At 65.0% G+C, this 44032-nt stretch carries 41 protein-coding genes and 3 pseudogenes; 20 read left to right on the forward strand and 24 right to left on the reverse strand.

Annotated elements, in window-relative coordinates; translation table 11 throughout:
- A pseudogene (locus tag WA965_RS11805) lies at positions 1-510 on the reverse strand (transposase); the annotation flags it as partial.
- Positions 511-759: 249 nt separating this feature from the next.
- Between WA965_RS11805 and WA965_RS11810 the strand changes: the two are divergent.
- Positions 760-3150, forward strand: a complete 2391-nt coding sequence (locus WA965_RS11810) for a heavy metal translocating P-type ATPase (RefSeq protein WP_222882797.1) — start codon at positions 760-762, stop codon at positions 3148-3150.
- A gap of 51 nt (positions 3151-3201) precedes the next feature.
- Here WA965_RS11810 and WA965_RS11815 read toward each other — a convergent pair whose 3' ends face one another.
- Positions 3202-3615: a DUF302 domain-containing protein gene (locus WA965_RS11815; RefSeq protein ID WP_011780861.1), complete on the reverse strand. Its 414-nt coding sequence runs from the start codon at positions 3613-3615 to the stop codon at positions 3202-3204.
- 220 nt (positions 3616-3835) lie between these two features.
- Here WA965_RS11815 and WA965_RS11820 point away from each other — a divergent pair, with 220 nt between their 5' ends.
- A complete protein-coding gene (locus tag WA965_RS11820) occupies positions 3836-4549 on the forward strand; it encodes a DUF305 domain-containing protein (RefSeq protein WP_526298961.1) in 714 nt (237 codons plus the stop codon).
- 61 nt (positions 4550-4610) lie between these two features.
- Here WA965_RS11820 and WA965_RS11825 read toward each other — a convergent pair whose 3' ends face one another.
- Both WA965_RS11825 and WA965_RS11830 read right to left on the reverse strand, forming a co-directional pair.
- A complete protein-coding gene (locus tag WA965_RS11825; protein WP_217889467.1) occupies positions 4611-5756 on the reverse strand; it encodes a sensor histidine kinase in 1146 nt (381 codons plus the stop codon).
- Complete coding sequence (locus WA965_RS11830) at positions 5753-6493, reverse strand: response regulator (RefSeq protein ID WP_137149486.1); 741 nt, start codon at positions 6491-6493, stop codon at positions 5753-5755. Before WA965_RS11830 ends, WA965_RS11825 begins: the two co-directional genes overlap by 4 nt.
- A gap of 53 nt (positions 6494-6546) precedes the next feature.
- Between WA965_RS11830 and WA965_RS11835 the strand changes: the two genes are divergently transcribed.
- The 3 genes from WA965_RS11835 (at position 6547) to WA965_RS11845 (ending at position 8780) form a co-directional block, all read left to right on the forward strand.
- The gene (locus WA965_RS11835; protein ID WP_526298963.1) at positions 6547-6849 is read left to right on the forward strand and encodes a hypothetical protein; all 303 of its coding nucleotides are present in this window, start codon (positions 6547-6549) and stop codon (positions 6847-6849) included.
- The gene (locus WA965_RS11840) at positions 6846-8384 is read left to right on the forward strand and encodes a multicopper oxidase family protein (RefSeq protein WP_526299009.1); all 1539 of its coding nucleotides are present in this window, start codon (positions 6846-6848) and stop codon (positions 8382-8384) included. Before WA965_RS11835 ends, WA965_RS11840 begins: the two co-directional genes overlap by 4 nt.
- A gap of 141 nt (positions 8385-8525) precedes the next feature.
- Complete coding sequence (locus tag WA965_RS11845; protein WP_011767898.1) at positions 8526-8780, forward strand: SHOCT domain-containing protein; 255 nt, start codon at positions 8526-8528, stop codon at positions 8778-8780.
- Positions 8781-8861: 81 nt separating this feature from the next.
- Here the strand turns inward: WA965_RS11845 and WA965_RS11850 are convergent, their stop codons facing one another.
- The 8 genes from WA965_RS11850 to WA965_RS11885 form a co-directional block, all read right to left on the reverse strand.
- Positions 8862-11213 (reverse strand): heavy metal translocating P-type ATPase, encoded by a 2352-nt coding sequence (locus tag WA965_RS11850; protein WP_526298965.1) that lies wholly within the window; start codon positions 11211-11213, stop codon positions 8862-8864.
- A 40-nt stretch (positions 11214-11253) separates the two neighbouring features.
- Complete coding sequence (locus WA965_RS11855; RefSeq protein ID WP_137149489.1) at positions 11254-11496, reverse strand: heavy-metal-associated domain-containing protein; 243 nt, start codon at positions 11494-11496, stop codon at positions 11254-11256.
- Positions 11497-11649: 153 nt separating this feature from the next.
- Positions 11650-11943, reverse strand: a complete 294-nt coding sequence (locus WA965_RS11860; protein WP_048419108.1) for a metal-sensitive transcriptional regulator — start codon at positions 11941-11943, stop codon at positions 11650-11652.
- A gap of 226 nt (positions 11944-12169) precedes the next feature.
- The gene (locus WA965_RS11865; RefSeq protein ID WP_526298968.1) at positions 12170-12694 is read right to left on the reverse strand and encodes a pyridoxamine 5'-phosphate oxidase family protein; all 525 of its coding nucleotides are present in this window, start codon (positions 12692-12694) and stop codon (positions 12170-12172) included.
- 118 nt (positions 12695-12812) lie between these two features.
- A complete protein-coding gene (locus WA965_RS11870; RefSeq protein WP_526298970.1) occupies positions 12813-13220 on the reverse strand; it encodes a hypothetical protein in 408 nt (135 codons plus the stop codon).
- Positions 13221-13385: 165 nt separating this feature from the next.
- The gene (locus WA965_RS11875) at positions 13386-13634 is read right to left on the reverse strand and encodes a hypothetical protein (protein ID WP_526298972.1); all 249 of its coding nucleotides are present in this window, start codon (positions 13632-13634) and stop codon (positions 13386-13388) included.
- Positions 13635-13670: 36 nt separating this feature from the next.
- Positions 13671-13898, reverse strand: coding sequence for a DUF2933 domain-containing protein (locus WA965_RS11880; RefSeq protein WP_526298974.1), 228 nt, complete (start codon positions 13896-13898; stop codon positions 13671-13673).
- A gap of 550 nt (positions 13899-14448) precedes the next feature.
- Positions 14449-15423 (reverse strand): L,D-transpeptidase, encoded by a 975-nt coding sequence (locus tag WA965_RS11885; protein WP_526298976.1) that lies wholly within the window; start codon positions 15421-15423, stop codon positions 14449-14451.
- A 226-nt stretch (positions 15424-15649) separates the two neighbouring features.
- Between WA965_RS11885 and ripC the strand changes: the two genes are divergently transcribed.
- Positions 15650-16756, forward strand: coding sequence for a peptidoglycan hydrolase RipC (gene ripC, locus WA965_RS11890; protein ID WP_526298978.1), 1107 nt, complete (start codon positions 15650-15652; stop codon positions 16754-16756).
- 193 nt (positions 16757-16949) lie between these two features.
- Here ripC and WA965_RS11895 read toward each other — a convergent pair whose 3' ends face one another.
- Together WA965_RS11895 and WA965_RS11900 are read right to left on the reverse strand one after the other, a co-directional pair.
- Entirely contained in the window at positions 16950-17795 is an 846-nt protein-coding gene (locus WA965_RS11895) for a F510_1955 family glycosylhydrolase (protein WP_217889457.1), read from the reverse strand.
- 390 nt (positions 17796-18185) lie between these two features.
- A pseudogene (locus tag WA965_RS11900) lies at positions 18186-18410 on the reverse strand (response regulator transcription factor); the annotation flags it as partial.
- A gap of 129 nt (positions 18411-18539) precedes the next feature.
- Between WA965_RS11900 and WA965_RS11905 the strand changes: the two are divergent.
- Positions 18540-18740, forward strand: a complete 201-nt coding sequence (locus WA965_RS11905; RefSeq protein ID WP_137149496.1) for a hypothetical protein — start codon at positions 18540-18542, stop codon at positions 18738-18740.
- A gap of 41 nt (positions 18741-18781) precedes the next feature.
- Here the strand turns inward: WA965_RS11905 and ripA are convergent, their stop codons facing one another.
- On the reverse strand, positions 18782-20191 hold the full coding sequence (gene ripA / locus WA965_RS11910; RefSeq protein WP_137149497.1) for an NlpC/P60 family peptidoglycan endopeptidase RipA: 1410 nt from the start codon (positions 20189-20191) through the stop codon (positions 18782-18784).
- A gap of 372 nt (positions 20192-20563) precedes the next feature.
- Between ripA and WA965_RS11915 the strand changes: the two genes are divergently transcribed.
- The 6 genes from WA965_RS11915 (at position 20564) to WA965_RS11940 (ending at position 26001) form a co-directional block, all read left to right on the forward strand.
- On the forward strand, positions 20564-20929 hold the full coding sequence (locus WA965_RS11915) for a BlaI/MecI/CopY family transcriptional regulator (RefSeq protein WP_217889454.1): 366 nt from the start codon (positions 20564-20566) through the stop codon (positions 20927-20929).
- Positions 20926-21846, forward strand: coding sequence for a M56 family metallopeptidase (locus tag WA965_RS11920; RefSeq protein ID WP_526298981.1), 921 nt, complete (start codon positions 20926-20928; stop codon positions 21844-21846). Before WA965_RS11915 ends, WA965_RS11920 begins: the two co-directional genes overlap by 4 nt.
- Before the next feature lie 373 nt (positions 21847-22219).
- Positions 22220-22630, forward strand: a complete 411-nt coding sequence (gene lpqS / locus WA965_RS11925; RefSeq protein WP_526298983.1) for a putative copper homeostasis (lipo)protein LpqS — start codon at positions 22220-22222, stop codon at positions 22628-22630.
- A 105-nt stretch (positions 22631-22735) separates the two neighbouring features.
- Positions 22736-23848 carry a PLP-dependent cysteine synthase family protein gene (locus tag WA965_RS11930; RefSeq protein ID WP_526299011.1) on the forward strand — a complete coding sequence of 371 codons (1113 nt, stop codon included), beginning with the start codon at positions 22736-22738 and terminating at the stop codon, positions 23846-23848.
- Entirely contained in the window at positions 23848-25110 is a 1263-nt protein-coding gene (locus tag WA965_RS11935) for an MDR family MFS transporter (protein WP_137149501.1), read from the forward strand. The genes WA965_RS11930 and WA965_RS11935 overlap by 1 nt, the downstream gene beginning before the upstream one ends.
- Positions 25111-25185: 75 nt before the next feature.
- On the forward strand, positions 25186-26001 hold the full coding sequence (locus tag WA965_RS11940) for a winged helix-turn-helix transcriptional regulator (RefSeq protein WP_526298985.1): 816 nt from the start codon (positions 25186-25188) through the stop codon (positions 25999-26001).
- 29 nt (positions 26002-26030) lie between these two features.
- Here the strand turns inward: WA965_RS11940 and ripB are convergent, their stop codons facing one another.
- From ripB to WA965_RS11965, 5 genes are all read right to left on the reverse strand, one after another.
- Positions 26031-26801: an NlpC/P60 family peptidoglycan endopeptidase RipB gene (ripB, locus tag WA965_RS11945; protein WP_137149503.1), complete on the reverse strand. Its 771-nt coding sequence runs from the start codon at positions 26799-26801 to the stop codon at positions 26031-26033.
- A gap of 519 nt (positions 26802-27320) precedes the next feature.
- Complete coding sequence (locus WA965_RS11950; RefSeq protein WP_526298987.1) at positions 27321-28544, reverse strand: Ig-like domain-containing protein; 1224 nt, start codon at positions 28542-28544, stop codon at positions 27321-27323.
- A 333-nt stretch (positions 28545-28877) separates the two neighbouring features.
- Positions 28878-29852: a sterol desaturase family protein gene (locus tag WA965_RS11955; RefSeq protein ID WP_526298989.1), complete on the reverse strand. Its 975-nt coding sequence runs from the start codon at positions 29850-29852 to the stop codon at positions 28878-28880.
- A gap of 48 nt (positions 29853-29900) precedes the next feature.
- Entirely contained in the window at positions 29901-30671 is a 771-nt protein-coding gene (locus WA965_RS11960) for a helix-turn-helix domain-containing protein (protein ID WP_526299013.1), read from the reverse strand.
- A 572-nt stretch (positions 30672-31243) separates the two neighbouring features.
- Complete coding sequence (locus WA965_RS11965; protein ID WP_526298991.1) at positions 31244-32101, reverse strand: hypothetical protein; 858 nt, start codon at positions 32099-32101, stop codon at positions 31244-31246.
- 673 nt (positions 32102-32774) lie between these two features.
- Between WA965_RS11965 and WA965_RS11970 the strand changes: the two genes are divergently transcribed.
- Both WA965_RS11970 and WA965_RS11975 read left to right on the forward strand, forming a co-directional pair.
- Positions 32775-33164, forward strand: a complete 390-nt coding sequence (locus tag WA965_RS11970; protein ID WP_013470149.1) for an antitoxin Xre/MbcA/ParS toxin-binding domain-containing protein — start codon at positions 32775-32777, stop codon at positions 33162-33164.
- A gap of 340 nt (positions 33165-33504) precedes the next feature.
- Entirely contained in the window at positions 33505-34026 is a 522-nt protein-coding gene (locus WA965_RS11975; RefSeq protein WP_526298993.1) for an RES domain-containing protein, read from the forward strand.
- 6 nt (positions 34027-34032) lie between these two features.
- Here the strand turns inward: WA965_RS11975 and WA965_RS11980 are convergent.
- Positions 34033-34450, reverse strand: a pseudogene (locus WA965_RS11980) (integrase core domain-containing protein); the annotation flags it as partial.
- Between the two features lie 720 nt (positions 34451-35170).
- Here WA965_RS11980 and WA965_RS11985 point away from each other — a divergent pair.
- The 4 genes from WA965_RS11985 to WA965_RS12000 are packed head-to-tail and all read left to right on the forward strand — an operon-like array spanning position 35171 to position 40047.
- A complete protein-coding gene (locus WA965_RS11985; protein ID WP_526298995.1) occupies positions 35171-37240 on the forward strand; it encodes a P-loop NTPase fold protein in 2070 nt (689 codons plus the stop codon).
- Positions 37224-37949, forward strand: coding sequence for a Qat anti-phage system associated protein QatB (locus WA965_RS11990; RefSeq protein ID WP_526298997.1), 726 nt, complete (start codon positions 37224-37226; stop codon positions 37947-37949). The genes WA965_RS11985 and WA965_RS11990 overlap by 17 nt, the downstream gene beginning before the upstream one ends.
- Positions 37946-39304, forward strand: a complete 1359-nt coding sequence (gene qatC / locus WA965_RS11995; RefSeq protein WP_526298999.1) for a Qat anti-phage system QueC-like protein QatC — start codon at positions 37946-37948, stop codon at positions 39302-39304. Before WA965_RS11990 ends, qatC begins: the two co-directional genes overlap by 4 nt.
- The gene (locus WA965_RS12000; RefSeq protein ID WP_526299001.1) at positions 39301-40047 is read left to right on the forward strand and encodes a TatD family hydrolase; all 747 of its coding nucleotides are present in this window, start codon (positions 39301-39303) and stop codon (positions 40045-40047) included. The genes qatC and WA965_RS12000 overlap by 4 nt, the downstream gene beginning before the upstream one ends.
- A 755-nt stretch (positions 40048-40802) precedes the next feature.
- Here the strand turns inward: WA965_RS12000 and WA965_RS12005 are convergent.
- From WA965_RS12005 to WA965_RS12015, 3 genes are all read right to left on the reverse strand, one after another.
- Positions 40803-41198, reverse strand: a complete 396-nt coding sequence (locus tag WA965_RS12005; RefSeq protein ID WP_526299003.1) for a type II toxin-antitoxin system VapC family toxin — start codon at positions 41196-41198, stop codon at positions 40803-40805.
- Positions 41199-41447 (reverse strand): type II toxin-antitoxin system Phd/YefM family antitoxin, encoded by a 249-nt coding sequence (locus WA965_RS12010; RefSeq protein ID WP_526299005.1) that lies wholly within the window; start codon positions 41445-41447, stop codon positions 41199-41201.
- Between the two features lie 68 nt (positions 41448-41515).
- Positions 41516-43225: an amidohydrolase gene (locus tag WA965_RS12015; RefSeq protein WP_526299007.1), complete on the reverse strand. Its 1710-nt coding sequence runs from the start codon at positions 43223-43225 to the stop codon at positions 41516-41518.
- Between the two features lie 121 nt (positions 43226-43346).
- On the opposite strand from WA965_RS12015, the gene WA965_RS12020 reads away from it, so the two are divergent.
- On the forward strand, positions 43347-44032 hold a 686-nt coding region (locus WA965_RS12020), incomplete at its 3' end, for a cobalamin biosynthesis protein CobD/CbiB (protein WP_526447562.1).

The following is a 44032-nucleotide window of genomic DNA, read 5'->3' on the forward strand; positions in this document are numbered from 1 at the left end:
CTTGGGAAACGCGGTGAACGCCAGCAGATCCGCACGGGCGGCTTCGAGGTGGTCGGCGACCTTTGGAAGCTTGTCAGCCAGCGCGTCGATGATCCGATCGTATTGCGCGGCAACCGATTCCTTGTCGGGCTGATTGAACACCGAATGCAACAGGGTCTTACCCACGGCCACGACGCCTTCGGGTGATCGCCATCGAATTGGTTGTGTAGTGGGTGCGGCAGTGCTGCCAGGCCGCGCCGGGCAGGGTGGCGCCGATCGCGGCCACCAGACCGGCGTGGGCGTCGGAGGTGACCAGTCGTACCCCGGAGATCTCGCGGGCGGTCAGCGAGCGCCAGAAGGTGAGCCAGCCCGCTCCGTCTTCGGCGGTGCTGACGTCGATGCCGAGATCGCCCGGAAGCCCTCCGCGTTGACTCCGACCGCGATCAGGGCGTGCACGTTGACCACCCGCCCGGCTTCACGGACCTTGAGCACCAGCGCGTCGGCAGCAACGAACGTGTAGGGGCCGGCTTCGTCTAGGCCGCAACAAATTCGTCGCCTCCACGCGGAGGGCAACATTGCCCGTGGCGTCACCACAGCGCTGCGGGCGTGTTGCGCGCAATCTTCATCGAATCTTTGTCGAACCAGCACTGCAGGCTTATCGATCACCGGAAGGGTGAGTGATTGAGATGACTAGCCTGACGGATGCGGGATGGGGATGGCGAGGACAGCGCAGGTCGCAGGACATCGGAGCCGCTCTGGTAACACTGAACGAGAGACGCTATGACGGAGTCGACGATTCTCGACGTACACGGATTGAACTGGGCAAGTTCGACGGCGGTGGTGGAGGCCACTCTGCTTAGACGTCCGGGCGTGACGTCGGTCGAAGCCAATGCGGTAAATCAAACGGCGACAGTTGTTTACGACCCGGCGACGACCTCGGTCGCTGACCTGGCCGGGTGGATACGTGACTGCGGCTTCCACTGCGCGGGGCGGTCGGTGCCAGATCACGTCTGCGATCCGATGTCCGAGCCCCATCACGACCCATCGGCCACCCTGCACGAGCAGCCAACGTCGGCTCCGTCGCCGACAGCCGGGGAGGTGCATGCGCATGAGGCCGCGCCGGCACGAACTCCGCAAGAAGCGATGGGTCACGGCGGCGGACACGCCGGCATGTCGATGGATCACATGGTCCGCGATATGCGCAACCGATTCCTAGTAGCGCTCGCGTTGTCGATCCCGATCATGCTGTGGTCGCCGATGGGCCGCGACATGTTCGGGTTCACCGTGCCTGCGCCGTTCGGGCTTCGCGATGACGTGTTCACCCTGTTGCTGAGCCTGCCGGTCGTCTTCTACTCGGCGTGGATCTTCTTCGACGGTGCCTGGCGAGCGCTACGGGCCCGCACCTTGGACATGATGGTGCTCGTTGCCGTGGCGGTCGGCGCAGGCTGGCTCTACAGCCTCGGGGTGACGCTGACCGGCGGCGGTGAGGTGTTCTATGAGGCCGCCTCGGTGCTGACGGCGTTTGTTCTGTTGGGGCACTGGTTCGAGATGCGAGCTCGCGGTGGCGCGAACGATGCAATTCGCACCCTGCTCGAGCTGGCGCCCCCGATGGCAGTTGTGCTGCGCGACGGTGAGCCGGTGGAAACTCCCACCGCCGAGGTGGCAGTGGGTGACCTCCTGCTCATCCGCCCAGGTGCCAAGATTCCCGTCGACGGCACGGTGGCCGAGGGAACGTCAGACGTCGACGAGTCGATGGTCACCGGGGAAAGCCTGCCGGTGTCAAAGGCGCCGGACTCGAAGGTGATTGGCGCCTCGATCAACACCACCGGCACGTTGCGGGTCGTGGCAACGAAGGTCGGCTCCGACACGGTGCTGGCACAGATCGTCGCGATGGTTCAGGAAGCGCAGAACTCCAAAGCCCCCGGGCAGCGGTTCGCCGACCGGGCAGCGTTCTGGTTGGTTCTGGTGGCGCTGATCGGCGGCACTGCCACCTTCCTGGTGTGGTGGGCGGTGGGTGCCGGTGTCCAGACCGCGTTGCTGTTCGCCATCACCGTCGTGGTGATCACCTGCCCCGATGCGTTGGGGCTCGCGACTCCGACCGCGATCATGGTGGGCACCGGGTTGGGCGCCAAGCGGGGAGTGTTGTTCAAGAATGCGACCGCGCTGGAGACGTCGGCGCGCATCGATACCGTCGTCATGGACAAGACCGGCACGTTGACCAAGGGCGAGCCTGAAGTGACCGACGTCGTCGTCGACGGCATTCCAGAGGATCAAGTACTCGCCATGGTGGCTGCGGTCGAAACTGAGTCCGAGCATCCGCTGGCGGGGGCGATCGTGCGTTACGCGGCCGCGCACGGGATCGCTTCGGCGTCACTGACTGGTTTCCGTAACGTGCCCGGTCACGGAGCTGTCGCGACGGTAGATGGGCGCCGCGTTGCCGTCGGCAATCGCAAGCTGATGGTCGAGGAGGACGTCGAGTTCGGCGTGTTGATGCAACGCCGCGACGAACTCGCCGCCAGCGGACGCACGGCGGTCTTGGTGGGCGTCGACGGCCGGGGAGTCGGTGTCATCGCCTTGGCGGACGCTGTGCGCGAGACGTCTGCCGAAGCGGTGTCCGCGCTGCACGACCTCGGTGTCGAGGTGGTCATGCTCAGTGGCGACAATCAGGCCACCGCCGATCGCATCGCCGCGCAACTGGGAATCGACACGGTCATCGCCGAGGTGCTGCCAGGTGATAAGGCAGCCAAGATCGCTGAATTGCAACGACAGGGCAAGAAGGTCGCCATGGTCGGCGACGGCGTCAACGACGCACCGGCGCTCGCCCAAGCTGATCTCGGCGTGGCGATCGGTGCAGGCACCGACGTCGCCATCGAAACCGCAGATCTGGTGTTGATGCGATCAGACCCGCTCGACGTCGCGATCGCGCTGCGGATTGGACGGGGCACGCTACGAAAGATGCGGCAGAACCTTGGATGGGCGGTCGGCTACAACGTGATCGCATTGCCCATCGCGGCTGGGGTTTTCGTACCTTCGCTCGGCTTGGTGCTGCGGCCCGAGATCGCTGCCCTCTCGATGTCAGGTTCCAGCTTCATCGTGGCCGTCAATGCGTTGATGCTGAAGAGATTGAAGCTTCCCGTACCGGCGTCAGCGGAGGCGGGCGCCAAGTCGTAACGCTCCGCGTGCCGTCGCTGTTCTGTGCGGTGTTAGCAGGGGTTTGAGGGACTAGGCGGGTGCGGCCGCAGTCTGAAGTGAGTCGATGGCGGCCTGCATCTTTCGCGTCACTTCGTCGGCGACGTCACGCAGAGCCGGCTCTCCGGTCACCTCGACCAGTATCTGCGGGTTCATCGCCTCGACGATGACGGAGGTGTCGTCTGCACGGTCGGCTCGGACAACGACGTTGCAGGGCAGCAGCAGGCCGATTTGACGGTCCACATTCACTGCCCGGTGAGCCAATGGTGGGTTGCAGGCGCCCAGAATGAGGTACTCCTCCATGTCCTCGCCCAGCTTCGCCTTGAGCGTCGCCTTCATATCGATCTCGGTCAGGACGCCAAAACCCTGCTCTGTCAGGGCGGCTCGGGTGCGAGCGACAGCGTCGGCGAACGACGTCTGCAGCGCTGTCGACAGTGCGATGGTCATGCCGGTCCTCTCGATGGTCCTGTAGGGCGAACACAGCCAAGGCTGCGCCGCGGACCTCCCGACGCCAAGGGCGGTTGCCGTTCTTTATCGAATCTTCATAGAACGACTAGTCGGGCCATACCGGCGGCGCGAATGCTCGAAGACAGGTCGGGATACCCGCGCGTCAACTGGGCGCGCTGCAGCCGCATCGACCGTGAAACCCGGGAAGGGACTTGTTGTGATGAAGAGGAAGACGCTGGCCGTCGGTGCGGCCACCTTGGCGGCGCTGGTCACCGTTGGTGCCTGTAGTAATACCAGCACTACGCAGGGAGCTTCGTCGTCGTCGGTGTCGGCGCCTTCGTCGACATCGGCCACCGAAGCCCACAATCAGGCTGATGCCATGTTCACCCAGCACATGATCCCGCATCACCAACAGGCCATCGAGATGAGCGACATGCTATTGGGTAAGCAGGGAATCGACCCGCGAGTGGTGGACCTGGCCAAGCAGATCAAGGCTGCTCAGGCTCCCGAGATCGAACAGATGCAGGCCTGGCTCACGCAGTGGGGCATGTCCACGATGCCGATGATGCCCGGGATGGACGACATGCCCGGTCACAGTGGGATGCCCAGCGCCAGTGCCGCGCCCAGCGAATCCGGTACGCCGACTCAGTCGATGATGCCTGGAATGCCGGGCATGCCCGGTATGGGTGATATGCCGGGGATGGAGGGCATGATGTCCGAGGCGGACATGGCCGCCTTGCAAAACGCCCAGGGAGTGGAAGCCTCCAAGTTGTACCTGACGCAGATGGTCAGGCATCACGAGGGTGCAATTACCATGGCGCAGAAAGAGATCAAGGACGGCCAGTTCCCCGAAACGGTCGCGTTGGCACGCTCGATCGTCACCAGCCAGCAGCAGGAAATCGACACCATGAACAAGATCCTGGCCTCGTTGTAGAAGTCAGGTCATGGCGGCGTGTCGCGCGAGTCATATTGCATGACAACGCTGTCGAGTTCCATTAGTCGTCACGGCGGTCCGTGCGTGCGGGTAGCTCGATGGTAAAGGTACTGCCCAGGCCTGGTCCGCGGCTGGCCGCCGTGATGCGGCCGCTGTGGGCTTCGGTGAGTGCTTTGGCGATGGCCAACCCGATCCCCGCGCCGCCGTGGCTTCGATCGCGGGCCACATCGGCGCGGTAGAAGCGTTCGAACACGTGCGGGAGGTGCTCGGCAGCGATGCCATCACCATTGTCGCGCACCGTGATGATTACTGCGCCGGGCTTTGCCGCCGCGTCGACCTCGACGCGGCCTCGCGCGGGGGTGTGGCGCAGAGCGTTGTCGAGAAGGTTCCCGATCACCTGTGCGAGGCGCAGAGGGTCTACCCACACCTCGGGCAGCGGGTTCGCGGCATCGAAGGTCAGCGCGACGTCCTTCTCCGCGTATCGGTCGGCTGCGGCAGACACGGTGGTGACGATCGCGGCCTGGGGGTCGATCCACTGCGGTGTGACCGCGCCGGGACCTTCCTCGGCTTGAGCGAGCGCGGCGAAGTCATCGGAGAAGCGCACCAGCCGGCTGGCTTGATCGTTGAGCACGGCAACCGTCTCGGGGTCAAGGGTTTTCACTCCGTCCTCGACGGCCTCGATGTAGGCCTTGAGTACCGAGACGGGTGTCCTAATCTCGTGGGCGAGGTCACCGAAGAGTTGGCGCCGGGTGGTCTCGACCGATTCGAGCCGTTCGGACATCCGATTGAACGCGCGGGACAGGTTCCCGAAATCCTCCCCCAAGCGCAGCGGCGACACACGGATGTCATAGCGGCCGTCGGCGACTGCAGTGGCGGCCGATGCGACCTCGGCGATAGAGCGCTGCAGGCGACGGCTGAAATACCAGGTCACAACCAGCGCGGTCAATGCGGCTACGCCGATCGCCACCGCGACGGAGATTGCGGTGGCGTACCGGTAGGCCTCCTCGGCATGGAACTGTTCATTGGATGAGTGAGGAAGTCCGGCGCGGTTCAGGTGTTCCCGAAACAGCGGCGGACCGACGATGACGGCGACGACCCCGGTGGTTGCGCCGCCGGCGAGGAGCACCAAGGCTTGCGCCAGCAGGAGTCGCGCCCCGACTCCAGGACTGCGCCGCGACCTGGGTTGAATGCTCGTGTCTGTCCTCATTGGCCGCTTCCCATTCGGTATCCGACTCCGCGGACCGTGATCACATAGCGCGGGTCGGCGGGGTCATCCGACAATTTGCGGCGCAGATGTCCAATGTGGACGTCGACGAGATGTTCGTTGCCGCCCCAGGAGTCTCCCCAGACGGCCTCGAGGAGTTGGCGGCGGCTGAAGACCACGGCCGGCCGCGACGATAACGCGGCCAAGATGTCGAACTCGGTGCGGGTGAGCAGAACTGGTTCGTCGTCGATGAATACCTGTCGGCCCGCAACGTCGATGGACAACGGCCCGAAGGCCCGCGGCGGGGGTTCGTCGGCCGCGGCCGCAGCACTGGTCGGCGCTGCGACGGTGCGAGGCCGGCGCAACATTGCGCGGATCCGCGCGACCAGTTCGCGGGGACTGAAAGGTTTGGTGACATAGTCGTCGGCACCGACCGACAGGCCCACGATGGTGTCCATTTCGGTATCGCGTGCGGTCAGCATCACCACGTAGGCATCGGAGAACGTGCGAAGTTGGCGGCATACCTCCACGCCGTCGATGCCCGGCAACGCGAGGTCCAAGATGACCACGTCCGGGTCGATCTCACGGGCCTGGGCCAAGGCGTCGGCTCCGCTGTGGGCGAGGCTGACGTCAAACTGCTCGCGTCTGAGGTAGCTCGCCACGACTTCGGCCAGCGGCACCTCGTCGTCGACCACCAATGCTCGATATCCCGCCGAAGGGGTGACCGCAGGCTTGTCCATGTCTTCATCGTGCCGCCCCGAAAAGATTCAGGAACCCGCGACCCAAGTCTTGAGTGAATCTTCATAAAACCATCGTCGATTCGCTACTCGGCGGCATGAGTGTGGAATGCGAAGAAGGAGACGACCCGATGACGTGGTGGAACGAAGCCGGCGCCCACTGGGGTTGGGGCGGCTGCCTGCTGGCAATGATGATGCTGGTTGCGTTTTGGGGAGCTGTGATCGCCGCGCTGGCGGCGCTGCTCGGGGCGAACAGACCGCAGCGTCGGGAGGACATCGAAATTCAGCGCGACGCACAGGTACCCGGCCTCACCATTGATGATTGCGTCGCAACGACGAAACCCCCGCATTGGCGATGAACGGTGGGAGCGTCGGCACGACGATATTGACACGACGCACGTTCCTGGCGGCCACCCTCGCCGCCAGTACCGCCGCCATGGCCGCGTGCGGAAAGCCCACGAGCGCCAGCCCGGCTACGGATCCGATCGCGGTCGCTGAAGCCGCGCGGCCCCACACCGGGCGCACCGTCACTGCGGCGTTGACACCTGGGCCGGCGGACATCGACCTGGGCGGACCCGTCGCCCGCACACTGGCGTACAACAACATTGTTCCCGGACCGTTGATCCGCGCCAACGTCGGCGACGAACTGGCGATCAGCGTCACCAACGGTCTGGACCACCCGTCTTCGCTGCACTGGCATGGCATCGCGCTGCGCAACGACATGGATGGGGCAACGCCGGCGACCCCGAACATCGACCCGTCATCGAACTTCACCTACCGGTTTTCCGCGCCTCATCCCGGTACCTACTGGGCGCACCCGCACACCGGCCTCGACGCCGACTACGGGCTCTACGCGCCGGTCATCATCGACGATCCGGCCGAGCCGGGACGCTACGACGCCGAGTGGATCGTGGTGCTCGATGACTGGACCGACGGAATCGGTTCCAGTCCGCGGCAGCTCTACGAGGGGCTGCGTCCCGTCTCGGGAGCCGGCGGCCACTCGGGTGGCATGCCCGGTATGCCCGGCATGAGCGGAACACCAGGAATGCCAGGGGTTCCCGGTGTCGGAGGCGTTGGCGCAAGCGCACTTCTAGGGGGCGACGCGGGTGACATCAGCTACCCCTTCTACCTGGCGAACGGTCGCATTGCGGCGGCACCGACCACTTTCACCGCTCGCCCTGGGCAGCGGATAAGGATGCGGATCATCAACGCGGCATCCGATACCGCTTTTCGGGTCGCGCTGGCCGGGCACCGGATGACTGTCACCCATACCGACGGTTTCCCTGTGGTGACGACCGAGGTGGACGCGCTGCTGATTGGCATGGGTGAGCGCTATGACGTGCTCATCACCACCGGTGACGGCGTGTTCCCCTTCGTCGCCTCGGCCGAAGGGAAGAACGCGCTCGCGCGAGCCCTACTGTCCACCGGCGCCGGTGCCGCACCCGATCCGACGTTCATGCCACCCGAACTGCAGCGCCGGGTCGGCACCGTCGGCGTGTTCACCGCCGCGCCCGAGGCGGTCTTGGATGTCACCAGGGCCGATGTCGCTCTGTCGGCCCGGCTTTCCGGTTCCATGGCGTCCTACGACTGGACGATCAACGGCAGACCGTTCGAAGACACCGTCCCACTGACTGTAAGGCAAGGCCAGAAGGCGACGTTGACCTTCACCAATGCCACCATGATGTGGCATCCCATGCACCTGCACGGCCACACCTTTCAAGTGATCAAGCCGGACGGGACTCCGGGCCCACGCAAGGACACCGTAATAGTTCTGCCGATGCAGGAGCTGACGGTGGCGCTCGCCGCCGACAACCCGGGCGTCTGGATGATGCACTGCCACAACACCTATCACCAGGAAGCCGGCATGATGACGAGCCTGAACTACTCGCCCTAGCCCGGTGCCGCGCCCTTCCACGGTCAGCGGCAATGAGGCCCAAAGACCTTGAAGCGCAGTGCTCTTGACTCTGTCGGGACGAGACGCAAACCGTAAGACTGTGGCCAATCGGCCACGGATACATCAAGAGGAGGAACGGTCATGATGTTTTGGTACGACCACGACATGGGTTGGTGGGGATACGCGGGGATGGGCGTCGGGATGGTGCTGTTCTGGGGCTTGATCATCGTCGGTATCGTCGCTCTGATCAGATACACCACGGGCAGCTCACAAGCGCCACGCGGTGACGCGCCCACAGCCGAACAACTGCTAGCGGCGAGATTCGCCAGTGGCGAGATCGACGAAACGCAGTACCGCGAACGATTGGCGATACTGCGCGAGGCTGTGCGCCGATAACTGACGCCAGCGCCAAGCCCGCGGCGGGGGAGTTCCGCGCCGCGGGCGTATTCGCTAAAGCGTGAGGTGCCCAGCCTGGGGTTATGGTGCGGTGTGGGCCCTGCGGTACTCGTCGCCCCCTGGCGGCACTGTCGCAACGTGGACGTCTTCCGTCTGCCCGGGGGATGCGCTGCTGGTGAACCGGCGAAGCCGCAGGCTGTTGCTGACCACGAAGACCGAGCTGAAGGCCATTGCGGCGCCGGCGATCAGCGGATTGAGTAGGCCCAGTGCCGCTAAGGGAAGTGCGGCGACGTTGTAGGCGAAGGCCCAGAACAGGTTTCCCTTGATGGTCCTCAGGGTTGACCGGGCCAATCGAATGGCGTCGGCGGCTGCGCGCAGATCACCACGTACCAGTGTCAGGTCGGATGCCTCGATGGCGACGTCGGATCCGGTGCCCATCGCCAGGCCCAGATCGGCCTGTACCAGTGCGGCGGCATCGTTGACGCCGTCGCCGACCATGGCGACGGTTCGCCCCTGCGCTTGCAGGCTTTTGATGGTGTCGACTTTGTCGGCAGGGAGGACTTCGGCGATCACGTCGTCGGGGTCGATGCCGACCTCTGCGGCGACGGCGAGGGCGGCGCGCCGATTGTCGCCGGTCAGCAGAAACGGACGCAGGCCGAGCTTGCGGAACTGGCCGATGGCGTCCGCGGAGGTGCCCTTCACCGTGTCGGCGACGACGATGACGCCGCGCACCGCCCCGTCCCAGGCCACCCATACCGGGGTGTGGCCCTGGGACTGAGCGTGTTCGGCGGCGGAGGTGAGGTCGTCGGGGGCTGTCAGCGACCAGTCGTCGGTAAGCCAGCTGAGTCGTCCAACCAGGACCGCATGGCCGGCGACGACGCCGCTGACGCCGTAGCCGTTGTGGTTGGAGAAGTCTTCGACCGCTGGCAGCGTGCCGCCGGCGGCTGCTGAGGCGGCGATCGCTTCCGCGATGGGGTGTTGAGACGCGCTCTCCAAGGCTCCGGCGAACTCGAGGAGCTCATCGGAGTTCTGGCCTGCGCCGGGATGCACCCCCACGAGACTCATGCGGCCGGTGGTGACGGTTCCGGTCTTGTCGAGCACGATGGTGTCGACTCGGCGGGTGGACTCGAGCACCTGCGGTCCCTTGATCAGGATGCCCAGTTGGGCGCCGCGGCCGGTGCCGACCATGAGGGCGGTGGGGGTGGCCAGGCCGAGCGCGCAGGGGCAGGCGATGATCAGGACGGCGACTGCCGCGGTGAATGCGACTGTCGCTGAATGGCCGGTGAGCAGCCAGGCCGCCAGCGTTGCGACCGACAGCGCCAGGACGATGGGTACGAAGACCGCCGAGACCCGGTCGGCCAGGCGCTGTACCGATGCCTTGCCGTTCTGGGCGTCTTCGACCAGGCGCGCCATCTGCGCGAGTTGGGTGTCGGCGCCGATTCGGCTGGCGCGGACGAGCAGTCGCCCACCGGCGTTGACGGTGGCACCGGTGACTTGGTCGCCGGGACGGACCTCGACGGGCACGGATTCCCCGGTGAGCATCGATGCGTCGACTGCCGACGAGCCGTCGGTCACGACCCCGTCGGTGGCGATCTTCTCACCCGGTCGCACCACGAATACGTCTCCGACGCTAAGTTCTGCTGTTGGAATGCGGATTTCGGTACCGTTGCGCACGACGGCGACGTCTTTGGCGCCCATGTCGAGCAGGGCCCGCAGCGCGGCACCGGATCGTGTCTTGGCGCGCGCCTCGAAGTAGCGGCCGGCCAGAATGAACACCGTCACCGCGGCGGCGACTTCGAGGTAGATGTGCTCGGTCTCGGAACCCGCGTCGGGTAGCAGACTGAAGGCCATCCTCATCCCCGGCATGCCGGCGTGTCCGATGAACAGCGCCCACAGTGACCACAGGTACGCCGCACCGACGCCCAGTGAGATCAGGGTGTCCATCGTGGCGGCGCGGTGGCGGGCGTTGGCCCAGGCTGCGCGGTGAAACGGCAGGGCACCCCACACCACGACGGGCGACGCCAAGGTCAGCGCAAGCCACTGCCAGTTGGTGAATTGCAGCACGGGGATCATCGACATCGCGATCACGGGCACCGTCAGCACCAGGGAGATCAGCAATCGGCTCCGCACGGAGTCGGCTTCGCCCGTGTCCGGGCCGGAATCCGCAGTCGGGGCGGCGTCGTTCGGCGCCGCGGGGGCGGTTGCGGTGTAGCCGGTTGCTTCCACCGCGGCGATCAACACCGCCGGATCGACGGAGTTGGGGTAAGCCACCTTCGCCTTTTCGGTCGCATAGTTGACGCTGGCCTCGACCCCATCGATCTTGTTCAGTTTCTTTTCGATCCGGGCTGCACACGATGCACAGGTCATCCCGCCGATCGACAACTCGATGCTGTGGGGTTGATCGACACCGACGACGTGATTCGGCAGGCTCATGCTCTGTCCTTTGGTTCGGGTACGGCGCAGGGTCGGAGCGCTAGCGAGATTGATCGGTGGATAGGCGGTAGTCGCCGGCCTCATCGAGTGCGGTGGTGACCTGCTCCGTGGTCAGTGGTGTGTCGCTGGAAACCGTCACTGTGGATATGCCGCCGGCAACCAGATCGACATGAACGTCGGTGACACCGGCGAGTGCGCCGAGTTCTGCGCTCACCGCGGCGACGCAGTGGCTGCAGGTCATGCCGGTCACGGCGTAGGACTTGGTGGTTGTGGTCGTGCTCATGGCGTTCTCCTTGACCGATGCTGGTGGGTGTGACCTCGGTGCGCAGCAACTGCAGCCCGAGGAGGTGGGGGGAATCAGGGGCAGGGTGGCGGTGAGCTGTCGGGTCATTTCTGGCCACTTTCGCTTGCGGGATGGGCGGTTTCGGATGTGTGCTCAGGAACGGACGAGACGCGCGATTGCTGCCGAGGCTTCATCGATCTTCTGCTCGGCGATGTCGCCGCCCTGGTGGACTGCGTCACGGACGCAATGGGAAAGATGTTCGTCGAGAAGCGACAACGCCACCGACTCCAACGCTTTGGTTGCCGCCGATATCTGGGTGAGCACGTCAATGCAGTACGCGTCCTCGTCGACCATGCGTGCAAGGCCGCGGACCTGCCCCTCAATTCTGCGCAGTCGCTTGAGATGTGCGTCCTTCGAGGCTGCATACCCGGGTGTCGCCGTATCCATGACTCCTCCTCCGTGGTACCCCATGGGGGTATAGGAGCAATATACCCCTATGGGGTATCAATCTGTCAAGGGGCCAACGTCACCAGAAGTGCGACGGATACCTCAGCTGCATGACCGGGCCCGCCCGTGTGGGCGTCGAGGGTGTGCAATTCAGCGTGCCGATTGGCCCTCCCGCGTGCGGCGCATCAGCCCGCCGCATGATCATCAAGCCGACCCGCCCCGTTGCTCATATGTTCCCGCGCGGGTCGATTACTTTGGCCGCACCCGATTCCATGTGATTCCTGAGCTGCCAGATGTTGGAGCCGACCAAGTAGGTGTTGATCGCAGGATCTGGTGTGATCTTCAGGAAGCAGATTCGTGTTTCGCCGCGGCGGTAAGACTCTTCGTAAGCCTTGAGGATTCGGCGGCCTATCCAGAACTGGCGGAAGGCATCCCGCCCTTCGTCGTCAGTCCAGTCGAGGATCTTCGCGTGTCCGCTCAACTGGAGGGTTGCTGGTGGGAGAAACCACAGGAGCCGCCTCGGCAGCGGAACCACGAGCGAGACCCGCGGATGCCGCACGACATTGCGCGCCTTCTTCAGGTGCCGGCGGGTCATTACGAAGATGGAGATGGCACCGCCGAGCTCAGACACGCGGTAGTTGACTCCCGCTGAGCACGGTTTGCCCTCTTCGTCGGTCGTCGAAAGTACCGCAAACGTTCGCTTCCGTAGATGGCCGAGAACGACCTCGAAGGTGACAGGGTGATTCTTCACCTTGACGTCCGGTGGCTCGGTGACCGACGAAGGGCGTGGAGTCGTTGCAAAGAGCCCATGGTGTGCACTCCGGGGTGCATGCGCGGACGGGGTACCTGCCAGGCCCACTCCCGGAAGGTCACGACAGCACCGCCACCAGCGTCGCCACGATCCAGAGTGCCGCCGCAGCGGAGAGCAGCCACCGAAATGTCGAGTGCAGCGCGAAATTCACCAACGCCATGACCCCAATCGACGATGCGCCGGCGACCGCCAGTACCGCCACTGCCGACGACTCGGCGTTACGAATGTCGGTGGCTGCCAGGTAGATGGTGAGTGTCCCGGTAGCCACTGCGTATCCGCCGAGGACGATGAACACCAGACGCAGCCACTCACGCAGGCTCGGTACGGCAGCATCGATCTCGCCCGCGGTGCGGCGTAGATAGCGCAAGTCCTCGGGCAGCAGTGCAGGCCGGGCCAACAGAAAGAACCCCCCAATCCCGACGAGGATCGCGCCACCGACGCCGAACAGCCATGCGGCGGCGATCATCAGGTCGACTTCCCGCCGCGGGTGAGGACCACTGAGGCCACGATCAATAGCCCACCCAGCCAGACGAACCCAGTTAGTAATGGCCAGGTTTCGTCGAAACGTGAGGTGAGACTGGTATCGAATAGCAACCTGGTCACGCCGTACCCGGGAAGAAACTGGGCCCACTCACAGGTGCCCGCCGGCGTGGGTGTCACGCAGGAGCGGGAAGCGCGATCCCAGCCAGCCGCCGAGCAGGTACACGGTCAACGGGACGCCGTACATCTCGGTGAACAACGCCACCAAGAACGCGGTGTAGCCGCCCATCGCCCGCCAATCTCGATGCGTTCTCGGACGAAAGAAGCTCAGCCCAAAAGCCATGAACAACAACGTGTTCACGATCACCAGCGGCCATAATCCGTAGGCTGCATCTGCCATCGCCAAGACCTCCTGATCGGTGATGGACGTGGAGGTTTATGACCGTCCCGCAGAGTCGCGATGCTCCGGCGTATCGGACCGGTCATGCTTGGTGTCGTTACCGTGCCCGCCGCCCATTCCGCCCATCATGAACATCATCATCACTGGGCATGCCAGCGCAAAGAGCAGCAGCGCCGACGTCGACAGCGGAACACCGATGGCCAGCGCAGTTACGAAAGCGGCGGCCAAGGCCAAGGCGTACCAGGGTAGGTACTGTGTTTTCATCTCGAGGTCCTTCCGTTCGGGCCGCCCTCAAGCATGCGCTTCTACCCTGGCGATGCCCATGGAACTACGTAGGTGATACGTAGGACGAAAGTCCCTGTCTGATTCGCCCAGAGGCCCTATGGCGGCCAACGCGATCGTTCTCGTCGGCGTCGGCGTCGGCGTCGGCGTCGGCGTCGGCGTCGGCGTCGGCGTCGGTGCTGGCATCGGCGGTAGGCGTCGCATCCGGTCTGCGGCACGGTCATCACGAGCCGGCCGGTGTGAAACCCGATCACCACGGTCGGACGATCGGACACGCGGACGATCACGGTCGTGCGGCGCCACCCGCTACGTAGCCGGTCGTCGAGTCAGCCGGCACGCCAGCGACACCGGCGCCTGTCGGCTCCTTCGCCTGAGTCGCTTCACCACGAAACGGGCGTTGATCACAACCACGACCAGTAGTGAGTCAACCGCGGCCCGGTGGACTGGTACGTCGAGAACTTCGTCAGGTGTACGTGATGGGGGCAAAAAGGCGCCTTGCCGACTGTCGCACCACCTACTGGGAGTGCCTTCGTTAGATCTGCCAGTCTTGGGCGCCGTCGTTTTGGTTGTAGGTGCCGACGGAGTTCTTGACGACCACGGGGTCTCCACTGCCGAAGTTGTCATAGAACCATTGAGCGTTGGCCGGACTGAGGTTTGGACACCCGTGGCTGACATTGCGCTTGCCTTGATCAGCGACTGACCAGGGCGCACCGTGAACGAAGATGCCGGCGTTGTTGATCCGCACCGCGTCTTGAACTTTGAGCTTGTAACCTTCGGCCGCGTCGACCGGCACACCATAGGTGGAGGAGTCCATCACCATGTCGGCGAACTTCTCGAGCACGTAGTAGGTGCCGTTGGGTGTTTCGTATCCCGGCTTTCCCAAAGACACCGGCATGGTCTTCTCGAGTGAGCCGTTGCGCATGACCTCCATTTGGAGGGTGGCGTTGTCGATGGTCGCCACCAACGAGTCGCCGGTGCGGAAGCTCGATTTCGTGCCGCTGGCATCGATGTTCACCGTTGTGTTGGCGGGCCAGAAGTCGATGGGCCGCCATCTGAGTTGGGTCGCGCTCATCCAGTAGAACTTCCCGGGGACCGCAGGGGTGGAGGAGATGTGAACGGCTTGCTCGGCCAGCGCGCGGTCGGCGATCGGCCGTTGGAAGTTGATAATGATCGGCTTGGCCACCCCGACCATCGCGCCATTGACGGGATTGAACGTCGGCGGCGCGAACACCGGTTCGCCCACGTAGGGTGCAGGGTTCTGCCCAGGCGGTGTGGGCCCGGCCGGGGGCGCCGGCCGTGAAGGATCACTTAGCGGACCCTGGATCGAATCGGGGGGGAGGACGAACGGTTCTGGCGGGGATCCCGGCTTTGCCATCGGATCGATCGGCGCCGGCGGTCCGGGAAGGGGCGGCTCCGCCGCGGCGGAGCCGGTGCTCAGCATTAGTGCGCCGGCGAGGCCAGTCGCGGCCAACATCAGTCCCAGCTTGCGCACTAGCCGCCGCTCCATAACCGGTCTCCTCGCCTAGATTCTTCCGCCGTGCAACCCAAGAAGCACGACGAGTACTTCCAAATCTACTACCTACGTACGTTGGCAGTAGGTCGACCGATTTCGCTTACCGTGCGGTGCGGCAGTGGCTCCGTGTGGACAACCGCCACGTACGTCCGTAACCTAACCGTGATCTACGTATCGAGACCGTACTTGGTTCCTGCGCAACGAAAGGACATCCGACGTCGTGATCCTTGAACCGATCCGGCGGATCTCCCGTTCGCTGGTGCGGTCGCTTGTCGGCGCGGTCGCTGTTGCGACCTTGCTGTGTGTCGCGGTCGTCAGCGACGTCAACGCCGATCCGGCATCGGACGCACTGGCCCGCATGAATGAGCTGTCCCGCCAGGCAGAGCAGACCACTGAGGCTATGCACACCGCACAGATCGACTTAGACGCCAAACTCGCCGTGCAGGCGGACGCGGAAGCGAAGAACGCCATCGACAGGTCGGCCGTCGACGTGGCCAACGCCGAACTGGCGAAGTACCAGGCGGCGGTAGACAAGGTGGCGGCGGCCGCATACATGGGTGGCAGCACCGACGGGCTTACTGCGGCCCTCACTGCGTCCTCACCCCGGGACTTGATCGACCAACTGTCGATCCAGAAGACCATGTCAACGCAAATGGCAGCGGATATGGCGGCGTTCAAGTCGGCTAGCCAGCGGGCCGCCCAAGCCGCGCAGAGATCGGCAGATTCCGCCGTGCAGGCTCGCCTAGCCGCGGATCAGGCAACGAAGGTCCGCGCTGAGTTGCAGGCTAAGCAAAGCGATCTGCGCGCCCAGATAGCCGCAGTCCAAGCCCAGTTCGAGGTGTTGACACCGGATCAGCGCGCGATACTCGCTGACCCCGGCCCTCCACCTCCACCCGTCCCCGGCGAGCCGAATCCCGATGACCCCGCGATCGTCGCGATGCCCGATCCGCCGGCGGCGGGTGTGGCGCCGACTCCGTCGAGCGGCGAGGGTGCCGCGGTGGTGCAGGCAGCGTTGACGCGGGTGGGGTCGCCGTACTCATGGGGTGCGACGGGCCCGAATTCTTTCGACTGCTCGGGACTCATTAAGTGGGCGTTCCTGCAGAGTGGCAAGTCCTTGCCGCGTTCAAGCCAGGCATTGGCGGAAGGGGGCCAACCGGTCGCTGTCACTGACCTGCAGCCCGGAGACATCGTGACCTTCTATGCCGATGTCTCTCATGCGGGTATCTACATTGGCGATGGGATGATGGTTCACGCGTCGACGTACGGAACGCCGGTGAAGGTCGCGCCGATCTCCTCCGCGCCGATTCATAACGTCCGGCGGTACTAGGTCGCCGCCGCTAGGTGGCGCGGCGGCGACTGCTGAAGACCTGGTGCTGAGGGCCGTCCATTCGTTGATCTCGTCGATAGTGTGAGCGAGGGGTACGGTCGGGTCGGGAAGTGTCCCAGGCCAGGGCCGACGTGGGCTCGCGGACTGAGGTGAGCGGACCCTGTGGCGGCTCCGTGTCTCTTCTGCTGGCCGTCTATTCGACAGCGGTGAGGACGTTCACGGAGGCACCGTCGTCAGTGGAGGTGTAGATCGCGGTATCCGTGGCGATGTAGACCTGGCCGTCGCTAGCGGCGAGAAGGGCCTGAGGTTTGGCGCTCAGGGTGTGTCGTGGCTGCCAGGTCTGCCCGTTGTCGGTGCTGGTGTAGAGGGTTCCTGCGAGGTCAGCTCCGAGCAGGGGACCACGATCGGGCCAGCTGACGAGCGCCAGTGTCGGTGCACCGCTGACTGGGTCGAACGTCATTGCGCCGTCGGTGCTTCGGAGGAGCCCTTGGCGTGTGGTCGCGAGGATCTCGTCGGCGTCCGCGGGTGATACTGCTAGGTCAGAGGCGGGGATTTCTGCTCGCCGCTGCCAGGACTGCTCATCGAGGCTGACCATCACAGCGCCCGACTGGCTGTCGTGACCGTAGACCCGGCTGTGGCGGTACTCGAGTGCGTGAAAATCGGCGCTGCCGTGCAGCGACAGGGATTCCCAGGATTGGCCGGCGTCGCTGCTCTTGATCAGGCCCAGGTGTGGCAGTTGTTGACGGTCAGCCGGATCGGGGTGGCCGCTGGCCAAGAATTCGTCAGGCCCGGCAATGGTGAAGCCCATGAAGTCCTGGGCGAGATCGCCGACTCGTTGTGGCGCCCGATCGGGCTCTACTGTGTAGAGGCCGTAATGAGTGGCGACATAGAGGGTTTCGTCGGACGGGTTGATGCCGAGACCGTGGATGTGCACCATGCCCGGCACTATCGCGGGCGGCGCGCTGTCGGGGGCGTTCGACGAACACGCCGCGACGAGGGCTCCGGTCAGAATTGCGGCAACGAATCTGCGGAGCTGCACGGTGAAACCTTCCGGTCGCGGACTATCTACGTAGTGCAATAGTAGATGGGCGGCACAGGGCATCGGCGCGACGCTGCTATGACGCCCTGGGCAGGGCTGCGTGTACCGACAGGACAGTGAGGCTTCTTCATCAAGTCTTCATCGGGACACGAACCGACCCATACTCGGAATCTTGAGGCTGGACCGAGGCGGCGAGAGCGCTTGCCGCGTGGCCTGGTGTCACGAAGTTGTATGAGAAGGATGCGCGATGCAGCACAAGCGATGTGGAACTGGGTTTGCGGCGTTGGCGGCGTCGGCCCTGTTCATCACTGCTGTTCGAATGCGACAACAGACTCTCAGTCATCGCCGAGCGCTGCGAGCAGCGACGCGGCCCACAACGACGCTGATGTGACCATCGATGCCGGGCAGACCTATGTCCAGGATGACGACACCGGGATCGGGGTCGCGCGCGACGGCGATCGCGTCGACGCCGTTGCCGGCCACGACCGCCTCGAACTGCTCGCGTTCTAGATAGCTGGCCACCACTTCGGCCAGGGGAAGTTCGTCGTCGACGACCAGGACAGGGTATCCCTTCGCCTGCTCAGGTGTACCCGGGTGATCCTCCATATCCCGCATGGTGCCCGCTGAAGCAGCCGCGGCAGCGCACGACCGCCCGAAGCGGCGCGATCTTCAGCAGATTTTTACGAGACTCATACCGATTACGTCCTTCGGCTGGGAGACGCTCACGGTGGAGGAGGGCCTGACATGCGCTGGCTGATGGACGTCTGCCCGAACAGTCTCGGGTGGCAAACGTGGCTGATCCTGTGCGCCGTCATTGTCGTGATGTGGGCCGCCGCCATCGCCGGCGCGACGGCCCTGTTCCACGCTTCTGGCCGGCCGCGCCGCAGGCAGCGGCGTGAGGCAATGGAGGAGCCTGTTCGCAGCGGCCACGTCGGGGCGGAGTGACTGGTCAGCGACGCGGCCGAACGTAGCGCTCGCGCGGGGTGTCAGTATTCGATCAAGCGCGTGACGTAGGGCGTCATGCCGGAGCTGCGTACGGGTGAGATTTTGACCACTGACCCCGTGTAGGGGGCTTCGATCATCATGCCGTCGCCGAGGTACATGGCTTCGTGCTGGCTGGCGTTGGGGCCGTAGAAGATCAGATCGCCGCGCTGCATCTGCGATGACGGAACTTTGCGGCCGGCGTTGTACTGGGATCCGGAGTAGTGGTCGAGCTTGATGCCGACTCCAGCGAAGGCGTAGAGCATGAGGCCGGAGCAGTCGAAGCCGACGGTGCTGGCTCCTTGATCGATTCCCCGAGAGGGCCCGTTGGCGTTGCCACCGCCCCATGAGTAGGGAACGCCGAGTTGTGACATGGCGCGTCGGATCACGAACTCCGAGGCCTGGCGGCCGTACAGGCGGGGGATGCGTCCATTGGTGATGCCGGGATCTGCAGCAGCGGTCGCGGGGGAGAGGATGCCCAGTTTGGTGAGGAAGTTTCGGCCCATGTCGGCGGTGAGTTGCAGCGAGGTCGCCATGATTTTGAGGACGGCGTTGATGATGGCTATGGGGTCGCCGGCCACATTGGCGCTGGGCACCATCGGCAGCGTGGTGTCCCACTGGCCGACGCCCGACCTGTATGCCGGTGCCGGGCCGGAGCGGTCCCATTGGCCGCTCGGCGGCACCGGGGTACGGGGTTGTGCGGCCGTGGGCTGGCGCGTGGTGGCTGCTACCGGTCGGGCAGTAGTGAGTCGGGTTTGTGCGGAGTCGCGTTCGGCGGCCAACCGGGTGAGGTCGGACTGCTGATCGGTGAAAGCGCGTTGCGCGGCAACGAGTTCGGCGACTGCACCGTCCTGCCGTCGTTGCGCTTCGGCCGCTGCTGCGTCGGCGTCCAGCCGGGCCTGTTTGGCGGCTGAGAGTCGGTTGGCGTGTTCGGTCTGGCTTCGGCGAAGATCGTCTTTGACCGTACTGAAGGCGATGAGGTAGGTCTGCTGCATTGAGGCTGCCGAGAGGATGTCTTCGGGGCTATTTGCCAGCGGCAGTGAGCGCGAGGGACCGTTCATATAGGTCGAGGCGGCGAACTCGTCGAAACGCTGCTGCGTGGCGTCGATGGCGGTTTGGCTGTCGGCGAGTGCTTTCTCGCTGTCGGCGAGTGTGCGGTGCGCCTCGGCGACCGCCTCGCGGGCGGTGGCAAGCTCAACCAGCGTCCGATTGACGCTCTCCTGCTGGTGTTGGATGTCCGCGCCGATATCGGCGACGTGCTGGTTGGCTTCGGCGACGGCGGCGACAAGTCCTGCGACCGTTTCGCTGTCACCATCAGGTTCGCTTCCGTGGCCGGCCGTTGCGATGCCGGAGGTGTGAAGCACCAGCACCGCAAAAATCACCCCGGTGGTGAGAAGTGAAGTGAGGCGCCGCATCAATTCTCCTGTGGGGTGGCTGCCGGTGACCGCGAGTCTGCGCCGAGGTGTCATGTGCGACGGCCTATTAGCGCTGTAACTACGTAGTTGCTAAGTACGTAGGTGGAACGTACATCACTGCAGCATCAGGAGAAACGCCTGTCACAGTCTCAACTCGGTAACACCTGACCGGACGGCAGCATTTGCTCTTTGGCCCGAGGGGCCGCTGCCTTGAACCGGATTTCATTGGCGCGCGCCTTTGCGAATCAACATCGGTGGCGCAGCCGCAGTGAGGTCCCCTGCATTTGGGCTGTTGGCGGCTACATTGGAGGCTGCAGGGTGCCGCGCTGTGCGAATCGGCCACCTCGTTAGAGCGAGCAGGAGTTGCGGCGGATGGAACAGCGAGGATTCGGCGATCTCGAAGCGGTGGTCATGGACTGGGTGTGGGATCACCAGGAGCCGGTCACCGTACGCGACGTGTTCGAAGACCTGTCTGAGCAGCGGGCAATCGCGTACACCACGGTGTTGTCGACCATGGACAACCTGTATCGCAAGCGGTGGCTCAAACGGCAGCGCAACGGCAAGGCCTATGTATACCGGGCGGCGATGAGTCGTGAGGAGCGGTCGGCGCGGCTGATGAAAGCTGCCTTCGACTCCGGCGGCGACACCAACACTGTGCTGGCATTTTTTGTCGAGCAGATGAGTGCAGAGCAATCAGCCCAACTGAAGGCGGCGCTGCGTAAGGGGCGGCGATCATGACGACGGCGCTGTGGCTGGTGCTCTACGGCGCAGTGCTGGCGTGGCTTGCTCCACCGGTACTGCGGCGCCTTACTGGTGGCGGGGTCAGCCCGTCCATGGGTGTGGCCGCCTGGCTGGCCACGGTTGCCGCCGTGCTTGCGGCATGGCTGGCGGCAGTGGTGCTGGTGGTCAACGCGACGTCAAACAGCATCCTCGACGGCTCGGTCGTGACCCTCTGCCTGGAACTGTTCGGCTTCTCCGATCACACCCCGCTGGCGGGACGCCTCGGCTCTATTGCGCTCATCGGCGGGGGGCTGCTGACCTCGGCGGTCGTGGCGCTGCGACTGGGTCGCTGCCTGGCCGGACTGCGCACCCGAAGCCACGAGCACGCACATGCCGCGCGGATCGTCGGTCGGCCCACTGACCATCCCCACGTCGTTGTCGTCGAGGCCGACCTTCCCGCCGCCTACTGTGTCATCGGCCGCCCCCATGCGGTCGTCGTGACCTCGGCGGCCGTGAAATCGTTGAACCGAGCGCAACTGAAAGCGGTTCTCGCGCACGAGGATGCGCACCTAACAGGGCATCATCACCACATTCTCATGGTGCTGCGTGCCCTTGCCGCCACCCTTCCTCACCTTCCCTTGTTCGACTGCGCACATCAGGCAGTGGCGGAACTGCTGGAGATGTGCGCTGACGACACCGCCGCTCGTCGCGTCGGCACTCGTCCTTTACTCACGGGGTTGCTTGCACTGGCCGGTCACCGACCTCCGGTGGCCGAAGGTCTGGCAGCCGCGGCAACGGCGGTCATCGCCCGCGCCGAGCGACTGGTCACCCCGACGCAACGGCACGTGCGGTGGCGTCACCGCGCTCTCCTGGTTACCGCCATCGCCGCCATGATCGCCACTCCGGCATTCATCCAGGTGCTCTGCCACCACTAGGTGCCCGCCGAACTCATCCGATCTGGCTGGGGGTCGGAGAAGCGCACTTGGACGGACGCGGGCCCTTCGGCGGTCGGGTATTGGCCCACCCAGCAAATCCCTCCCTGACTGCCTGACGGCTGAGGCTACATCCCAAATTACCTACGTAGTCAAACCGTAGATGACCAGTGCAAACGCGGTGTCGCCGAGGTCGATTGGTTGCACGCATAGCGTCGAAATGAGCAGTACAGCAACGCTATCGGGCGAATGCCGTGAATGCGCTGACCGCTTCGCGCGGGCCGCCGAAGGTGACTGTCGCGGGCAGGTCACGACACGGCGTCAACTGCACGGCGGCAACTCCCTTCGGCGATCCGCTGCTACAGTCGGCAACATCGTGAGCTACATCGACCGGAGTTCCTCGCAGCGCCGACGCGCAGTCGTCGCTGTGTTTCTCGCGTTCTGGACCATCCTCGTGGCAGCGGAATGGGCGCTACCGGGGACCGAGGCGGCGCCAGCCCATGGACCCCACCCCCTTGCGAGCGCGGTGGGCGCGCCGGTGGCTGTCCAGCTCGACCATCAGCACATCTCCCTGGGCGGGATCGCGCCGTCACCGGAGTCTTTCGCTGAAGCCGTCCTGCGGCGGGGAACGGTCACGCTAATTGCCCTGGCTTTGGTCAGCGCTCTGGCTGTGTTGCCAGCGCTATGGCGCTACGCGCCGCTTGCTCCTATCCGCGGTCCTCCGCGCTCACCCGTCGCACAGACCGGCCGGGACGTGCTCGTCCGGCTCTGCATCGCGCGTCGCTGATCGGCTAGCGTCAGGCCCCGCCTTTCTGGACCGGGGCCGGTGACCGCTGCCCGCCACCAGCAGCCGCGCGACAGTCGCGGCGTCAACAGAAGCGACATCCCCGACATGAATCACGCTGTTTCGATCAACCATGCCCACGACACAGACCGATTCAAGCACCTACGGCTGGGCCGCTTTGAGCGTCCGGCCACTATGGTCGGGCAGACGCCCGTCCTGAGGATCGGCGCGCCGTTCACCACCGCGGGGCAGGGCTTCTGGGCCAAACTTGAAGGCTTCAACCCGGGCGGAATGAAAGACCGGCCCGCTCTGCATATGGTCGAGCGCGCGCGCACTCGTGGGGCGCTTGCCCCGGGCGCCCGTATCGTCGAATCAACGAGCGGTACCTTGGGATTGGGGCTTGCTCTCGCGGGCACTGTGTACGGCCACCCCGTCACCTTGGTCACCGACCCCGGCATGGAACCGATCATCCAACACATGCTCGCCGCCTTCGGCGCGCACATCGAACTGGTCACCGAGCCCCACGAGCGCGGCGGCTGGCAGCAGGCCCGCACGGAACGCGTTCAAGAGATTCTGGCCACCGATCCGCACGCATGGCACCCCGACCAATACAACAACCCGGACAATGTGGAGGCCTACCGCGGGCTGGCGATCGAAGTGAATGAACAGCTGGGATCTGTCGATGTGCTGGTGTGCTCCGTCGGTACCGGGGGACACTCGGCAGGCGTGGCGCGAGTCCTGCGGGAATTCAATCCGGACCTGCGGCTGATCGGCGTCGACACGGTGGGCTCCACCATCTTCGGGCAACCCGCCACCACTCGACTCATGCGCGGCCTCGGCTCAAGCATCTACCCCGGCAACGTCGACTACGGCGCTTTCAACGAAGTGCACTGGGTCGCGCCGGCGGATGCGGTATGGGCCTGCCGAACCCTGGCGGCCACCCATTATGCCAGTGGCGGGTGGAGCGTCGGCGCGGTCGCGTTGGTGGCAGGGTGGGCTGCGAGGAACAGCGACCCGGGCACTACGGTCGCCGCCATTTTCCCCGACGGCCCACAGCGTTATTTCGACACCGTCTATAACGACGACTACTGCCGCACCCACGGTCTGTTGGACAAGGTGCCGCCGAATCACCCTGCCTGCATTGACGACCCGCTGGCACAGGCGGTCACGGCCTGGACGCGGTGCCCCGTGGTCGTCGACCCCACGCAGGTGGTGTCGTGATGACACTGCTGTCCGGGTTCCGCAGTTTCGGCTGGCCAAGCCGCATGCTGATGGTCAACCAGTTCGGGATCAACCTCGGTTTCTACATGCTCATGCCGTATCTGGCCGGCTACCTGGCTGGGCCCCTGGGTTTGGCGGCATGGGCCATCGGGCTCGTTCTCGGGGTTCGCAACTTCTCCCAGCAGGGCATGTTCATCATCGGTGGCACGTTGGCCGATCGCCTGGGCTTCAAGCCCCTCATCGTGAGTGGATGCGTGCTGCGGACTGCGGGATTCGGGCTTCTGGTGGTCGCCGATTCGCTGCCGGCGGTGTTGGTCGCCTCGGCGGCAACGGGTTTTGCCGGGGCACTCTTCAACCCAGCTGTGCGGGCGTACTTAGCCGCCGACGCGGGCCCTCGTCGGTTGGAAGCGTTCGCGCTGTTCAACGTGTTCTATCAAGCGGGCATCCTCGCGGGGCCGCTGGTGGGCCTGGCGTTGATGTTCGTTGACTTCAAAATGACTGCTGCGGCGGCGGCGCTGGTTTTCGCGGGGCTGACGGTGGCGCAACTGTTCGCTCTGCCGCAACGTGCTGCGACTCCGACACAGGAGAAGACTTCGGTGCTTCAGGATTGGCGGGCGGTTGCGGCCAACCGTTCGTTCCTGTTATTCGCAGCGGCGATGATCGGGTCCTATGTGCTGTCGTTTCAGGTGTACCTCGCGATGCCGCTGCAGGCGCGGTACCTGTTTCCGCAGAACGACTCCGTGGTCACAGCGATGATTTTCGTGGTCTCCGGAGTTGTCGCGGTCATCGGGCAGATGCGCATCACACGGTGGTTTGGGCGGCGTTGGGGTTCGGGGCGCTCACTGGCGATCGGCATGGTGATTCTGGCGCTGTCGTTCCTGCCGCTGATCGTATTGCCCGATGACGAGCGTGCCGGCCGCGTTGCTGCGGCTACAGCGCTGCTGATCGCGACGGCCGTGCTGGCGGTCGGCTCGGCTGCGGTGTTCCCGTTCGAAATGGATACCGTCGTCTCCCTGGCCGACAACCGTCTCGTCGGAACGCATTACGGCTTCTACAACACGATCGTCGGTGTTGGCATCCTCGTCGGCAACCTGGCAACAGGCTCGCTGATGCAACTCGCCAGAGACGTTGGGCAGCCGGAACTTCTGTGGGTGTTGTTGACAGTCATCGGATTACTGTCGGCGGCTGCCCTGTGCCGCCTGGATCAGCGAGGACGACTGCGACCAGCGCCGAGGGCCGCTAGTGACGCAAACCGGCGCTGAACTTGCCACTTGGCGCGTCACCTACGTAGTAACTACGTAGATGGCGGTAGGCTGTCTCGTGTGGCGCAGTGAGGAATGCGTGAGCGCGAGTTTGTTTCCTTGAACGGCTGGGAGAGTGCCACGACGATCGAGTCGCACCGTCTTGTCGCTGGTTCCGTACCCCCAGCGGCGGCCGCCGGCCGCATCCGCGTGCTACTCGTAGAGCCTCGACGCATTTATGCGACCACCGTGGCGCGACACTTACGCGCCGGCGATTTCGCCGTGGAGGTGGCCTCCTCACCAGCTGCTGCACTCATAGGGTTGCGCGATCGTGATCCCGATGTGGTCGTGGTGGGCGTCGGCACTCAGGGGCGGGGCAAGGCCATGCTTGACCGCATCAGTCAGGAAACTCAAGTCGGCGTGGTCGCTCTCAGTGACGGTGATATCACTCCGCTGCTCATTAGTACGGGGGTCGTCTGCGTGGGCGACATCGAAGCACTGAACCGGCGAATCCGTCTGGCGCTGAGGCATTGCCGTGTCGACGGCGAACCACGTGGCGGTGGCCACGGCGACGAGACGCATCGCCGCGAGATCGGGGATCTCCTTATTGACGTGGCCGCGCGTCGGGTGTTCCTCCGCGGCGAGCCGTTGCCGCTCACCCGCACAGAGTTTGAGATTCTCTGCACGCTGGCGGAGAGTCTGGGTGAACCGGTGACGTGTCGTCAATTGCAGCTGAGCCTGTGGGGGGATGCGTCTGACGGTGGCCGGTCCACTCTGGCGGTCCATGTGGGTAATCTTCGACGCAAGCTGGGTGACGTTCCGCACTCACCGCGGTATCTCCGTACGGTGCGCGGGACTGGCTACTGCCTCTCAGGCGAAGTGGGGCAGCAAGTGCCTGGTGCGTCGTCGTGATCCGATTGGTCACTGGTTGCAGCGAGCAGTCAGCTTTCGATGATGCGAACGACGTAAGGCGTCATCCCTGACGTGCGCACCGGGGAGATTTTGATCGGGACGCCGGTCTGCTGCGCCTCGAGCATCTGCCCGCCGCCCAAATAGATAGCTTCGTGCTGACTCCCACCCGGCCCCCAGAACAGCAGATCACCTCGCTTCGCTTGGGAGGGCGGCACCTTGCGGCCGGCGTCGTACTGATCACCGGACCATCGCGGGAGCAGCACTCCGACGCCGGCGAACGCGAACCGTGTCAGGCCTGAACAGTCAAAGCCGACGGTGCCTGCTCCCTGGTCGACGCCGCGGCTGGGACCGGTGAGGCTTCCGCCACCCCAGGAGTAGGGAACACCGATTTGGGTTCCCGCTCTGCGAATCACGTACTCGATCGCTTGCGCACCATTGACCCGATTTCCGCGCACGCTCGTCGACGGATCGACGGCGGGACTGACGATTCCCAGGCTGCTGAGGAAGTTGCGGCCCATATTCATGGCCGTCTGCGTCGCCATGGCCGTTGCCTGCAGGGATGCGTTCGCGATGGCAACCGGATCGCCGGGAGCGCCCGCGCTCGCCATCTTCGGCAGCAGTGGGTCCCACGGGCCGGCGGCAGGTTGGGCCGACGCGACCGGTGCGCATGCAAGGAATAGCAAGACGACGATGGCGATCACACCGGGGAGCCGTCGAACGCGTCCCGCTACAAGGATTGTGGGGTCGCAGCGGTCAGCGCGGGCAGTTGGAGCACCCTTGCTCCGGACGTGTGATTCCATGTCTTCTCCTCGGTGCGCCGCGCGGTGAGCTATCTCACGCACCAATAGCGGGGCTGAGTCGCATACGTACGGCGCAGCACCAAAATACGTAGCTCCTACGTAGAAAAGCCTAACTCACAAAAGCCCCACCAGTAACAGCAGCCACATAATTACAATGGTGAAATTCGCTGCGGCGGTGCGGTTTGAATGCCGTAAGTACTGGTGTGAAACCGTTTCACGGTCGGGAGGCGCGCGTGAATAGCGCGCGGATAAACGCAAATTGTGCGAGCTTCTCGAAGGAGGCACTATGGGCCGCCGTCGGGGGCAGCAACAGTTCTGCCGCGAGCGGTCATGTGAAGCCTCGTCGGCGGTAGCGCGCCGCCTTCGGTCATCGGGGAGTCGATGGGCTCCAGCCACGCCGACAACCGCCCGTACAGCAACGGCGGCTCAGGAGTGTATCTAAATGCGCTGCGCAGTAATGGGTTTCAGCTTCGGCGGGCATTGAAGAAATGTCGGCTCGGTGTCAAGCCCTTTCGATGCTCAGAGGTTGGCGTTTCCGGCCTTCCATTGCTCCCAGGGGATGTTCCAGTCTCCGAGGCCGTCGGTTCCTGACAGGGTGGCGCCGGTCGTGTTGATGACTTCCACGATGTCGCCGCGTCGGGTGTTGTCGTAGAACCAGCGCGCATTGGCTGGATTGACGTTGAGGCATCCGTGGCTGACGTTGGCGATGCCTTGGCTGCCCACCGACCATGGGGCAGAGTGCACGTAGATGCCGCTGTAGGACATTTGCGTGGCCCATTCGACTTCGGTGCGGTAGCCGTCGGGTGAGTTGACGGGGACTCCGTAGGTGGACGAATCCATCACCAGGAATGAGTAGCGGTCGCCGATGATGTAGGCGCCGTTGTCGGTGGGTGTTTTGGCTTTGCCCATGGAGATGGGCATGGTTTTGACGACTTCGCCGTTGCGCCGCACGGTCATCGTCTTGGTGGCGTCATCGGCGGTGGCGATGATGTGGTCGCCGATTGTGAAGCGCGTGGTGACGTCATCCTGGCCGAAGAGCCCGTTGCCGAAGTCGACACCGTAAGCCTTGACTGACACATCAACGGTCGTTCCCGGCTCCCAGTACTCGGCAGGGCGCCAACGGACTTCACGATTGCTGAGCCAGTAAAGGGCGCCCTCAACCGATGGGTTCGTGGTCACGGTGATCGCCTGCTGCGCCGCAACCCGGTTCGTGATGTTCTCGTCAAAACGAACCGCAATGGGTTGACCCACGCCCACCGTTTCGCCGTCATTGGGCAAGACGTAGGGCATCGTCAGGTTTTCGGGGGAATGGGTTTCGAATGTAGCGCTGGTGCTTGTCGTTCCGCCAAGCCCTTGTGCGTGCGCCTGCAGGGTGTACTGCTTGTTGTAACCCAGCGGTTCCGCCGATGACCAGGTAACGCCGTCGGGGCCAAGCTGCCCGTCGACCAGTTCGCCCGCCTCGTTGGTCAGCGACACTTGGCCGAGAACACCATCGTCGGCGGTAACGGTCACGGGGGCATCGACAGCGACGCCGATGGCACCATCAGTTACGGACGCTTCCAATTTCGGTACGAGCAAGTCTGCGTAGGGCGTGCCCTTGTCGGTGATGACGTCGGGCGTGGGCGCCGGCGCCGGAGACGAGGTGCAGGCGGTCGCGATCAGCAGCCCCGCCACCGCGAGGACGGTCGTGCGCAGCCAGTGCGTCGTCGCTCGAAACGGTGGGGGGCAGCCTGTCTGCGGCATGAGTGGAACTCTCCGTATCGGGTTGTCGTCATCGTCTAACTGGCGGTGGCACCGCCTGGTGCGCTGCGAGGGCCGATCGCGGGCGACGGTGGACGGGTATGCCTTCGAGTGTGCTCATGAGTCGTTTGGCTTTCTTAGTCCTTCGATAAAGATTCGATAAAGCTGGCACTAAAAGCTGGCTCCTCGGGTTTGTACAACCCGAAAATCGGGGGCGCGTCCGTCTGTTAGTCCGAGCCGAAAGTGGTGCAGCCGTCTGCCGTTGCCGTCGACCGCGGCGAGGACGCCGGCTAGCGGGTCGAGCCACGCTGCACCGGTGAATGGGGGACCCGACGGCTACAGACGATACGTCGAGCCTTGGCCGGATGGCGGTATCGGCGCGTTTCCGTCCGCCGTCGTGGTCGTGGTCGTGGGCTTGAGGCTGCAGCCGCCGGCGTGGGTGAACGGGTAGATCATCTGCCGCAGATAGCTGGTGGGGTAGTCGGGTTTGGCGGCCATTCCGAGCTGGGTGGAGTCGAATCGCCAGGTGGGGTCGTAGGAGTAGGTGCGCATCAGGTGGTCCCACACCAGGGTGAACAGGCCGAAGTTGACGTCGCCGACGCCGGCCCATTTGAGGTGGTGGAAGCGGTGGCCTTCGTTGAGGGCTAAGACGTACTTGGCGGCACCGATGCGGTAGTCGGCGTTGGAGTGCTGCAGCAGCAGCTGGATTGCCACCGCCAGCGCCAGTACGGAGGCTACGTCGACGGGCAGTCCGATCAGGATCAGCGGTGCGACACCGGCGGCCATCTCAACGGTTTGGTGCAGTGGGTGCTTCATCAGGCCGTTGAGCCCGTAGAACCGGGTGATGCTGTGGTGCACCGCGTGAAAACGCCACAACACACCGATCTTGTGGCTGGCCAGATGTACGACGGTGATGCCGAGGTCCGCGACCAGGATCGCGGCGAGGACCTGTGCGATGAATGGCCAGCTGTGTGGCCACAACGGGGGTGCGGGGACGATCGCGGCCAGCAGCGGGATGGCGGCCACGCTTGCCAGGATGAGGGTTTCGTTGACCGCGACGTGGATGCGGTCGCGCGTGCTGTCGGCCCGGTCACGGTTCCACGCGGTGTCATACGGAATGACCAGCTCTACCAGGAACGTCGTCGTGATCGCGACGACCAGGACGGCCAGCAGCCAGTACTTCTGGGCGCCGCCGGCGGTGAAGACGATGCCGACGCCGTTGAGGCCGATCAGCATGAACGGCACGTAGCCGTAGCGGGCCACCGCCTGGGCCGCGGTAGCCGCCGTCGATGTCGGAGAAGTCGTGCTCATGCCGTGAATCGTCGCGGTCACCGATGCGGCGGCGCTTGAATGATCCGGCTAAAGGCCGGCTTCGAGGTCCCAGGACACGTGCCGGCTCAGCACCGAGGGCGCCAGGCCGAACATCTCGCGGGTGGTGCGGGTCAGGTGAGCGCTATCAGCGAACCCCGCACCGTGCGCGGCGATGGTCAGGTCATCACCGGCCTGCACCCGCATGACCGCGAGCCGCAACCGCGACCACAGCACGTAGCGGCGTAGCGGGATGCCGACCTGATCAGTGAATAGATGCGTCAACCTGCTCGCCGAGAGGCCTACTTGGGCAGCGAGACCCGTACCGCTGACGGGGCCTGCGGCGACAAGGCTGGGCAGGAGGCGTAGCGCGTCATCAACGGCGGGATGGCGTGGCGTTGCTCCGTCTCCGGTCAGGACGGGCGCCAGGTGCTCGACCAGCTCGTCCACCACGGCGGCCAGAGTTCGTCGTCGCGTCGACGTCAACACGGGAGCAACAGTCCACCCGGAATGGACCGCGCGCAGATGTGCCGACCGCCCCGGCACGGACTCCGGTTCCAAGAACACAACCGTGCCCTCCTGCGCGCCGACCTCGATCCGGTGTGGCGCATCGGCGGGCACGACCACCTTCGTGCCGCGATGCCCGATGCCGTGCCCGTCACGCACCGTCAAAGGTGTAGTGGCCGTTATGATTTGGACGGCGTGGTGGGCGTGAACATCAGTGGTACCGATCGATCCGGTAAACGCCAACACCCCCGGGCGCAGCAGCGCGGTCCCGCCCCAGCGGGGTGCACCGGTGGTATCACCGCCAGCCCGAGTCATCGCCACAAAACGATGCTAACGATCTCCCATGGCTGGATTCGCCGCGGCACCAGCAATGACAGGGCGATGAGTCGGACGTCGGCGGCATGGTCCGCCAGCGGCGGCGATGGGTCCGCGCGATGGATTGATGTCGGCCCCCGTACCGCACTGATCTGCACCGAACTCGCCGCGCTGCTCGCGCTACCGATGCACTTAGGCGCCGAATACAGAGGCGGGCGAGCACCCTCTGATGGAGCCCACGTTGTGCGCGGATACCCCGGAGGGGTATTTTGTGGTTGTATCCGCGGCGGGTGCCTCGTCGACTGGAAAGGCCTGTTGCTCGTGACGGCAAAAGAGAAATTCCGGCGGCTCATCCACAGTTCGACCACGCGGTCGATCGCCAAGTGAATCGGTGCAGGCGAAAGAGCGGCCGAAGCGCAGGGCAAGACGGTGGTCGCCGTCGGCTGGGACGGTCAGGCCCACGGCGTATTCCTCGTCCCAGATTCCGTGAAAACGACTAGCGACCAAGCGATCTCAGAGATGCGTTGGCTTAGTTTGACGCCTGTGCTCACACGAGCGGAGAAGTCAGGTGTTTACTCGCGGTGATCATGATCGCCGTGGTCGTCATGCGCAGGCACCGCGGGTGGGGCCGGAACTTCTGCCGTCGCCGGTGCAGCCGACTCGCCGGCAGGCTCGTTGACCGGCGGCGGGGCGGCCGGCTCGTGATTGCTGTCAGGGCTTTGAACATGCTCGCTGCTCGTCCCATGATCATTGCCCTCCGCGGGCTCGGCGCCAGCGCCGTGGTGATCGCTATGCGCATCGTCGGGGGTCGTCGCGTCGTGCTCGCCGTGCCCATCCTCGGGGGTCGCCCCGTGGTGACCACCGTCTGCGCTCGCTGGCGCATGGCCGTGCTGCAGTCCTGAAGCAACCCCCACCGTGGACGCCAGCGTCACGACACCGACTGCGCCCATGAGCACTAATGCGCTGCCGAACACCGGTACCGGCTGTCCTTGCAGGCCGCGGTACCACACCCAGCTGGCGCCCATCACGACGTAGATCTGAAGCAGCAGAGCGCAAAGGTCCGCGGCTTGGACCAATTCTGCTTCCCCAGCGTGGGGGCCGAACGGGGCTCCCGCGGTCCTGGACACGGCCCACAGAGCAATGGCTCCAAGGTTGACCATGATGCCGGCAGCAAGCACAGGAGTCGTGGTTCGTGTGAGAACCAGCCGCGCCCAGAGCAGTTGGAAGAGGGCGATCGATGTGAAGAACACGCCAGCGGGCATCCACTCCTGCCAGTGGGTGGGTACGACGGCGAAGTGGATGACCGCGGCGCCCAGCGAGGCGAGCGCCGCGAGCCGAGCCGCCAACCGGCTGTCGGTTTTCTTCGCTGTCCTTGGCGCCACCGAACCAGGATGACAGCGCCACCCGCGACAGCGGTTGCATGACACCACATCTCAACACGACCGAGATTCATTTGTCATCAACTACTGTCTTCCTACGTAGATGCCGTCGATGCCACCCTCTGAGTCTCGACCACCGCCGCTTGGCCGTGCGGTAGGACGCCCGCTCGCACTTAGCGTCGGCGAATGTAGCGATTTCGCGGGTCGTTGCTCGCTGCTGAAGAGCGGTCGCAAACATTCGTCCGGGATACGCGTGTCGGCGGGTCCCGGTGCGCAGTCGGACCTGCAATTGTTGACGTACTTCTTGGTGGATGTCGACTCTGATGGTCGGGGCAACCTCAAGCGTCGCCGCCAGTCCATAGCGGACCGGTGCCGCCAACCGGCCCACGTCCACGCGGCAGTCAACGTTGATCTCAGGCGCATCGCCCGCTGCGAACGCGACTGCCCGTTGTCCTTCGAGTATTTCGTGTTGCACGGTGCCGATACGGCGCCTCGACGACATCCGCGAGCATTGGCCGGGATATGCCACTTGCTTGGGTAGTGGCGGCGGCGTCTTAGGCGCTGCTATCGGGCGTCTACCTGCACGACAGGGTGTCTGAGACGGCAAATAACGCGCATTATGTGTATGTTTTGTGGAGCTTGTTGAGTCACTTTGCGGATTATTCTCGCCGCTTTCATGGTTAGGCGCTGTAGAGTTGCTGCTGACGAAGGAGGTGCTCGCGAGATGTCCGACTTGTTGATCAAGGCTGGGGACGACACCGCGCGGATGGACACCCACGAGGTTGTCGCCTACCTTCTGGCGCGCCTCGGACCCACCCTGACGGCGTATATCGCCAGTTCACGAAGTCGTGCGATGCCAGCCCGGTGGGCCACCCCTCCGGGGGAGCGCAACCACGCCGAACCCTCGACTGAGAAAGCGCGGCGGCTGACGGCAACGCATACCGTCTTCTGGCTGATCGAGGAAGCCGAAAACGACCAGGTTGCCCGGAACTGGCTGATTTCTGCGAATCCTCGCCTAGACGGGATCACGCCGGCGCAACTGCTACGCGAAGATCAGTTTGGTGCTGTCTTTCGCGCCGCGGACGCGTTTATCACCGACACCTACCATGCCTAGTCACTCGTGACGTCGACTCTTCCTATACTCAGCCCGTTCGCTGTGTACAGAGAGGCAGGCGCGGGTGTCGTTGGTGGGTGCGACTATCTGCGCGTCGAGTGGGCTAAACATCGTTGCGAGTTCGGGTCAGAGTGTCTTTCGAGTGGCTCGGACGCAGTACGGTCCGGTTAATCCACCCCCGCGCGTTCCGGGTGAACATCCGGTCGAGGACTGGTCGCGATGGGATACGCCGGGGCGAACCATATACGGATGTTCCTCGGCGACAGGCGCTTTCGTTGAAGTGTTGGAGTATATCCGACCGGACCCGCCGGCGACGCTGCTGAGTGACCTCTTCGACGACGTGGAGCCCGATGACGCCGCGACGTTCGCCGCGCAGATTGCGAAGGAGTTGCCACAGCACGGGGCGATGCCCTACCGGTCAATCTCGAAGGGCTGGCGGGAAATGCGCTCCCTCTACGAACTTCAATTGCCCTACAGCGGTTGGTTCGTCGACGTCACTGGCGCCGAATCGATCTCGGTGCTTTCCGAACGGCTGGGCTCGACTCTGCTGGCTGAGTGTGAGGTCGAGCACCTGACCCTCAGCGAGCTGACCAGCTCATCCGAAGACCTGAAGAAGCTCACGACGGGCATCGCAACGTGGATTCGAGACCGGACGGTTCTGTTCGACGGGGAGCGTCCGCACGGGATTGTTTACCCGTCCAAATGGGGTACGACGCTGGGCGACAACTACGCGATGTGGCTGCGGCGTACAGACGACGGGACTGGCCCCGATCCGGTGACCGAGATAGAACCCTCCAGCATCGGCAAGCACACAAAACCCTTTGTTGACGCGGCAAGATTGCGCGGCATGCGGATATTCTGAGCGCGACTAGCTGTACTGACCTGAGAGGTTAGGTATGCGGGTGGCGGGTGGTTGGCCGCCGAGTGCGGTGTGGCCGCGGTGGTAATTGTAGGTGTGTAGCCAGATCGGGAACTGCTCGCAGCGCTGGGCGTCGCTGGTGTTAGAGCCGGGTATAGGCCCATTCGTCGCCGAGGGTTTGGTGAAATCTTTCTACCTTGCCGTTGGTTTGCGGCCGGTACGGCCGAGAGCGGCCGTGCTCGCGGTCGCGGGCGGCGTCGGCGCGGTAGAACCGTTCGAATACCCGGGTGATGCATTCGGCAGCGATTCCCTCGCCATTGTCGGCGACGGCGATCGTCAGCCGGTCGCCGTCGCGGACACAGCCGAGTTCGACAGAACCGCCCGGTGGAGTGTGCCGCAGCGCATTCTCGAGCAGATTGCCCAGGACTCCGCCCGCGTCACCCCGAAGCTGTGGGAAGACGAGCACCGGCTGCTGTCAGTCGGCTTCCACCAAGCCAAGAGACTCTGGCCCCGGTGTGAACGGATTTGTGAACGAAACAGTGCGTAAAGCGTGAGATGAGGCCGAACGAGAATGACACTGGAGACGCATTAAGTGACCTGACCTGGGCATTCAGGACACAACTGACCGCGTGAGGCGGCGACTGACCGGCTCATAACCCAGAGGTCGCAGGTTGCGCCAGCGCACGGCATGGTCGGCTCCATGGGCCGCGACGACAACCAGCAGGTTGACGCCGATCGTCCAGCAGCCCCTCGCAGGTATTCGTGGATAACAACGGTTATCCATGCGCGGCGTTTCTACTTGGAACCGGCGGGATGAGTGCGGTGCCAACTCGGATCTCGAGACTGTAACCCGCCCACATCGCCGCGGAACCAACTAGGCCACGCGGCTCACGATCCGCTCAACGGCGCAGGCAGGGGAGGAGAGAGGCGTTCAGCATACTTCAGTGCGCACCGCATGCGATGGTCACGATGGAGACACGTCGGTGAACGCTGCATGTCGAGCTGCTCTTCCGGTTACGGTTCGGCAAGGTCGTCCGAGCGACAGCTGGCCGCGGGACGACAGGGTTTGGGCGACGGACGCGGGTGCGCCCGCGCGTCATCGGCGAGAGAGTGCGCGGGACTACTCAACTGCTAAGGGGGAGAATCGATGTGGGCGGACAACGAGACCGACTTCGACTTGTTGGGTTTCGACTATCTGGTCGACGGCCTCGTCGTCGCCTTGACCGAGCCCCGATTGTTGCCGGTGACGATCGGGGTGCTGGGGGATTGGGGATCGGGTAAGAGCAGCTTGATGCTGATCGCCGCCGCCGAACTAGACGCCGAGCGTCGGTCCGACACCGGCGGACAGAGCGCTGATGACGACGACGCCGATCACGACGGGGATGAGGATAAGGACGGCGACGCCCCGCCATACTTGTGCGTTCCGTTCAGTCCTTGGCAGTACGAGGACCTTGAAGACGTCAAGGTTGCGTTGATGAACGCCGTCCTGGACGCCTTCGAGCGCCGGTTCCCGGCCACCGCCGAGGAGGTGGGGCGCTTGCGCGCCTTCGTCGGCACGATCAAACGGTGGGCCCGCCGCGCCGGACGGATGGGGGCGACCGTCGTCCCGACGGGGGCGCCGATGCTGATGCAGGCACTGGCCCCCGACACCGACCCGGACACCCTCATACTTTTCGGCGAGGCCGCCAAGGCGATCGCCGCGCCGGTCAAGGACAGCCTCGCCGAGCCGGAGCCGACAGCGCCGGCCGACCCCGAGCCGCCTATCACCGATGTCACGCAGTTCCGTGCACGCTTCGCGGCACTCGTCGAGGGCCAACCGTCCATCGACGCGGTCGTCGTTTTCGTGGACGACCTGGACCGCTGTCTACCCGAGACGGTGGTCGATACGTTGGAGGCGATACGTCTTTTCCTCAACACTCCCAAGACGGCTTACGTGCTGGCCCTTAACCAAGCGGTGGTGGAATCGGCGATCGACGCGCGCTACCCCGATCTCAAGCGCGAAGACGGCGCCGGGCTGGGGCGTGACTACTTGGAGAAGATGCTGCAACTCAAGGTCGCCATACCGCCGCTGTCGGCGCCGGAAGCCGAGACCTACGCCAACCTGCTGATCGCCGAGCTGCATTTGGACGACGACAGCTTCGACGACGTCGTCGATGCGGCCGAAAGGAATCGCCGCGTCAACGGACTCGCCGTCGCGTTCAACGCCGGCATCGCCGGTGAGGTCCTCGGAGACATTCCACCAGCGATGGCAGCCGACCTCGGGTGGGCGGCCAACATTATGCCGGTCCTGGGCACCTCCCTGCGCGGCAATCCCCGCCAACTCAAGCGCCTTATGAACAACCTGCTCCTCAAACACCGCAGCGCCGCCCGGCGCGAAGTCGACCTCAAACTGCCCGAACTCGCGAAACTGATGGTGCTGGAGGATCAACACAACTCCGACTTCCAGAAACTGTTCGATTGGCAGATCCCCGCCGACGGACCCTCGCCTGAGTTGGCCGCCGCGGAGACTTACGCCCGCACGTCATCCGAACAACCACCGGCGGCCAGCGGTGGGGAATCCGACCCTCCTTCGGCACCACGACGCGCCACCGGGACGCGGTCAGGGGCAACCACCGACACCGACGCCACGACCGGTGAGGCCGACCTCGACGCCGACGTGCGGGCGTGGGCTGACAAGCCCCACATCGGCGAATGGTTGAGGCTCGATCCGCCGTTGAAGTCGGTCGATCTGCGGCCCTACTTCACCTATTCACGGGACAAACTGTCCTTCGGCGTGTCGGCGTCGCGGCTCGCGCCGCGCCTGCAAATCCTGCTGACCAACGTGCAATCCGAGGTCGAGCAGGCCCGGCGAAAGCACTACCCGGCCGTGGCCGACCTGGACCCCTCCGAACGCGCCCAGTTCTTCGAGGCCCTGCTCGACCGTGTGACGCGAAACCCGTCGGGCATCGCCCTGACCGCCGCCATCGAGCTGGCGGAACTGAACGCCGACGTGGTCGATGCGCTCGGTGACACCTTGCTGCGCATCGCGCCCGCGAGCATCCCGGTCACGGCGGGCGGCTTTGTCGTCCGCCGCCTGCCTGTGGAGCATCCGAAGATCCAACGGGTCCTGGATCGATGGCAAAACGCGGGCGGCGGTTTGCGGGGCATCGTGCAGACGGCGCTTCGGGCACGTGAGGCGCAGCAGAAACGGGGGGCGCGGGATGGGAACCTCCGCTGACAGGTCGGCGGGCAGTGGGGGAGCGTGGACGCCGCTGAAGTACGCCGCCGCCTCCTACGTCCGCCACCTCGACGGCCCCGACTCCGCTGCACGCGCTCGGCGCGTTCTGGGCCGCCACGTGCCGTTGCTCGGGGGTGCGGGCGGGGCGGCGACCTCGGCCCGGGCCGGGGCCGCGGGCATCCAGAACCTGGGTGCACTGTTGTCGGGCATCGGTGCCGGAGGCCTGGCCGAGGCACTCTCGACCATCGGCCTGGTCGATCTGATCGGACGCGACCGCTTCACGGTGCTCGACGAACTGATCGGATTCATCGCCGGAGACGGCGACGATCTGGACGCCCAGGCAGCCCGCGACGCGGCGTGCGACGTCCTGGACGAGGTGTTCGGTGACGCCGACCAATGGGAGGAACTCGCCGACGTCCGCATCGACGGGGTCGACCTGCTGGCGCTGCTGCAGAGCTTCCTGGCGCTCTACGTCTACAACCGGGTGCCCGTCGTCGCCGAGCGGCTATCCCGACTGTCTGACCCGGTCGCCATGCGAAGGGCCGATCAGGAAATGCGACAGATCATCGCCGACCTGGTCGCCATCCACTTGCCAGAGGATCCCTTCGCCGTCGACTGGCGAGGCGAACAAGGCCGCGGGCTCGCCGAAGATGCCATCAGCAGTGCCTACCAGGCGATCAGCGCCCTCGACGACGGAGACGAGTCATGAGCTCCTACCGGATGCGCATCGCCCTGGACGAGGACGACACCGAGTCACCGGAGGTCCAGCTCTTGGACTGGAGGCCGGGGAGTTCGGTGTCCACGGTCCAAGTCGGCAAGGCCGGCGCCCGGTTCTTTGAGGGTTGGCGCCCCCCGCGCGAGGCCCTGGATCTGGCACTACTGGGCGCGGCCGCCTACTGCGCCGACAAGGTATCGCTGCGACGCCTGACCGCGGATCGGTGGACCAGGGAACTCGACCTCGAGCTGCCCGTGCAGGACGCCGGTCGGTGGGCCGATGCTGACTGGTCATCAGTGCTGAGCTTCCTGACCGGTGACCGCTGGGCGGTTACCGCCCGCACCGACGACCACGATCCGCTCGTCGCGGTGCCAAAGGTGCCGGCCGCAGTGACTGCGGTGGGCGAGGCGGACGCGGTGTGCTTGTTCTCCGGCGGCCTGGATTCCTTGTGCGGTGTCGTCGATCTCCTCGAAGGCGACCCGGCGTTGCGGTTGTGCCTGCTCTCCCATCACGAAGGAGGTCAGGCATCCACCGCCCAAGAAGCCCTCCTCGCCGAACTATTCGAGCACTATGGTCCCGATCGACTGGTGTCCAAGAGGCTATTCCTACGACCAGCACCCCCTAACGCCGCGCAGGCCCGGCCGCTGCCGGCCCGGCGGGAGAACACCACCCGCGCACGGTCGTTGCTGTTCTTGACCACCGCCGTGGCCCTGGCGGCGTCGGTGGGCCCGACCACCCCGGTGTTCATCCCCGAGAACGGCTTCATCGGCATCAACGTCCCGCTCACCCGGGCAAGGTCGGGAAGCTACAGCACCCGCACCACGCACCCACACTTCATCAAGACCTTCACCGAGGCAGCGGCTCGCTGCGGGGTGAACAATCCGGTCCTTAATCCCTACCGCCTCACCCCCAAGGGACAGATGCTCGCCTACACCCTCAACCCCGACCTGTTGCGGCGCCTCGCGCCGCTGAGCGTGTCCTGCTCGCACCCGGAGGCCGCGCGCTACGTCCAGCGCGACCAAGGCAACTGCGGGTACTGCTTCCCGTGTCTCATCCGTCGTGCCTCGATGGCTCACGTGGGCTGGGACAGCGCCGACGGCTACGCCTGGGACGCACTTGACGGCAGCGATCTGCTGTCCCGAGCGACGCGGCGGGCCAGTGACCTGCGCGCCGTGGTCAACGGCGTCTTCGCTGACCGCCCCGATCGCGACGTCTTGCGCAACGGACCGATCCCCGACGGCGAGCAGCGCGCCTTTCTCCGCGTATGGCGTGCCGGCCTGGAGGAGCTCCGCAGCTGGTTGCAGGGCGCCACGGGGGCGACCGCCGAACTGATCCGGGGGTTGCAGTGACCGATCTCGGGCCGCTGCTAGACAGCCACTGCCACCTCGGTGCCTACGATGACCCGGTCGCGGTGATGGACGCCGCGGCTGCGGCCAATGTGTCCCTGGTGGCCGTCACCGAAAGCCCAGAGGAGTTCCGCCGCTTGAGGACTCGGTTGGGAAGGCGACCGACCATCGAGGTGGCCCTAGGCCTACATCCTCTGCGCGCCGCTTCTTTCCGGCCCGCCGACATCGCCAGGTTTTTTCGCTGCATGCCGCAGACCCGCTGGATCGGCGAGGTCGGGCTCGACTTCTCGCAGCACGGAATCGCGACCAAGAAGCACCAACTCCGAGTCTTCGACATCGTGCTGACTGAAGCCCAGCCCGGGCGCCACCCCCTCACCGTGCACAGCCGCGGCGCAGAGGCCGACGTCATCAATCTGCTGTCGCAGGCGCGGGTGCCCGCCGTGATGCATTGGTACACCGGGCCGCTCAAGCTCATCGACGACGCCCTCGCCGCCGGCCTGCATTTCTCCGTCAACCCCGCCATGATCCGATCCAAGCGATTCGGATCCTTCATTACGCACGTGCCCGCCGAGCGGATCCTCCTGGAAACCGACGGGCCGTATGCCAAGACATCAGGTCGCCCGGCGCAACCCACCGATCTGGTATCGCTGGTCAACCAACTCGCAGTCACGTGGCAGGTGACGCCAGTCGACGCCGCGCAAACGCTGCGACGAAACCATGACCAACTGCAACGCGTGGCCGGCTGATTCAGCCCAGCCCAGCTCCGCGCGGGCCGTCGGGGTCAAGGTTCGTTGGTTCGTCGATGACTCGCGGGCGCGGGACGGCCAGGCGCATCGAGGACGCCGCGACAATGCGCGAATCTTGGACACAAGATTGAGAATCACTGGTGTGGTCATTGCGTGAGAACGCCGTCGCCGTCGCACTTCAAGGCTTCGCGAGTGAATGTGAAATCCTAGAAGCCAAAACCAGAGGCCGAACGTCTGCCGATCGACATGGATAATGACGATTATTCATCGAGCAGTGCTCCGGCGGTGTCGCGCGACGGTGTGGGGAAATGATGTCGTCACGGACGAGCCGCCCGTCGTGGCTGCGGTTGTCTTGGAAATCACCATTTGACGGTAGATGTCGGGATCACGGGACGCCGGCGCGACTTGACCGACAAATTAAGCCGTAGTCGCAAGGTTGCTCCTGGGCATGACGCCGCATCGCCCATTTGAAGACGGGACATCGCCCATCCTGAGCGAGCGTGTCATGCAGGCACCGAAAGGCGGCTAATTCGGGTCTAAACCGAAACCCCCGCTGTGCCAGGACTGTGCCAAGACGCGCGAAAACGGGCGAGATGCGAGCGATGCGGTGAGACGCGTGGGATCCGCTGACCCGGACATATACGTACGCAATAGACGCACGGAGACGCTGGACAGGTGGGTGAAAGGCATTTACACACCAGCGGTCGGCGGTTCGATACCGTCCGCGCCCACCGATGTTCATTCAGGTTCTGTGATCAGATGCCGACCACGCGGACCAGCTTCTCGAGGCCGGTGAAATCGTCTGCATTCCTGGTGTAGAGATCGAGTCGGTTCGCGTGAGCGGTAGCCGCGATCAACAGGTCCGCAAATCGGCTCCGTGGTTTTCTTCCTCTGCCGACGACCGCTGCGACGATCAGCCCGTAGCTGCGTGCGGCAGCGCCGTCGAAAGGCAGGGGTTCGAGTCGGGAGTCGACCTCCTGCAAGCGGTTCTGTCGTCTTGCAGCCTCGATGGGCGTCGCGGCGAGCAGCGGGCCCGCCGCCAACTCGGCCGCTGTGATCGCCGAAATCGCTATCTCATCCGGCAATGCGGCAATGACGATCGGATCGTGCCAGTCGACCACCACCGAGGTGTCGATCAAGCCTGCCGCCACCTAGATGCCTTGATCGATCATCGTGTCGAGATCCGCACGGAACCGTTGATGGTCGATGCGCACAGCAGCGCGGGCCAGATCCTCGACTTCGTCACGACCGATGAACGTTCGCCGCCCCGGCCGAATCGGCCGGAGTTCCGCTACGGGCTCACCATTGCGGGTTACGACGAACGTCTCGCCGGACGCGACAGCATCGATGACCTTCGCGTTCTCGTTGCGGAGGTCGCGCTGCGGAATCGTCCTGGCCATGTGGCAAGCGTAGCAAGATGTGCTACGTCGCGCTACACGGTCGTAGTAATGGTCGCGACGCGACCGGTTCAGCAGCAGCCCTTGGCTTTCCGCTCCGCCAGGTGCGCGTGCGCCGTGTTGTCGCCCCCGCCCACCGCGGTGAGGAACTCGTCGAGATCCACCCGGTGACCGCCCAGCCAGGTGCCCGCCACCCGGACTGCGTCGATGATCTCGGCCGGTTCCACCGTCCACGGGTCGGCGGTCAGCTCGACGAAGTCGGCAAGCTTGCCCGGGGTGATCGACCCGACGAGGTTCTCGCGATGCAGGGTGCGCGCGGCGTTGATGGTCTGGGCCCGCCAGGCCTGATCCAGCGAGATCGCCTGCTCGGGTCCGTGCACCGTGCCGTTGCGGGTGAGCCGGGTGACCGCGGTGGCGATGTTGATCACCGGTGTCGGTGGCGAGACCGATCCGTCGTTGTGCAGCGATACGCACGCGCCTGAGTCCACGGCGTCGGCGAAGGCCGCCCATCGGGCGCCGTGCTCCGGGTCGAACATCGCGCCGTCGAGCAGTTCGCCCCAGTAGTAGTACTGGAACGGCGCCATCGACACGTGCACCCCCAGCCGCGCCGCCCGGTCAAAATGCGCGCGGGTCCCCGCGCCGCAGTGCTCCAGGCGCCAGCGGTGGTCGGTGCCCAGCAGGGAGTATTTGTTCAGCGCGTCCTCGTAGGCATCCAATGCCAGGTCCAGCGCGAGGTCGCCGTTGGCGTGGAAGGCCATCTGCCAACCCTTGGGCGCCGCGTGGTCGAGGATCTCGTCGAGCTGCGCGCGCGAGTAGTTCATCGAGTGGGCGCCGCCCGCGACGGCCGGGTCGATGCCTGCGGTCCGGGTGGCCTCGGTGTCGAGGTAGGGGAACGAGATCGCGATGTTGCCGACCCACGGTGAGCCGTCGGTCCACAGCTTGACACCGGCCTTGGTCAGCCAGGATTCGCCGGCGCCGAAAGTGGTTGGCTCGGAGTAGGTATCGGTGATCGACATCTCCCACATGCTGACCCGAAGCGGGCACGACGGTGCGGCGGCCAGTGCCTCGTAGCCGGCGGCGAACTTCGGGTCGTAGGTCATGTCGGAGGTCGAGGTGTAACCGCCCCGCGACATCAGCGCGTAGTAGTGGGCCCCCGACAGCAGTGGGTCACCCATCTGCGTGATCAGTGGCATCGTCACCGCGGTGACCACCGGCAACTCGAATCCCTGGCCGTTGAGCGAACCGTCGGCGTTGCGGCCGAAATGGGAGGCGACCGGATCCTCCGGCGGGTCGGTGTCCCAGCCGTGGAGTCTGATGAGCGCGGTGTTGAAGTACACGCCGTGTCCGGAGTTGTCGGTGATCACCGTGACGCGGTCGCCGAAGATCTCGTCGAGTTCGGCGGCATGTGGTGCCGGGTGGCCGTGCAGGAGCGCGTCGTAGCCGGCGAACCACAGTGGCGTGGCGGGATCGGTGCCGGCGATCGCATCGGCGAACACCTTCTGCACGTCGGGCCAGGCGGGGGCGTCCCACGGTGCGATCGACCGGGCCGGCGCTTGGGTGGCAACCCCGCTGATCAGCGGATGTCCATGTGGCTCAACAAATCCCGGTGCGAGCGCGGCAGCGCCGGTGTCGACGACTTCGGCACCGGGCAGTGCCGCTCGGCAGTCCTCGAGGCTGCCCACCGCCACGATGGTGTCACCGGATACCGCCACCGCCCGGGCCCGTGGAAGGTCGTCGTCCATGGTGATGATGGTGTTTGCGGTCAAGATCAGTTCCGCCATGGGGGACAGTCTGACACCCGAACCACCTGCCTTTCGGCGAATCGAGCTGTGAGACGCTGCCGTGGTGTTTTCAGCTGGGGGCCGTGCGGTCGGAATCGTCGCCGGTGCCGTCGCCGACGTGATGTTCGGCGACCCCAGGCGTGCTCATCCGGTGGCGCTGTTCGGCACCGGTGCGGCGGCGGTGGAACAACACAGCTACTCCGACAGCCGGGTCGCCGGGGTGGCTCATACCACCGGACTGCTTGTCGCCGTGGCCGCGGTTGGTGCCCTCGCGGAGGGAGTCGGTGGCCGGCGCGGAGTGCTGCGTGAGGCGGCGACTGTTGCGACCGCGACGTTCATCGCGTTGGGCGGAACGACGCTGGGCCGGACCGGCGAACAGATGACGGGCCTGCTGGAGGCCGGAGACATCGACGGCGCCCGCCGGTTGCTGCCGTCGCTGTGTGGACGCGACCCGGCCGCTCTCGATGCCACCGGGCTCACCCGTGCGGCGCTGGAGTCGATCGCCGAGAACACCTCTGACGCGCAAGTCAGCCCCATCGTGTGGGCAGCGGTGGGCGGCACCCCCGCAGTACTGGTGTACCGCGCTGCCAACACCTTGGACGCGATGATCGGCAACCGCTCGCCGCGGTACGCTCGCTTCGGCTGGGCGGCAGCCCGTTTCGACGATCTGGCCAATCTCGCCGGCGCCCGGCTGACAGGCGTGCTGGTCGCCCTGTGCGCGCCCGTCGTCGGCGGATCGCCGGTGGCGGCACTGCGGGCATGGCGCCGCGACGCGCACAAACATCCCAGCCCGAACGCCGGCGTGGC

It is taken from the genome of Mycobacterium sp. (genome assembly GCF_049683935.1).
GTDB lineage: Bacteria > Actinomycetota > Actinomycetes > Mycobacteriales > Mycobacteriaceae > Mycobacterium.

Excerpts from the sequence above, each read along its gene's own strand:
- WA965_RS11810 (WP_222882797.1), top strand. The coding sequence starts at position 760 with ATGACGGAGTCGACGATTCTCGACGTACACGGATTGAACTGGGCAAGT.
- WA965_RS11815 (WP_011780861.1), bottom strand. The coding sequence starts at position 3,615 with ATGACCATCGCACTGTCGACAGCGCTGCAGACGTCGTTCGCCGACGCT.
- WA965_RS11820 (WP_526298961.1), top strand. The coding sequence starts at position 3,836 with ATGAAGAGGAAGACGCTGGCCGTCGGTGCGGCCACCTTGGCGGCGCTG.
- WA965_RS11825 (WP_217889467.1), bottom strand. The coding sequence starts at position 5,756 with ATGAGGACAGACACGAGCATTCAACCCAGGTCGCGGCGCAGTCCTGGA.
- WA965_RS11830 (WP_137149486.1), bottom strand. The coding sequence starts at position 6,493 with ATGGACAAGCCTGCGGTCACCCCTTCGGCGGGATATCGAGCATTGGTG.
- WA965_RS11840 (WP_526299009.1), top strand. The coding sequence starts at position 6,846 with ATGAACGGTGGGAGCGTCGGCACGACGATATTGACACGACGCACGTTC.
- WA965_RS11845 (WP_011767898.1), top strand. The coding sequence starts at position 8,526 with ATGATGTTTTGGTACGACCACGACATGGGTTGGTGGGGATACGCGGGG.
- WA965_RS11850 (WP_526298965.1), bottom strand. The coding sequence starts at position 11,213 with ATGAGCCTGCCGAATCACGTCGTCGGTGTCGATCAACCCCACAGCATC.
- WA965_RS11855 (WP_137149489.1), bottom strand. The coding sequence starts at position 11,496 with ATGAGCACGACCACAACCACCAAGTCCTACGCCGTGACCGGCATGACC.
- WA965_RS11860 (WP_048419108.1), bottom strand. The coding sequence starts at position 11,943 with ATGGATACGGCGACACCCGGGTATGCAGCCTCGAAGGACGCACATCTC.
- WA965_RS11870 (WP_526298970.1), bottom strand. The coding sequence starts at position 13,220 with ATGATCGCCGCCGCATGGCTGTTCGGCGTCGGTGGCGCGATCCTCGTC.
- WA965_RS11875 (WP_526298972.1), bottom strand. The coding sequence starts at position 13,634 with ATGGCAGATGCAGCCTACGGATTATGGCCGCTGGTGATCGTGAACACG.
- WA965_RS11880 (WP_526298974.1), bottom strand. The coding sequence starts at position 13,898 with ATGAAAACACAGTACCTACCCTGGTACGCCTTGGCCTTGGCCGCCGCT.
- WA965_RS11885 (WP_526298976.1), bottom strand. The coding sequence starts at position 15,423 with ATGGAGCGGCGGCTAGTGCGCAAGCTGGGACTGATGTTGGCCGCGACT.
- WA965_RS11905 (WP_137149496.1), top strand. The coding sequence starts at position 18,540 with ATGCGCTGGCTGATGGACGTCTGCCCGAACAGTCTCGGGTGGCAAACG.
- ripA (WP_137149497.1), bottom strand. The coding sequence starts at position 20,191 with ATGCGGCGCCTCACTTCACTTCTCACCACCGGGGTGATTTTTGCGGTG.
- WA965_RS11915 (WP_217889454.1), top strand. The coding sequence starts at position 20,564 with ATGGAACAGCGAGGATTCGGCGATCTCGAAGCGGTGGTCATGGACTGG.
- WA965_RS11920 (WP_526298981.1), top strand. The coding sequence starts at position 20,926 with ATGACGACGGCGCTGTGGCTGGTGCTCTACGGCGCAGTGCTGGCGTGG.
- WA965_RS11930 (WP_526299011.1), top strand. The coding sequence starts at position 22,736 with ATGAATCACGCTGTTTCGATCAACCATGCCCACGACACAGACCGATTC.
- WA965_RS11935 (WP_137149501.1), top strand. The coding sequence starts at position 23,848 with ATGACACTGCTGTCCGGGTTCCGCAGTTTCGGCTGGCCAAGCCGCATG.
- WA965_RS11940 (WP_526298985.1), top strand. The coding sequence starts at position 25,186 with ATGCGTGAGCGCGAGTTTGTTTCCTTGAACGGCTGGGAGAGTGCCACG.
- ripB (WP_137149503.1), bottom strand. The coding sequence starts at position 26,801 with ATGGAATCACACGTCCGGAGCAAGGGTGCTCCAACTGCCCGCGCTGAC.
- WA965_RS11950 (WP_526298987.1), bottom strand. The coding sequence starts at position 28,544 with ATGCCGCAGACAGGCTGCCCCCCACCGTTTCGAGCGACGACGCACTGG.
- WA965_RS11955 (WP_526298989.1), bottom strand. The coding sequence starts at position 29,852 with ATGAGCACGACTTCTCCGACATCGACGGCGGCTACCGCGGCCCAGGCG.
- WA965_RS11960 (WP_526299013.1), bottom strand. The coding sequence starts at position 30,671 with ATGACTCGGGCTGGCGGTGATACCACCGGTGCACCCCGCTGGGGCGGG.
- WA965_RS11970 (WP_013470149.1), top strand. The coding sequence starts at position 32,775 with ATGTCCGACTTGTTGATCAAGGCTGGGGACGACACCGCGCGGATGGAC.
- WA965_RS11985 (WP_526298995.1), top strand. The coding sequence starts at position 35,171 with ATGTGGGCGGACAACGAGACCGACTTCGACTTGTTGGGTTTCGACTAT.
- WA965_RS11990 (WP_526298997.1), top strand. The coding sequence starts at position 37,224 with ATGGGAACCTCCGCTGACAGGTCGGCGGGCAGTGGGGGAGCGTGGACG.
- qatC (WP_526298999.1), top strand. The coding sequence starts at position 37,946 with ATGAGCTCCTACCGGATGCGCATCGCCCTGGACGAGGACGACACCGAG.
- WA965_RS12010 (WP_526299005.1), bottom strand. The coding sequence starts at position 41,447 with ATGGCCAGGACGATTCCGCAGCGCGACCTCCGCAACGAGAACGCGAAG.
- WA965_RS12015 (WP_526299007.1), bottom strand. The coding sequence starts at position 43,225 with ATGGCGGAACTGATCTTGACCGCAAACACCATCATCACCATGGACGAC.